Raw genomic sequence first — 56,728 nt, 5'->3', positions numbered from 1 at the left:
ATGCGCTCACGTTCCCGGTTGAGGTCGGGCAGCATGCCGGAACACCCCGGCGCCAGGGTCTGCCCGACGTCGACCATGCAGGGCATCAATTCGGCGATCGTGGCGGTGTTGAGACCGGCGCCGAGCAGTATGCGGATTCCCCGGACGGTGACTATGTCCTCTTCCGTGAATTCGCGGTATCCGCTTGGCCGCCGCGACGGCTTGAGCAGACCCTGCTCCTCGTAATAACGCAGCAGGCGTTGGCTGACCCCCGTCCGCCGGGAGAACTCCCCCATGCGCATGTGACGACCACCACATTCAGTTGACTCTCACATCGATGTGAGACAGCAGTCTATTTCGCATGACGAACCAGCAGACAGCAACCCCGGAGCCCTCACCCGTCACCGTCATCGGCCTCGGCCCTATGGGCATCGCCCTCGCCGAGGCGCTTCTGGCCCACGGCCACGCCACGACGGTCTGGAACCGTACCCCGGAAAAGGCCGGCCCCCTCGTCACCAAGGGCGCCCACCGCGCGGAGACCGTCGCGGAGGCGGTGTCCGCGAGCCCTGTCACGCTCATGTGCCTCAAGGACTACGAGACCATGTACCCGGTCTTCGACTCCGCCGGCGACGCATTGAAAGGCCGCGTACTGGTGAACCTCAACTCCGGTACCCCGAATGAGGCGCGCACGGCCGTGAATTGGGCGGCCGAGCGAGGCGTCGCCTACCTCGACGGCGCGATCATGGTGCCGCCGCCGCTCGTCGGGCAGCCCGAGTCCGTCTTCCTTTACAGCGGTTCACAGGACGTCTTCGACGAGCACAGGACGACGCTGGCGAGCATGGGCGACCCCCGGTACCTCGGCTCCGACCCCAGCCTGGCGGTGCTGTACAACGCGGCACTGCTCGACATGATGTACGCGACCATGAACGGCTTTCTGCACGCCACCGCACTGGTCGGTTCGGCGAACGTCCCGGTGGCCGACTTCGCCGATCTCGCAATCAACTGGTTCATGCCCTCGGTGGTGGACACAACCCTCGCCGAGCAGGCTCCCGACCTGGAGAAGGGAAACTATCCCGGCGACGCGGGCACCATGGAGATGAACCTCAACGCACTTGAGCACATCACCCGCACCTGTGAGGAACAGGGCATCCATTCCGACCAGCCGCGCCTAATGAAGGAGATCGCCGAGCGGGCGATCGCCGCGGGCTACAGCGGCAAGAACTACCTGGCCGTATTCGAAGTCTTCAAGAAAGCGACGACGGGCTACCCCGGCAGGACGAACCCTGCCTGACGCGGCACGAGGCAGCGACCGTTCGTCCTTTCAACCTGCTCGTCCCAACCTGCTCGGCCGGTGCTCAGACGACCCCGGTGCGGGCTGTCAGGACCGGGCGGGGATGGTGTGGGACTGGACGGATTCGTCGAGCACCGGGAACGCCTGGTCGGGGTCGCGTACGTCGTGCGGGCGGAGTCCGTGACGATCGCGATGCTCATCGTGCTGGAGTCGCTGTCACCGCTTGAACGGGCGGTGTTCGTGTTGCGGGAGGTGTTCGACCAGCCGTACGCGTCGATCGCGGGGACCCTCGGCAAGGAGGAGCCCAATCCGGAGAAGGTCGCCGGGTCGGTGTCACAGGGGCCGTGCCGCTGCGTCCTTGACGGCATGCAGACCATCACGATCGTCGGAGGCGGGCGCGCGGGTCTGACCGCGGCCATCAGCGGGGCCGAGCAGGGCGCGTCCGTCGTCCTTCACGAAGCTCCCACCTGTGCGGACGCGCCCGCTCGACGGACGCGCCGTACGTAGCCAACGACGGCGCGCACGCCTTCTACTCGGGTGGGTGCCGTGGCGCTGGCTGGCGCGGCACGGGCTAGTCCAGCCGTCCCGTCCGCTCAGGCCGTCCTCGCTCACCTGGACCTACCAGAGCGCGCTCGGCGTACTGTGCCCGGTCGCGTTCTTTCACGATCCGGGCAGCCTGTCGGCGGCGTTCTGCCAGGAGCGGCTGCACCGCGTCGTCCCGATCGGGTACCCGGCGACCCGCTACCCGCGCGGCGGCTGGGGCTCGATCGTCGCGCGCATGCACCGGCGCGCCCTCGGCCTGGGCGTACGGATCGAGACCGGCTCGCGGATCACCGCGCTCCCCGAGAACGGCCCGGTCATCGTCGCGACCTCGCTGGAGACGGCCCGGGATCTGCTCGGCGACCCGTCCCTGGGCTGGGAGAGCGGCCGCGTCGCCTGCCGCGACCTGGGCCTGCGGACCAGCCGCGAGGACACGTTCCTGGTGTTCGACATGGACGAGGGTGCGCTGTGCGAGGCGTGACCACCCGACCCTCGCGCCGCCCGGCCAGAGCCTCGTCCAGGGATACATGCCGGCCCGTCCCGGCGAGTCCAAGGCCGACGCTCTGGGACGCCTCGACCGCCTCTACGACCAGGCGCTGCCCGGCTGGAGGTCCCGGCTCGAATGGGGCCGCGACCAACTCGCACACCATCGCACCGGCGCCACTCGACCTCCCCGGCCGTACGTGGTGCGACCGTCCCGCCATCGACCAGGGCGACGGCCGCTTCCTCGCAGGCGACATGGTCGCGGCCCCCGGCATCCTCGCCGAGGTCTCCATCAACAGCGCCTTGACCGCCGCCTCAAAGGCCATCGCCCAGACCCGCTGACCTCAGCAGGCCGCGCTGGGCAGGCCGGTGTACACGACCCCCCCCCGGTCGAATCGTCAGGCATGGTGGGTGAGCGTCCGCTCGATGTCCCACTGGTGGTGGAAGGCGTCGTGGGCGTTGGCCAAGGCGACCTGAAGCCACGATTGGGGGCCGCGTTCCGGATGCAGCAGGACGATGTCAGCTTCGGCCGCGAGTTCCATGGCCTGGCCCCATGCTGCGGCGGCCAGCCTCAGCGACCAGAGGGCAGCCGGGGACGGCACCTGGTTGTAGGCGCGAGCGCGCGCAAGCAGGACGTCGTCATAACTGGTGATATTCCTGTCGCCGGTCAGCGCGGCACTGACGAGCCGCTCCGCCCAGATGCGCAGATTATCGGTGACATGGCATACGTAACCGCCGGCGGTCCAGTCGAGATCGGGATGCCGGAGCCCGGCGTCCTTGCCGTCCAGCAGACCGCTGTATCGCTGCGGGATCGCTGTGACCAGGTCGATCGCCTGTCCAGGGGTGATCGACCAGTTGTAACCGCACTCTCGGCACGGGTCTCCGTACCGGGCTGCACCCCAGTTGTTCATGGCGGGGAAGACCTCCTTGCACAAGATTTCCAGCGGGCCTGTGCGACGCTTTCGCCTGCATTCACGAAGCTCACCCAGCTTGAGGACAGACCGCTGGATTCAGCGGTGCAGGGTGGTTTCGTGTTGCATGCGGGTCAGCTTGCCGGGGTTGCGGATGGCGTACAGGCCGGTGATGAGGCCGTCGTCGACGCGCACCGTGAAGACGGTGTCGATGTGGCCGTCCAGCCGCAGGACCAGCGCCGGGTAGCCATTGACCTGAGCCGGCTCCAGCGGCGCGGCGCCGAACCTGCGCAACCCGGCGGCCAGAGGGGCGACGCGGTCGGCCCCCACGATCGGCTCGGGCGCGGCCTGCGCGACACCGCCGCCATCACCCAGGAAGACCACGTCGGGCGCGAGGACGTCGAGTAGACGCTGCAGATCGCCTGTCTCGACCGCCCGCTGGAACGCCCTCAGCACGCTACGGGTCTCGGTCGCGGACACGACCCCGCGCGGCCGGCGGGCGGCGACGTGAGACCGGGCCCGGTGGGTGATCTGGCGGACCGCGGCGGGGGTCTTGCCCACGGCTTCGGCGATCTCGCCGTACCCCAGCTCGAACACCTCGCGCAGCACGAACACCGCCCGCTCGGTCGGGGTGAGCGTCTCCAGCACCAGCAGCATCGCCATCGAGACGCTTTCGGCCAGCTCGACGTCCTCGGCCACATCGGGGGTGGTCAGCAGCGGCTCGGGCAGCCACGGCCCGACGTAGGACTCCTTGCGGCGACGGAGGGTACGCATGCGTACCAGGGCCTGGCGGGTCGTGATCCGGACCAGGTAGGCGCGCGGGTCGCGCACGCTGCCGTGATCGACACCGGTCCACCGCAGCCAGGTCTCCTGAAGAACGTCCTCGGCGTCGGCGGCTGAGCCGAGCATCTCGTAGGCGACCGTGAACAGAAGGCTGCGGTGGTCGACGAAGGCTTTCGTGGCCATGTCGATGCGGTCCCCCGGAACAAGCGGGCCCGATTCGTCCATTGCTCGCTCGCTCATAGCCGCTCCTGCCGTTGGTTGTCGACTGCGCCCACACATCAGATGCCGGTCGCCGCCGTTCTGTGACATCCGCGCCCGGTGACGGGGGACACACGGTCGCGCTGTCACAGGGCCGGGGGTACCGGCATCTCCATGGTCACCAGGACGCCGCGCGGACGATCCGCACCCGGCGCGCAACCCACCATGAGGAGGACGTCATGGAACCCCGTATGGACCTGATGACCAACGAACTCGGCGCCAAGCTCGGCAAGCGGTTCGCCAGCGTCAGCCTGGCGATCCAGCAGTCGTCGCTGCCCCGCGGGCTGCAGGAGCTCGTGATGCTCCGCGCCAGCCAGATCAACGGCTGCGGCTGGTGCGTGGACTTCCACACCAAGGAAGCCGCGGCCGCCGGAGAGAGCGCGGTACGGCTCAACCTGACCGCCGCCTGGCGCGAGTCGACGGTGTTCACCGAGGCCGAACGGGCCGCGCTGGCCCTCAGCGAGGAAGGCACCCGGCTCGCCGACGCCCATCAGGGCGTCTCGGACGAAACCTGGGCCTGGGTGCGCGAGCACTACGACGAGGACCAGACCACCGCCCTGGTCTACCTGGTCGCCATGATCAACGCAGCCAACCGGCTCGGCGTGATCGTCCACCAGCGGGGCGGTTCCTACGAGCCCGGCATGTTCGCCAACACGACGAACTGACCGGAGGCCCGTTCGCCGACCCGGCCGGGTCCCCCGACCCGGCCGGGCCCGCCGTCAACCGGCCGAACAACACCAGCAGGACCGAAGCCCTCCTGGCGCTGCGGCTGCTGGTCATCGCACTGATGACGGTCATTGTGGGGGCCAGGAGCAACATCAACATCTCCGGCGAGCAGGTCTGCCTCCGCGCCCGCACCCAGTGGGTCCCGTCAGCGGGCCTGCTCTGGACAGCCGTGTCCCTGATGAGCATCTCCAGCCTCCTGAACGGCGCCGTCCACTTCGTCCTGTTCGGCAGGGTCGCTGGCGCTCTCCTCTCCGCCAATAGCTACGTATCGGACGTGCTGCCGGGCAGCCACGTCGGCTTTACCTGGGCGCATGGTCTCCACCGCGCTCATCGGCACCCTGACACTGTGGGTCGCTGCACGCCCCCGTCCGGCGGTGGGCGACTACGCCCGGGAACCGCGCATCGCGCTCTGCGGCAGGCTGGCCATCGGCTCCCTGGTGGTCTCCTTCGTCGCCCTGCACCTGATCAGCAGCACCGACAAGGGCCTATGGACCGTCCTGCCCCTTCCCCTGACCTACCTATGCGGAGCTCTGACCTTGGCCCAAGCCCTGTTCCTCCTTCCAGTGATCATCTGCACGCTCCCCAGACACGAGCCCATCGCCAATCCGCGCCTAGGCAGAAGACCACCCGCCCCCAGAACCAGCGTCTCGGGATGATCTCTCTGGGCCGCGACCTGATCGCGCTGGGCACGCCGGACCACCGGGATCAGGCCAGTGAGCGGCGGGCGGCGCAGGCGTGATCCCAGGGCCTTCTCCAGGACCGCACATGCTTCTCGCCGTAACGTGCGTGGTGCCGGCAAGCGGGGCCAGGACTTGACCAGGCCAAAGACCCCGATCGGGGTAAGGCATGAAGTAGGCCGATGCTGGGACGGCCGAACATCAGTCAGGCGGCGTTGGTCGGACGGTCGCCGTGTTCGGTGGTGGGGCCTAGGTGTATGAGGGCCGGACGTTGGTGACGCCGCCCCGAAGTCGAGATGCTGGCGGCCGCCCACCGGCTCCGCTGTGCGGGCGGTGGTAGTTGTAGTGAATGTTCCAGGCGGCGATCGCGGAAGATCGGGCGTCCTCGCTATTGAACTCGCGGGCGTAGAGCAGTTCCTCAGCCAGGATTCGCTGGTAGCGCTCAACCTTGCCGTTGTGGCGTGGGGTGTACGGCTTGGTCTTCTGATGCCGCGTGCGTCGGCCGACGATCCGGGCGAAGTCACCGGAGCGGTAGCAGGCCCCGTTGTTGGTGACGACCCGGTGGATGTGCGTGATGCCGTGCGCGGCGAACCAGACCTTGGCTCGTGCCAGGAACGCTGCAGCGGTGGCTCCCTTCTCGTCGGGCAGGGGCTCGGTGTAGGAGAGTCGGGAGAATCCGTCGACGGCAGAGTGCAGGTAGGTGTAGCCACGCTTCGCACCAGCTGACTTCGCTCGATCGACGGTCTTGGCCTGGTCGCTGTCGCGGCCGTGGATGCGCCAGCCGCCGCCATCGGGGATCCTGCCGACCTTCTTCACGTCCAGATGCACCATGTGTCCGGGCCAGCGGGCGGTGATCTTCCCGGGCTTGCGGTTGTTTTCGCCGCCGGGATCGATGAACTTTCGCCTGCCCAGTCCGAGCCTGGTCAGGTGGCGGGTGACGGTGCGGCGGTTGATCCTGAACCCGAGGTCGGCGAGCTCATCGGTGATGCGCTGAGCGGACCACTTGTGCTCGCGTCGCCAGGTCTCGATCTGCTCGATCGCCCAGGCTGGTGTGACATTCGGGCTCCAGTGGGGGCTCGATGAGCGGTCGCGCAGTCCGGCATCGCCGTGACGCCGCCACCGGTTGACCCACTTTGATGCGCAGGCACGCGAGATCCCCATCTCTGCGGCCACGTGGGCGATGGGACGCGTCTTGCATCGCTCGACCAGCCGCCGGCGTCCCTCGAGGCTGAGCGGAGCGTTGGCGTGGCTCATGCGTCCATCGCGTAGGAGCGCTCGATCAGGTCGGTCATCGCCTGCTGGAAGTCGCGGCGCTTCTGGTCGCTCCAGCCTCTGGTCAGTTCAGCGAACACTTCCTCCTGCCAGTGATGCGCCTGGTCCAGCATCGACTGACCCGCAGAGGTGAGTGACGCTTCGCGTCGTCGGCCATCGGTCGCGGACGCGGCCATGACGAGATACCCGGCTGCCGTGGCGCTCTTGATCAACCGTGACGCGCCGCTCTGGTCGATCCCGACCTCCTGCGCGATCGCGTTCACCGTTGCCGGGGTCGCGCGCAGACTCAGCGCATGGACAGCCTCGCAAACGAGCACGAGCCGCCCCTGCTCACCACCCGTGTCTGCTCCGACAGACCGACGTGACCAGTGCCTGACGAAATGAAACAGGACCTGCCCGGGGCCGGGGCCTATCACTCGGTTGCCGCCATCTCGCGGCAGATGTAGGCCAGCTCGAGAGCGGCCTTGAGGTCCGGCAGCCTGAGAGCAGCCGTGACCTTCCCGGCGGTAGCGCGGAAGACCGTCGCTACCCGCGTGGATTCCGCGCTCTCGGGCCAGGTCGCGTCCTCCTCGACCACCATCAGTCGCTCGCTGACAGGGTGCCAGGACCGCGGGACCAACTTGATCCCCGAGCGCTCCACCCACTCGGCAAACTGCGCAGGCGTGATCGGACCCGCGCCCTTCGGGCCGAGCACAACGACCGGATCGCCGACCGCCCGCTCAGATCGCTGCAGGTCGCCGGCATTGACGCTCGCGTGCCACTCGTTGATCGCTTCTTCAAGGTTGGGTTCCATGACCACGAGTCTATGCGATTCGCATACATCTATGCCCCGGGTGGCTGCGACATCAACCTCCTGCCCCGCAACACCTAGGGGCCGCCGGTTTGGCGCTGGCCTCTTGGGCGGGCTCGTCCGGGCCGAGCTCTTTGGTGACGGGGGCGGAGCTGGATTCGGTGAGTGGTGAAGCCTGCCGGTGGGGCATCCCACAAATTCCGGGGCTCTGGTTCGAGGAAGCCAGGGATGTCAGTCGTCTGTGGAGTGGTGCCGGTTCGGGCTTCGTCGGGCGGTAGGACGCGGTAGACGTAGCGTCCGTCCCGGCCTTTGGCGATGTGCATCTGGGCCGGGTTGGCGTGCTTCTTGCGGTTGTGCCAGCCGCAGGTCAGAGCCAGTTCGTCGATGTTGGTTGGGCTGTTTCCCAGAGCCCAGCCGTGGACGTGGTCGACTTCGCAGCCGGTACCGGGCACCTCGCAGCCCTTGACGGCGCAGGTCGGATAGAGGGCTTCCAGGACCTGGCGTTGGCCGGGAGAAGCGAATCGGTGCCGGTATCCGAGGTAGAGGGGGATGCTGCCGCGTCCCAGGATGAGTGGGGAGACTCCGGCGTTGAGGGCGATGCGGCGGGCCTGTTCGGCGGGGATGGGGGTGCCGTCGGTGAGGCGGGCCGGGGCGGTGCCGCCGGTGAGGGTGTCCAGGTCGCAGATGACGGTGACCTTGGTGGCCCTGTGCCCGCCCGACAGCACGTTCATCAGGGCCGCCGCAGTGCGTTCGGACAGGTCGCGGCGGTCGTCGATTCCGGCGGGTTTGGCCAGTGGCGCGAGGGTGCCGTCCCAGATCGCGGCGTCTTCGGCGTTGAGCCACCCTTTGATGAAGCGGCCGCCGTCCAGAGAGCGGGTGGAGTCGATCCAGGTCCGCTCATAGCCGCGTCGGGTATCGGCGTCGGGGGTTTCGGTGCCGTCGCGTTCGGCGATCAGGTCGGTGATGCGATTGCCGAACGCGGCGACTTTTCCGGCGGAGAATCCTTGCGCGGTTAGGCCGAGGAGGATTTCCTCTGCTGCTTTGCAGTCCTGGTCGTTCAGGCGGGTGACGGCGGCGGCGATGGTGGCGGCGTAGCCGTGAGGCAGGTTCCCGGATGCGAGTCTTTTGGTGACCTCGGGGAGGCGGTCGCGCTCGCGGGCCAGGGCGATGCGTTCCTTGGCTCGGGCCTCGCGCAGGCCCAGGCTGGTGCGTAACCAACTCCGGGTGGAGGGGTAGCCCCAGCGGCGCATCTCACCGGCCGCGTCGACCCGGCCGATCAACGTGGCCAGGAAGCTTTCGTGCAGGTCGGTCGCGCGGGCGAGGGTTTCGGTGTCTTGCATGCACACCGCCGCGGCGGCGGGCGCATCGCGTTGGGCGAGTTCGGACGCGATCGTGGCAGCCGCGTCCACCAGCTGGGTGGTGGACATCGACGCCACATCGATCCCGGTCGAACACATGGCTCTATGTTATCGAACAAACACTATCCGTATCGGCGATGCGAGGTGAGAATACTAAGACCATCCCGATAGTCACGGGCTGCGGCTGGACGGGCGGGCCGGCCCGTCGGGCGCAATCCGACGCAAACGAGCCCCGGCACCGTGCGGGACTGGGGCTCCCACGGGTGCGCCTAGGAGCCGTCCGACACGACCGCCATGGACGTCCAGTCACCGCTGGCAGTGCCGTTCACCCCAGGTGTGAATGTGATCGATGGCGGCGGACGCGACCGATGCCGTGGAGGACGCGCCGCGTCCTTCGATGATCGCCGCTCCCGCCTGCGTACAGCTCCGCAACGGGTGGGCCAGCACGTCTCCGTCCTCTGAAACGACGGAGGCACCCGAGTGGAGCGAGTGCCGGGTCGCAGGTAAGCATGCGACGGCTTCGGAGAGTGGCCGTTGCGGCGGGTCGTCCTTGCTGAGGGGACGGGGCGGCTCGTCGCGGCTTGATGGATCGGGGTCGCTGGGGTGGTTGTTGCTGGACGGTCAGTGGGTCATGGTGGCGGGCTGGATGGCCGTCCGCAGGGCTGCGCGGGTCAGCAGGAGGACGGGCCCGCCCGGGTCCTTGCTGTCTCGTACCGCCACCGCATCGGGGAGTCCGGTCATCTCGACGCAGTTGCCGCCGTTCTCGCCACTGCGGCTTGCCTTGCGCCAGGTGGCGTTGCTCAGGTCCATTTCTCCAGTGCCTCTCTGACCATGTCCCGCGACATGTCTTCGGGAAGTGCCCTCGCGCGCAACTCCCGGAGCGTTTCGGAGAGTTTGGCGAGGTCCGAGGGGGTGTCGGTCGTGATGCCTCGCACCGTGGTCTCCATGTAGGCGACCTCGCTCCGGTCCTCCATGGTAGCCACCACGAAGGCGCCGCCTGTGCCCGCTGGACGTCCGTTGTTGCGGACGATCTGGATGGTGACGTTGGGCAGCTCGCTGAGGGCGAGCAGGAGCTCGATCTGCTCCCGCATCACCTCGGGCGAGCCCACCAGGTGGCCGAGTACCTTCTCGCTCAGCAGCGCGGTCAGCGCCGTGGGAGGTGCGTCCTCGCGGTTGAGAATGGACTGGCGTGCCGTGCGGGCCTCCACAGCTTCCTCTGAGTTGAGGAACGCGCGTGCGTAGGCCGGAGTTTGGAGTAGCCCGGGGACGATGGTGTGTTCCCAGGTGACCAGTTCGGCGGCTTCGGATTCTGTCTCGGTAACTTGCGCACTCTTCTGTTCTCGTGCCGCTCTGATCCACTTTGTGGCTGCATGCCGATCCTAGCTTCGAAAGTGGCTGAATGTGTGCCGTGCACCACACACAGTGAGGAGAGGTCATGGGGCACGCGGCGGCGGAGGTCGAGATGGTGGTGAAGCAGGACTTCGAGGTGGTTGCGGAGGTGCGGCGGTTCGTGCGGCTGGTCGCCGGTCAGTGGGACATGGACGACTTCGCGCCGTGCCTGGTGGCCAGCGAGCTGGTCACCAACGCGCTGCGATACGCGTCCGAGGAGGACGGTGACGTGACCCTGCGGCTGGGCCGTACCGAGGACGGCGCGCTGTGGATGGAGGTCCAGGACGGCACATGCGAACTCCCGTACGTCCAGGAGCCCGACATGATCAGCGAGGTCGGCCGCGGCCTGATGATCGTGGAGCAGGTGGCTCGCTGCTGGGCGTCCGTCCCCTGGCTAACAACGCCGGCAAGGTCGTCTTCACGGTCATCGACCGCTCCTGACGTCGGCGGAGGGGCGGCTGATCGCAGCGGTCTGAACTGGGATCTGGCCATCTCGTTATCGATGCTGGTCCGCCGGTCGCGGTCGTCCCAGATCGGGTGGGGAGGAGGACTCGTTGCGAAGCGGCAGGGGCCGGCACTGCCGAGCATCTGTCCTTGATCATTTTAGTGTGGCGGCGTTCTACGGCGCCGGAGTTCCATCGGGCCAGAACCTCCGGTCCACTCGGTCATCGATGCCGTGCCCGTAGCCTTGGTGATCTTTCACGTCTCCGACCGTTGGGAGTTGCCCGGTGAGCTACGTCTACTCTCCCGTGCCGGAACTGAACCTGCTGATGGAGCTCCAGGAACGGCTTGATGGCGAATTCATCTCGGACGGGTTCGAGCTGGTCGAGTTCAGCGAGCCTCTGCATGGATGGTCCGATGCGCCCGAGTTCGTCGATGGCTTCCTGTCGTTCGCCATTGCCAACGGCTCTGGTTCGCTTTATGCGTTCTGGCGGATTGACGGTCGAGCCGACCTGGCCGCCTTGCCCATCGCCGTGTTCGGGGACGAGGGCGGCATCCATCTCATCGCCCTCAACCTCCGGGACCTACTGCGGCAACTCGCGTGCGACAGGCCACTCTGGGTCGACTGGGACGGTGCCGGATTCTGGGAGTACGAGGGAGGCCACCGCCAGGACGGAGACCAAGGACACGAAGAATATCTCGCCTGGCTGGGACAACACTTCGGCCTCGCCCCGCCCGACGACCCCAACGACCTGGTGCGGGCAGCGTCGGAGGAATTGGGCGAACGGTTCGCGACTTGGGTGAGACGCTACGTGGACATCTGATGACAGCGTCGGCGAGCCCGCGCGGGACGGGCGGTTCCGCTGAGCTGTGAGCAGACCCGCTTACGGAGCAGCGGCAGCAGCGCGGCTCGGCCGAACATCCGTCTTTGATCGTCTTGCGTCTGGCGACCCGCTCGGGGACGCCGCTCTGGACGCCTGGCAGGTCGACGCCGACGCGGGCGTCCTCCTGAACGACGACGAGGTCGAGCCGGTCGAGATCGCTCCCGACATTGTCATGTGCTCCGCCGCTCACGTCGGCTACGAACGTCCCATTCCCGTCGAGCTGGTCACTCTCGGCTTCCACGGTGTTAGAAGCCTCTTTGCTGGATGGTGTGGGCTTCGCGGGCCAGGTCTTCCTGGAAGTCGGGGTGGGCTATTTCGATCAGGCGGCGGGTGCGTTCGGCTAGGGGGCGGCCCTTTAGTTCGGCGGCGCCGAATTCGGTGATGATGACGTCCACGTCGCTGCGGGGGGTGGTGACCGGGCCCGTCAGGGTGGTGGCGATCCGGCTGATCGTGCCGCGGGCGGCCGTTGCGGGGAGTGCGATGATCGCGTGGCCGCCGGGGGAGCGGGCGCCCGCGCGGGCGAAGTCGCCCTGGCCGCCCGTGCCGCCCAGGTAGGCCGGGCCGCTCTGTTCGGCGTTCACCTGGCCGGTCAGGTCGACTTCCATCGCCGAGTTGATGGTCACCAGCTTGTCGAGCCGGGAGAGGACGGCCGGGTCATGGGTGTAGGACGTGGCGCACATGCGGATCCGCGGGTTGCGGTGGGCGAACTCGTAGAGGCGCTTGGTGCCGATCAGGGCGCCGTTGATCGAGACTCCACGGTCGATGCGCTTGCGTGCGTTGGTGACGACGCCCGCCTCGACCAGGTCGACCAGGCCGTCGCCCAGCATGCCGGAGTGGACGCCGAGGTCCTTGCGGTCGTGGAGCAGGTGGAGGAGTGCGTCAGGGACGGCGCCGACCCCGGTCTGGATGACCGAGCCGTCGTCGATGTAGGCGGCGGCGTGTTCCGCTATCGCCTGGTCGGTCTCGCCTATCCGGGCGGGCGGGACCTCTACCGGAGGCCGTGAGACGTGGACGGCGCAATCGATCTCGGCGCCGGGCAGCAGCTCGCCGTGGGTGAACGGGACCTGCTCGTTCACCTCCGCTATGACGACGCGTGCTTTGGCGACGGCGGCGTGCATGTAGTCGCTGATGAGGCCGAGGCTGTGGTCTCCGTTCGCGTCCGGTGGGCTGACCTGGACGAAGGCGGCGTCGCAGCCGAGGATCCCGTCTTCGATCATCGGGGCGACCTGGCTGACGTGGCAGGGGATGACCGTGAGCCTGTGCTCCTTGGTCAGGGAACGCAGTGTGCCGATCGCGCCCATGCTGGACAGGGAGAAGCCGTCCACCGCCTCCGGGGTGAACAGGCCGGAGAAGCTCGTCGCGATGAAGGCCGAGAGCCCGCCGATGTGGCGGCCCTGCTCGATCAGCGCCTCGACGAGGGTGGTCGGTTCGCCGCAGGCCTGGCCGATGACGATGCTGTCGCCGGGACGCAGGTAACGGGCGAGGTCCGGCTTGGCGGCGTTCATGCGCGTCCTCCCGATGCCAGCACCGCCCGTGCGCGGGCGAGGTGGGGACGGTCGAGCATGGCGCCCTCGAAGCCGATCGTGCCGGCGCCGGGGTTGGCGGCGAACAGGTCGACGATCTCCTGTGCGGCCGCCAGTTCGTCGTCCGTGGGAGTGAAGGCCGCGTTGATCACGTCGACCTGGGCGGGGTGGATGGCCAGCATGCCGCGGTAGCCGTCCCTGCGTACCTTCTCGGCTCGCTTGCGCAGGCCTTCCAGGTCGCGGAAGTCGCCGTGGATGGTGTCTACGGGCGATGCGCCGGCGGCTGCCGCCCCCAGCAGGCAGAGGCTTCGGGCGAGTTCGTAGGTGAAGCCGTAGGCGCCGTCGGGTGTGCGGTTCTCGCTGGCGCCGACGGCGTCGGCGAGGTCCTCCGCGCCCCAGGTCATGGCGACCAGTCTCGGCGCGTCCGTGTACGTGCCGGTGGTGAACATGGCCCCGGCGGTCTCCGTCACCAGGGCGATGACCTTTGTCGTGCCCTGCTCGATACCGGCGGCGACTTCCAATGCGGAGAGGTAATGGTCGAGCGTTTCCACGTCCGCGCGGCCGCGTGACTTGGGAAGCATGACGCCTCCGGGACGGGCGGGGATCACCGCTGCCAGATCGGCGAGTGCGTGAGGGCCGTCCAGAGGGTTGACTCGTACCCACAGGCGGCTTCGGTCGGCCTCCGGGCGGGCTGCGAGGAAGCCGGAGACCATCGTCCGGGCGGTGGGTTTCTCCGCTTCGGCGACCGCGTCCTCCAGGTCGAAGAGGACGATGTCGGCCGGGGTGGCTGCGGCCTTTTCCATCTTCTTCTCGCTGTCGCCGGGGGCGAACAGCCAGGAACGTGCGCTGAAGGCTTCTCCGGTGCCGGTCATTCCTGGTCCAAATCCTCCATGACCTCGTCCAATTCCTCCATGACTTCCGCCGTGTGGGCGCCGAGCCTGGGGGCGGGGCCGGTTACGCGGCCGGGTGTTCGCGAGAACCAGGCCGGTACGCCGGGGAAGCGCACGGGGCCGTTCGGGGTGTCGACCGTCTCGAAGAACCCCACCGCGTCCAGGTGCGGATTGTCGAACAGTTCGTCCAGCGTGCGGACCGGCGCGGCGGGAATGTCGAGGGACCGGAGCAGTTCCAGCCATTCCTGGGTCGTGCGCTGGGCGAAGGTCTCTTCCAGCAGGGCGTAGACGGTGTCGATCCTCTGCGCCCGCTGTTCGAGGGTCGCGAAGCGCTCGTCCGCCCAGTCGGGTTTGACGGCGTCCACGAACGCGGACCACTGCTTGTCGTTGTAGACGAGGGCGGAGATGTGCCCGTCCTTCGTCCGGTACGGCTTGCGGTTGCGCGAGGTCGCGCGGGGGTAGACGGCAGGGCCCAGGGGAGGGGTGAACATCGCGCCGTTGGCGTGTTCGACCAGCATGAAGGCCGCCATGGTCTCGAACATCGCGACCTCGACCTCCTGGCCCTGGCCGGTCCGCTCGCGGTGGAACAGCGCCATCATCGTGGCGTACAGCGCCGTTAGGCCCGCGACCTTGTCGGCCATGATGGTGCCCGCGTAGCCGGCCTCGCCGGTCAGTTGCTCCTGGACGAACGGCACACCGGATTCGGCCTGGATCGTGTCGTCGTAGGCGGTGCGGTCCGCGTCGGGTCCCCGGCGGCCATAGCCGTAGCAGTTGGTGTAGACGATCGACGGGTTGACGGCGGTTACGTTCGCGTAGCCGAATCCCAGTTCGGTGATGGCCTTCGCTCGCATCGAATGGATGAATACGTCGCCGTGGCGGATGAGGCGGCGCAGCGCGTCCGCGCCTTCGCCCGTACGCAGGTCCAGGACCACGCTGCGCTTTCCGCGGTTCACGTTGGCGAACACGCCGCTCATTCCCGGCTCCGGCCCGACCGAGATGTGGCGGGTGTTGTCGCCCGCGGGCGGCTCGATCTTGATGACGTCCGCGCCCATGTCGGCCATGATCTGGGTGCAGTGGGCGCCCATGACCATCGCCGTGAGGTCGACCACCCTGATCCCGGACAGCGGGCCCGGCGGGAGTTCATCTGCGTTCGGCATCGGCGTCTCCTCCCACGGCGTAGGGACAGGCGGGGTAGGGACAGGCGGCGTAGGGACAGGCGGCGTAGGGTCAGGCACGGGATGCCTTCCGCTCAGGAGCCGAGCCGCTCGGTGGCCAGTTCCCGGACGTCGCTGGACTTGATCTTGGCGCTGCCGGTGAGGCCGATCTCGTCCTCGCGGAAGAAGAGCACATGGCGCGGGACCTTGTAGCTCGCCAGCCGTTCACGCAGGTAGGCACGCAGCTCCTCGGCGTCGGGGGCGGCGCCCTCGTGCGGGACGACGCAGGTCACGACTATCTCGCCGAGGGTCTCGTGCGCAAGACCGACGGTGTGGGCGACCTTCACGCCGGGGTGGACGGTGAGCGTCTCGTCGACCTCGCGCGGTGAGACGTTCGCGCCGCCTGTCTTGATGATGTCGGTGAGGCGGCCTTCCCAGAAGAGGCGGCCGGTGCCGTCGAGGTAGCCGCCGTCGCCGGTGCGGAGGAAGCCTTCGGCGTCGAGGGTCTCGTCGAGGGGGGTGCCGATGTAGCCCAGCATGAGCGTGGGCCCCTTGACGCAGATCTCGCCGCGGTCGCCGCGTGGGGCGACCACGCCGGTGAGCGGGTCCACGATCTTGAGTGTCACGCCGGGGAGCGCCACGCCGCTGCTGCCGCCGGTCACCTCGTCGGGGGTGTCGGCCGGATAGCAGGTGGTGATCGTGAAGGTTTCGGTGTTGCCGTAGGCGTGGCCGGGTTCGTGCCACACGGCGGTGACGGTCGGGTGGCGCGCTACCGGGGTGGTGTGGTCGACGAACCGCATGCTGCTGAGGTCCACGTCCGCCCAGTTGGGCGCGGCTTCGAGCTGTGCCCATTGGTGGGGCCAGGCGAACGGGAAGTTGACCCGTTCGGCCTCCATGAGTTCGAGCGCCTCGGCGGCGTCGAACGTGCTCTGCAGGACGAGCGCGCCGCCGGCGGCGAGGGTCGAGCCGACCGACATGCCGAAGTTGCCGGACCAGAAGAAGCCGTTGGCCGACCAGTTCCGCACCTCGTCCTCCGGCCCGAACCCGTACATGCGGCGGAAGCGCCACATCTGGACGGCGACGCCGCGATGGGCGCTCAGCACGCCCTTCGGCTTGCTCGTCGAGCCGGAGGAGAAGAACAGCACGGCGGCGTCGCTCGGCCGCACCGTCCCGGCGGTCGCCTCGACCAGTTCGCGGGGCTCGCCGTGGCCGCGTGCGAGGAAGGCGTCCCAGGTGTCGATCGTCCCGCCCGGCATCGCGTCGCCGACCATCGCGAGGTGGCGCAGGTAGGGGTAGCGCGCCGATCGCAGCGCACCGGGCTCCGCCGTGCCGGTCTCCGGGGCCAGATCCTTCAGAACGGTCGCAAAGTCGGTCTTCAGGACCGTGCGCTCGAAGAGCAGCACCGAGGCGCCGGAGACCTGGAGCAGATGGTCCAGCTCCGGCTGTGTGGAGAAGGTGCTGAGCGTGACGGCCACGCCGCCGGCGAGCGAGGTCCCGAACACCGCCGAGAGCCACTCGGGCCGGTTCGTCATCAGGACGCCGACGCGGCTGTCCTTGCCCACGCCGCAGGCGCGCAGGGCGCGGGCCACCTCGACGGCGCGTTCCCAAAGGTCGGTGTAAGACCAGCGGATAGCGGCGGCACTGTCGGCGCCGCCGGCGGCGGTGCCGTCGGCGGTGCGGTGGACGACCGCCTCGCGTTCCCCGTAGGTGGCCGTGACCTCCCGCAGGAAGCCGGGGAGGGTGAGCGATCCGAGCCCCTGCTCCTCGCTCAGCGGCGGACCCGACACGATCGAGAGGTCCCGTGTGGTCTCTGTGCTCGTCGCAGCGTTCATCTGTCGGCTCCTCGCTGGGCCCTTCCGGTCAGAACGGCAGTTCCACTTCGGCGGTGCAGGTCACCAGCACATCGCCGTCCTGGTTGGTGAGGCGCAGCTTCACCTGGACGAGCGGCGTACCCCAGGCCGACTCGGTGTCCTTGCCGGCGACCTCGGCGTCGAAGTAGGTGACGTCGCCCTCGAACGCGGGCCCGCGGAAGTCCGCCTTGGTGTGGCGGACCAGGCCGTCGTGGCCGGCCCAGTAGGCGAGGTAGTCGGTGCACCAGGCGCCCATCGTGGCGCCGTAGCCGTAGGCGCGGGCCATGCCGACCTCGCTCGCCCGGTCGGCGTCGATGTGGCCGCGCGAGGGCCCGACGTACAGCCCGTCCCGCTTGCGCGGGTCGATCATGGCGTCTTCCTCGTCGAACCGGAAGTCCTCGCCCCAGCCGGGGTCCTGGTTGATCCAGGGGTCGTCGACGCCGGATGGGGCGGTCCAGTGGAAGGTGCCCCAGATGTTGAAGAGGAAGGCCCGGTACTCGGTGGTGAAGGTCGCGATGCTGTGCGGGCCGATCACGCGGCGCGGCAGCCGGTCGCCGACCCGCACCTCCTCGAAGTGCGGTGAGACGCCCGCCCGGCCGGATTCGAGCCACGTCCGGCGCAGCTTCTCGATCTCGGCCAGCTCGCCGGCCGTCCAGCGCCTGATCTCGCCGAGCCGGCTCTCGAACATGCCGCGCTTGCGCGCCTCGTCGTAGAGGTAGCGGATCGCGGTGGAGCGCTCGCGGGCGACGAGGGTGCCGCGCTGGTCGGTGTGGGTGGTGTCGCCGCGCGAGAACATCGTGGGCCCGGCGAACTCGGTCTCGGTCACCTTGTAGTCGTGGAAGCGGCGCTCCTGGAACAGCTTGTCGCCGGGACGGATCCGGGCGCCGTAGAACCACCACTCCTCGCCACCGAAGATCAGGTGGCTGCCCGGGATGTGCCCCACGCAGGCGGGCGCGGCGCCGTGCCCGTAGTCCAGCGCCACCGCCATGGACTGCGGCGCGACGAGCCCCCCGAACCCGGACTCGCGGGCGAACTCCTCGTCCCAGTGCAGGGGGTTGGGGTAGTCCATCGCCATCACCCAGCGGCGGATGTCGGACGAGCTGCACGGATCCCACAGCTGCCCGCCGCCGATCGGCTTGCCCACGCGGTGATCGACGTCGGAGAGGTCGAGCTCGGCCACTGGCACCTCCGGTTGTCGCTTGCCGTGCCGCATCGTAGACACGACCTCGTCATCATTGCAAGGATTAAGAACTATTGCGTTCACCTTCTGCCAGAGCTAGCCTCCCCGGTGATGAGTATCCGATTCTCATCACATGAAAAGCCTCCTACCGTCCAACGGCAAGGCTGCTGGGAGCCGGTCTGTGCCGGGGGTCGGTCTGTGCTGGGGGCCGGTCTGTTGCGGGAGTCGGTCTGTTGCTGGGAGTAGGTCTGATGTCGATCTCAGAGACGCGCTACGCCGCCGCTACGCCGGTCGGCCTCGGCGAAGGGTGGAGCCTGGAGCGGCTCACCCCGCCGAGCCGCCTGTTCGGCGCGAACGGCCTGCGCACCGGCCCGGACGGCCGGATCTACGTGGCGCAGGTCGCGGGCAGCCAGATCAGCGCGCTCGACGTGGACACCGGCGCGCTGGAGACCGTCAGCGCGCAGGGCACCGCAGTCGTCGCACCCGACGACGTGGCCTTCGGCCCCCACGGCGACCTCTACATCACCGAGTACTACGACGGGCGCGTGAGCGTGCGCGGTACCGGCGGCGCCGTGCGGGTGCTGCGCGACGACCTGCCCGGCGCGAACGGCATCACCTTCCACCAGGGCCGGCTGTTCGTGAACGAGTGCCGGATCGGCGGGCGCCTGATGGAACTCGACCTCGACGGCGGCGCGCCCAAGGTCCTGCTGGAGAACCTGCCGATGCCCAACGCGATGGAGGTCGGGCCGGACGGCAGGTTGTACTACCCGATGCTCGGCACCAACGACATCTGGCGGATCGACCCGGACGGCGGGGAGCCGGAGCGGGTCGTGGGGGACCTCGGCGTCCCGGACGCGGTGAAGTTCGACGCCGAAGGCTTCATCGTCTCCACGCAGGTCGGCAGCGGCGAGGTGCTGCGGATCGACCCCCGCAGCGGCGAGCGCACCGTCCTGGCGACCATCGCCCCCGGCCTTGACAACCTGACGTTCGTGGGGGACCGCCTGTTCGTCTCCAGCTTCACCGGGCAGATCACGGAGATCCTCGGCGGGGGCCGGACGCGCGCGGTCCTGCCGGAGGGCCTGACTTGGCCCCTGGACCTCACCGTCGGGGACGACGGGACCCTCTACGTCGCCGACGGCACCTACTTCCACGCGCTCCCGCCCGGCGGCGGGCTGCGGATGCTCGGCATGCTCTTCAGCCCCGGCTGGCCCGGCTACGTCCGCGGGGTGACCGCCGCGGGCGAGGGCGCGTTCGTCGTCACCACGTCCAACGGCCAGATCGCGCGGTGGACGCCCGCGGCCGGCGAGCACGAGGTGCTGGCCGGGGAGACCGAACCGTTCGACCAGCTCTACGGCGTCGCGGTCGCGCCCGGCGGCGCGGTGGTGGCCGCCGAGCTGGGCACCGGCCGCGTGGTGTCGGTGCGCGGCGGCGAGGTGACGACCCTGGCCTCCGGGCTGGACCGGCCGATGGGCGTGGCGTTCGGCGCGGACGGCACCTGCCTGGTCTCCGAGTCCGGCGCCGGGCGGGTCGTCTCGATCACCGGCTCCGGCCCGTCGGCTAACAACACCGACACCGTCGTGGACGGGCTGGAGACGCCGCAGGGCATCCTCGTCCGCGGCGGCACGCTCTCGATCGTGGACGCGGGCGCCAAGACGCTCATCGGCGTCGACCTCGGCACCAAGGCCCGCACCACCATCGCCCGCGACCTGCCGGTCGGCCCGCCGCCCGGGGTGGATCCCCAGCCGCTCAAGGGCCTGCCGCCGTTCTCCGGGCCGCAGGGCCTGTTCGCGGGCATCGCCGCCGGGCCCGACGGCACCCTCTACGTCTCCGCCGACGCCGACGGCAGCGTCCTGGCACTCCGCAAGGAAGGGTGAAAACGATCATGCAGCATGACTTCCTGGGGCTGGAGGGCCGCGTCGTCGTCGTCTCCGGCGCGGGTGGCGGCGGCATCGGCACGACGGTGACGACCATGGTCGCCCGTGCCGGCGCGACCGTGATCGGCGTGAGCCGGTCCCAGGAGAACCTCGACGAACACGTCGCGCCCCTGGCCGCGGAGGGCCTGTCGGTCGTCCCGGTCGCGGCCGACGCGTCCACCGACGAGGGCATCGCGACCGTGATGGACCGGGTGGCCGAGACCGGCGGCGACCTGCACGGGCTCGTCAACATCGCGGGCGGTGCCGCACCGGCGACCTGGATGCCGGCGACCCGCGTCACCAGGAAGGACTGGCGCGAACTGTCCGCGTGGAACCTCGAATCGATGTTCTTCATGAGCCAGGCGGTCGCCGCGGAACTGAAGGAGCGGGGCCGGCCGGGCTCGATCGTCTCGCTGTCGTCGATCAGCGGCATGAACACCGCGCCGTTCCACATCGCCTACGGCACGGCCAAGGCCGCGCTGGTGGCCGCGACCCGCACGATGGCGGTGGAGCTGGCCCTGGACGGCATCCGGGTGAACGCCGTCGCGCCCGGCGTCACCGAGACACCGGCCTCGGCGACCTATGTCGACAAGGACGAGGAACGCGACCGCCGCGCCATCGCCATGGGCAGGCGCGGCCGCCCGGAGGAGCAGGCGGGCGCGATCCTGTTCCTGCTGTCGGACCTGTCCACCTACATCACCGGGCAGACCCTTCTGGTCGACGGCGGTCTCAACCTCAAGTGGACCCACCTGGGCGCCGACAACACCTCCCTCTTCCTCAAGGACGAATCGTTCCGCGCGGCCATCACGAGCTGACCCCGTACAGCCACCCAGATCACCCCGGGTTGGAGAAAGTCATGAGCGAGACTCTGGAGAACACCCAGTCGGCGGAGAAGGCACAGTCGGCGGAGAACACGCAGGCGGCGGCCTCGGCCGAACCGCTGTCGGAGCCGATGACGATCGGCGTGGAGGCCTACGTCTCCGAGGAGTACGCCAGGGCCGAGGGCGACAGGCTGTGGGCCAAGGTGTGGCAGCAGGTCGCCCGCGTCGAGGAGGTGCCCGAGGTCGGCGACTGGCTCACCTACGACATCCTCGACGACTCCGTCATCGTGGTACGCACCGCGAAGGACCGGTTCCGCGCCTACCACAACGTCTGCTCCCACCGGGGCCGGCGGCTCGTCGACGTCCCGCCCGGCGCGCACGACGCCCGCGGCCACGGCCGCCAGTTCGTCTGCGGCTTCCACGGGTGGCGGTACAACACCGACGGGGAATGCACCCACGTCCCCGAGCGCGAGGACTGGCCGTGCGGGCTGACCGACGAGCGGATCAGCCTGAAGCAGGTGAACATCGGCACCTGGGGCGGCTGGATCTGGATCAACCTGGACCCGGACTGCGAGCCCCTGCGCGACTACCTCGAACCGGCCGCGAGCCTGCTGGACCCGTTCCAGCTGGAGAACATGCGCTACCGGTGGCGGCGCTGGCTGGTCTTCGACTGCAACTGGAAGGTCGCCTTCGAGGCGTTCATGGAGACCTACCACGTCCCCTACACCCACCCCGAGTTCCGGAGGTACGGCGGTTTCCTCGGCTGGGCCAGGGCGCAGGGCAGGCACAGCAACATCGGCTACGACGCGCCCAAGAACATGGACGAGAACCAGGCCAAGGTCCGGCTCGGTGAGGGCGACGACCCGCGCAAGGCGACGGCCGAACTGCAGAACTTCACCTGGGAGAACGCCAACACCAACACCACCTGGACGCTCGTGCAGGCCGCGCGGGAACTCGTCGACGACGTCCCGGAGGGCACCCCCGGCCCCGAGGTGCTGCGGGCCTGGCTGGACTCGGCCCGCAAGAAGGACGCCGAGCGCGGCGTGTTCTGGCCGACCGTCCCGCCGGAGGCGGTGGCCAAGGCCGGCACCGCCTGGCAGATCTTCCCCAACTTCCAGATCGGCCACGCGCTGAACAACATGCTCTGCTACCGGTTCCGCCCGTACGGCCACGACCCGGACAAGTGCATCTTCGAAGCCGCCGTGTTCGAGCTGTTCCCGCCCGGCGGGGAGCCGGAGACCGAGTGGGTCCACACGCCGGTGGACGACCCGGGCTGGCGGACCGTCCTGCCGCAGGACTTCTCCAACATGGCGGCCGTCCAGCAGGGCATGAAGTCGCGCGCCTTCTCGGGTCCCAAGCCCAACCCGTACCGCGAGCGCAGCGTGGTGAACCTGCACCGCAACCTCGCGCGGTACATGGGCACCGGCGAGCCCACCGACCTCGCCTGACCCGGTCCCAGCCCCCCGCCGACTCCTGTGACATCACCCGAGCCGATGACATCACCCGAGCCGAGGACGCCCGCATGCAGAACCGCGAACCGACCAGTGAACCGGCCTGTGAACCGGCCTGTGAACCAACACGGACCCCGGAGATCGACCACGAGGCGCTCCGGGCGAAGTACCTGGCCGAGCGCGACAAGCGGCTCCGCCCCGACGGCCAGCGGCAGTACCTGGCGACCGAGGGCGGTTTCGAGGAGTTCTACGACGCCGACCCGTACACGCCGGTCGTGCCGCGGGAGCCGATCTCGGACGACATCGAGGTCGCGGTGCTCGGCGGCGGCTTCGCGGGGCTCATCTGCGCGGCCCGCCTCAAGCGGGCCGGGGTCGGCGACGTCCGGGTCGTCGAGTTGGGCGGCGACTTCGGCGGGGTCTGGTACTGGAACCGCTACCCCGGCATCCAGGTCGACACCGACAGCTACTGCTACCTCCCGCTGCTGGAAGAGACCGGCTACATGCCGACGGAGAAGTACGCCTCCGGGCAGGAGTGCTACGAGCACGCCCAGCGCATCGGCCGCCACTTCGGGCTCTACGACGGCGCGATCTTCAGCACCAAGATCGAGTCGCTGGAGTGGGACGAGGAGCTCCGCCGCTGGCGGATCGGGACGAACCGGGGCGACGACATCCGCGCCCGCTTCGTCGTCATGTGCCAGGGGCCGTTCAACAAGCCGAAGCTACCCGGCATCCCGGGCATCACCGACTACGAGGGGCACACGTTCCATTCGGCGCGCTGGGACTACGAGTACACCGGCGGCGACATGAGCGGCGGCATGGACGGGCTCGCCGGGAAGAAGGTCGCCATCATCGGCACGGGCGCGACCGGCGTCGGGGTCATCCCGCACCTGGCCCGCACCGCCGAGCACCTGTACGTCTTCCAGCGGACGCCGTCCTACATCCACGAGCGCGGCAACTCGCGGACCGATCCCGAATGGGCGGAGTCGCTGAAGCCGGGCTGGCAGAAGGAGCGGCAGCGCAACTTCCACACCGCGGCGTTCGAGGCGTTCGCGCCCGGCCAGCCCGACCTCGTCTGCGACGGGTGGACGGAGGTCAGCCGCAACCTCGCCGCGCACCTGGACGCCACCGGCGGCTGGGCCGCGCTGGCCGACGTCGCGAAGTTCGTGGAGCTCCGGGAGATCCAGGACTACCGGACGATGCAGCGGACCCGCGACCGCGTCGACGAGGTCGTCGACGACCCGGAGACGGCCGAGGCGCTGAAGCCCTACTACCGCTTCCTGTGCAAGCGGCCCGGGTTCAGCGACGAGTACCTGCCGACCTTCAACCGCCCGAACGTCACCCTCGTGGACGTGTCCGCCACCAAGGGCGTCGAGCGCATCACCGCGAAGGGCATCGTCGCGCACGGCGAGGAGCACGAGGTCGACTGCATCATCTTCGCCAGCGGCTTCGAGATCACCACCGACCTCGACCGGCGGCTCGGCATCGAGCCGTTCACCGGACGCGGCGGCGTGTCCCTCTACGACCACTGGGCCGACCGGTACCGCACCCTGCACGGCATCACGAGCCGCGGCTTCCCCAACCTGCTGTTCACGGGGTTCATCCAGGGCGGCGTGACCGCGAGCACGACGGCGATGTTCGAGCAGCAGGCCGACCACATCGCCTACATCGTCGCGGAGGCGCGGGCCCGCGGCGCCGAGACGGTGGAGCCCACCCCGGAGGCCCAGGAGCAGTGGTGCACCACCATCACCGAGAACGCGATGGACACCATGGCCTTCGTCCGCGAATGCACCCCCGGCTACTACAACAACGAGGGCGAGGAGAACGTCCGCTCGCACCTCGGTGAGCCGTACGGGCCCGGCTTCTTCGCCATGGAGGACGTCCTGCGCACATGGCGCGACACGGGCGAGATGGAAGGGCTCGCACTGGACGGTGGTCGCCATGCCTGAGGTGAGACCCGCTGAAGTGAGCACGCCTGAAGTGAGCACGCCTGAAGTGAGCACGCCTGAAGTGAGCACGCCTGAGTTGAGATTCGACGGCCGTGTCGCCGTGGTCACCGGCTCCGGGCGGGGGCTGGGCCGCGCCTACGCCCTGCTGCTCGCGTCGCGCGGCGCCAGGGTCGTCGTCAACGACCCGGGCGGCGGCCTGCGCGGCGACGGCGCCGACGCGGGTCCCGCCGACGAGGTCGTCCGGGAGATCAAGGCCGCCGGGGGAGAGGCCGTCGCCTGCACCGAGACCGTCGCGACGTCCGCGGGCGGGACGGCGATCGTCGAGGCGGCGCTCGACCACTTCGGCCGGATCGACGTCCTGGTCCACAACGCCGGGAACCACCGGCCCGCGCCGCTGACCGAGATGACGTACGAAGACCTGAACGCCGTCCTGGACGTCCACCTGCGGGGCGCGTTCCACGTCGTGCGCGCCGCGTTCCCCCGGATGCGCGAGGCGGGATACGGGCGGGTCGTCCTCACCTCGTCGATCGGCGGCCTGTACGGCAACCACCGGGTCGCCAACTACGCCATGGCGAAGGCGGGCGTCATCGGGCTGTCCAACGTGGTGGCGCTGGAGGGCGCCGACGCGGGCGTGAAGTGCAACGTCATCGTTCCCGCCGCCGTCACGCGGATGGCCGGGGGCATCGACACCTCGGCCTACCCGCCCATGGAGCCGGAACTGGCGGCCCCCGCCGTGGGGTGGCTCGCGCACGAGTCCTGCTCGATCACCGGCGAGATGCTGGTGTCGATCGCGGGCCGCGTGGCGCGGGCCTTCGTCGCCGAGACCCCGGGCGTGTACCGGCCGTCCTGGACGATCGAGCAGGTCGGCGAGCGGATCGACGCGATCCGCGACACCTCCGACCCCTGGCTCCTGCCGATCGTCCCGTCGGGCCACAACGACCACATCGCGAAGAGCTTCGCGATCGCGAAATCCCCCGCGAAGAACACCTCCAAGGAGGGTGGCACGCATGCCGGTTAAGGTCTACGAGCGCATCCTGCAGCTCTTCGAGGCCGAGGGCATCGACACGATCTTCGGTATCCCCGACCCGAACTTCGTCCACCTGTTCCACCTCGCGGAGGAACGCGGATGGAACGTGGTCGCGCCCCACCACGAGGCGTCCGCCGGTTTCATGGCGGAGGCGGTGTCGCGCATGACGGGCAAGGCCGCGGTGTGCGTCGGGACGCTCGGGCCGGGCATGGCGAACATGGCGCCCGCCGTCCAGTGCGCGATGGTCGAGAACTCCCCGGTCGTCTTCCTCGGCGGCCAGCGCGCCCGCATCACCGAGCAGCGGGTCCGGCGCGGCCGCATCCAGTTCGTCAAGCAGTCCGAGCTGTTCGAGCCGTCGGTGAAGTACGCCGCCAGCATCGAGTACGCCGACCAGACCGACGAGATCATCCGCGAGGGGCTGCGCAAGGCCCTGACCGGTACCCCCGGGCCGGTCTACATCGAGTACCCGTCCCACGTGATCCAGGAGGAGCTGGACGTTCCGCCCGCGCTGCCGCCCGAGAGGTACCGGCTGGTCGGGCAGGGCGCGGGAGCGGACGAGATCGCCGAGGCGGCGCGGCTGATCCGCGCCGCCGAGCAGCCGATCCTGCTCGTCGGGCACGGCGTCCACACCGCCCGCGCCGGGGAGTCGGTCAAGCGGCTCGCCGACGCGATGGCCTGCCCCGTCATCCAGACGTCCGGCGGCACCTCCTACATCAAGGGCCTGGAGGACCGCACCTGGCCGTACGGCTTCTCGCAGTCGGCGGTCGAGGCGGTGGTGAAGTCGGACCTGTGCCTGGCCATCGGCACCGAACTGGGCGAGCCCGTCCACTACGGACGCTGGCGGCACTGGGTCGAGAACGAGGCGAACCGCAAATGGCTCCTCGTCGAGCAGGACCCCGAGGCGATCGGGGTGAACCGCCCCATCGACCTCCCGCTCGTCGGCGACCTGCGCGCGATCGTCCCGCAGCTCGCCGACGCCCTCGCCGGCTCGCCGCGCACGCCCGCCAAGGAGCTCGACGGCTGGATAGAGCAGGACGCCAAGCGGCTCGCGGAACTCGCGGAGACGGCGCCGTCCGGCATGTCGCCCGTGCATCCCGCGCGCCTGGTCGTCGAGGCGACGAAGGTGTTCCCGGCCGACGGGATCATGGTGCGCGACGGGGGCGCCACGACCATCTACCAGTGGACGTACTCGCAGGCCAAGCCGCACGACGTCCTGTGGAACCAGAACTTCGGGCACCTGGGCACCGGCCTGCCGTACGCGGTCGGCGCCTCGGTCGCCGACGGCGGGCGGCGGCCGGTGATGCTGGTCACCGGGGACTCGTCCTTCATGTTCCACATCGCGGAACTGGAGACGGCCGCGCGGATGAACCTGCCGCTCGTCTGCGTCGTGGCCGTCGACTACGCCTGGGGCCTCGAAGTGGGCGTCTACAAGCGCACCTTCGGCGCCGGGTCGCGCGAGACCGGCGTGCACTGGAGCAAGAACACCCGCCTGGACAAGGTCGGCGAGGGCTTCGGCTGCCACGGCGAGTACGTCGAGCGCGACGAGGACATCGCCCCGGCCGTCAAGCGTGCCTTCGCCAGCGGGAAGACCGCGGTCGTCCACGTCGCCGTCGACCCGAAGGCGAACTCCGAGGAAATGCCCAACTACGCCGAATTCCGCACCTGGTACGCCGAGGGAATGCAGTAACGCAATAGCCCTGATACGACCGGCTCCCGAACGAAGAACGAACTGAAATGCACTTCGAGAAAGAGATGGGCGAGTCATGCGCGAGTACAAGACGTTCTACATCGGAGGCCAGTGGACCGAGCCGGCAGGGACAGAGCCGGCGGGGACCGAGCCGGCGGGGGCGGGCACCTTCGACGTCGTGAACCCGGCGACCGAGGAGGTCTGCGGCCGGGTCGCGGCCGGGACGGCCGCCGACGTGGACAAGGCGGTCGAGGCCGCCCGCAAGGCTTTCCCCGCGTGGGCCGAGTCCACCCGCGAGGACCGCCTCGACCTGCTGCGCGGCATCCTCGACGGCTACTCCAAGCACAAGGACGACCTCGCCGCCGCGCTCACCGAGGAGATGGGCGCGCCCGCCGCGCTCGCCGGCGGCTTCCAGGTGCACCTCGGGCTCGGGCACCTGACGAAGGCGATCGAACTCCTGGAGGGCTTCTCGTTCGAGGAGCAGCGCGGCGAGACCCTGGTCGTCAAGGAGCCGATCGGCGTCTGCGGCCTGATCACCCCGTGGAACTGGCCGCTGAACCAGATCGCCGTGAAGGTGTTCCCGGCGCTGGCGACCGGCTGCACGATGGTGCTCAAACCGTCGGAGAACGCGCCGTTCAGCGGGCAGCTCTTCGCCGAGATCATGGACGCCGCCGGCGTCCCCCCGGGCGTGTTCAACCTCGTCCAGGGCGACGGGCCCGGCGTCGGCGTGCCGCTGTCCGCGCATCCCGGCGTGGACCTGGTCTCCTTCACCGGCTCGGTGCGCGCGGGCGTCGAGGTCGCGCGCAACGCCGCGCCCGGCGTCAAGCGGGTGACGCAGGAACTGGGCGGCAAGGGCCCCAACATCGTCCTCGACGACGACGCGTTCGCCGAGAACGTCGCGAAGGGCGTCGGCACCATGATGGTCAACTCCGGGCAGACCTGCAGCGCCCCCTCGCGCATGCTCGTGCCCCGCGCGCGCATGGACGAGGCGATCGGCATCGCCCGCGAGACGGCGTCCGGGGTCACGGTCGGCGACCCGGGCGGCGGGTTCGCCATCGGCCCGGTCGTGTCCGGCGCCCAGTTCGAGAAGATCCAGTCGCTGATCCGGCGGGGCATCGACGAGGGCGCGACGGTGGCCGCCGGCGGTCCGGGCCGTCCGGACGGCCTCGGCAAGGGCTTCTACGTCCAGCCGACCGTGTTCGCGAACGTCACCAACGACATGACCATCGCCCGCGAGGAGATCTTCGGGCCCGTCCTCACCATCCTCGCCTACGACGACGTTGACCACGCCGTCGAGATCGCCAACGACACCGAGTACGGCCTCGCCGGGTTCGTCGCGGGCACCGACCTTGAGCAGGCCCGCGCCGTCGCCCGCCGGATCCGGGCCGGGTCGGTCGCGATCAACGACGGGTTCGACTTCGGTTCCCCGTTCGGCGGCTACAAGAAGAGCGGCAACGGCCGCGAATGGGGCGAGTTCGGCTTCCACGACTACCTGGAGATCAAGGGCATCCTCGGCCACACTCCGGCCGGCGGCGGCTCGTGACCCGCGCGGAGGGAGGCACCATGCGAGCCCTGCGCAGAAGCCTGGTGGCCGCCGTCCTCGCGACGACGATGGCCGCGGCCACCGCATGCGGCAGCGGGGGAACCGACTCCTCGGCTCCGGACGGCACCGGGCCGGGCGGCGACAAGCCGTTCAAGATCGACGCTCTCCTCGGGATGAGCGGGAGCTACGCCTCGGTGGGCCAGGCGATGGCCCAGGGGGCCCGCGCGGCCGTCGCCGTGGTCAACGCGGACGGCGGCGTCTTCGGCAAGCCCATCGAACTCAACGTCATCGACACCGGCGGCGACCCGGTCCAGGCCGCCACCCACGCGAGGGAACTGGTCGCCGACGGCCGCCCGCAGGCCGTGATCCCGGGGATGGTCACCGCCGGGATGATGGCGGCGGCGCCGCTGCTGGCGCAGGCGGACGTGTTCATGGTGACGCACGGGCCGGAGCCCACCCTGAACGACCCGGAGAAGTACCCGCACCTGTTCGGCACCATCTACCTCCGGGACCAGATGGCGGCCTCCCTGGCGGAGGAGTTCACCGGGAAGGGGTTCAAGAAGGTCAGCCTGATCACCGCGGAGAAGTCGGGCTCGGCGGGCGCCAAGACCATCAAGGAGGTGCTCGCGACCAAGGGGATCACCACCGACGTCGTGACGGTGCCGGTGAACGCCGTCGACGCGACGTCCCAGATGCAGCAGGCACTCGACTCCGAGCCCGATGTCCTGGTCCTGGACTCCTACGGGCCCCCGTCCGCCGCGATCATGCAGGCGCGCACGAAGCTCGACCCCGACGTCCCGACGTACGCGAGCCAGAACTTCACCTCCGGCGACCTCTCGAAGGTCGGGCCGGTGAGCGCCTACGACGGGATGCGGCTGCAGTCGGTCTCGTTCGCCGTCCAGGGGCACGAGACCACGAAGTCACCGGGGTTCAAGTCCTTCTTCGACGCGATCCGCAAGGAGACCGGCGGGAAGCTGGCGTTCAGCATGAACAGCTACGTCGTCACCTACAACGACGTCATCCTCGCCGCCTACGCCGCCAAGCTCGCCGACAGCACCGACCCGGCGGAGATGACCGCCGCGATCGAGAAGGCGACCCCGGAGCAGATCCCCCACTTCCTCGGGCCGGTGAACTTCTCGGAGAAGAGCCACTACCCGGACTTCGGTCCGGAATGGTGGGCTTTCGTCCAGTACGGAGGCATGAAGGACTCGCAGATCGTCCCGTCCGATGCGTAGTCACCCGGCGCTGAAGGCGCGCGTATGACGACCATCTGGACGGGGCTGGCGATCGGCGCCGTGTACACGCTGGTGGCCGTCGGCTACAACATCACGATGGCCCAGAGCGGGATCTTCAACTTCACGCAGGGCCAGATCACGGTGTTCGGCTGCTTCTTCGCGTGGTTCACGATGGCCGACCTGGACCTCCCGTGGTGGATCGCGGCGGCCGCCGGCGCCGTCGCGTGCGGGCTGATCGGGCTGCTGGTGGAGCTGCTCGCCATCCGCCCGGTCGTCGCCCGCCACGGAGCGCACAGCCATGCCGTGCTCGTCACCACGGTCGGCGCCTTCGTCGTCATCCTGGGAGTCCTGGCGGCGACCTGGGGACGGACGCCCAAGTCGCTGGAGTTCTTCGGCGGCACGGACACCGTGACGCTGCTCGGCGGGAAGCTCGCCCCGGTGGACATCTGGCTCGTCGCCACCGCCTCGGTCGCGGCGGTGGCGATGCACCTCGTGTCGGGCCGCACATCCTGGGGGCTCAGCGGCCGGGCGGCCACCGACAACCCCGACGCGGCGAAGGCGAAGGGCGTGAACGTCGCCGCGCTGCGCACCACCGCGTTCATGCTGGCCGGCGGCCTGGCGGGCCTGCTGGGGCCGGTGGTCGCGCCGAAGGTCGGCGTCGACGTCTCCGCCGCGGTCTCGCTCACGATCTACGGCTTCGTCGCGCTCGCGCTCGGCGGATTCGGGAGCTATCTCGGCTGCCTGGCCGGAGGCGTCGCCGTGGGGCTCGTCCAGGCGTTCGCCGGCCGCTACTTCGGCGCGGAGTACCCGCCGGTGATCCTCTTCGGGCTGCTGGTGACGATCCTCCTGCTGAAGCCCACCGGCCTGTTCGGCCATCGCGGGCTGAGGGTCGTATGAGCACGGGTCGTATGAGCACGGGTCGCATGAGCACGGGCCCGCGGCTGCGCGCCCTCGTGCTGGAGACACCGGCGCTCGCCGTCGTGGCCTTCGCGCTGGTCGCGCTGCTGCCGCAGTTCGGCCTCGGCGGCTACTGGCAGCAGCAGGTCACGCTGATCTTGATCTACACCCTGATCTGCAGCGGCCTGAACCTGAGCTTCGGTTACGCCGGCGAGCTGGCGCTCGGGCAGATCGCCGTCTTCGCGTCGGGCGCCTACATCAGCGGGATCCTGTACCAGCACGGGCACACCGACATCCTGCTCGGCTTCGCCGTCGCGGTCTGCCTTGCCGCCCTGACCGGTCTGCTCGCCGGGATCCCGGGCCTTCGCCTGAGCCGGTGGGCGCTCGCCCTGGTGTCCTTCTTCTACGTCCTGCTGATCCCGGTGATGGTGAAGCTGTTCGAGTCCGAGACCGGTGGCACGGAGGGACTCGCGGGCATCCTGTTCCCGAGCCTGTTCGGGCAGCCCCTCGACAGGTCCGGCTTCTACATCGTCGCCGTCGTCACGACGCTGCTGTGGCTGCTGCTCCTGCGCAACCTCATCGTCTCCCGCTTCGGGCAGCACCTGCGGATCCTCGCCGCGAGCCCGACGCTCACCGAGACCCTCGGCGGCTCGGTCTACCGGCTGCGCGTCCAGGCCTACGTCATCGGCGCGCTTCCCGCCGGACTGGCCGGAGTGCTCTACACCTACCTCACCGGCTATCTCAGCCCGGACGCCTTCACGCTGCACACGCTCATCGCGCTGCTAGCCGCGACCGTCGTCGGGGGCGCCGCCAGCGTGTGGGGCGCGCCCGCCGGGGCCGCGGTCCTGGTGCTCGGGCCGCTGCAGCTGAAGTCGTTCGAGGAGTACTCGACGATGGCCTACGGCGTGTTCCTCATCGTCATCGGGACGGCCTTCTCGGGTGGTCTGGCCGGGCTCGCCCGCAACGTCCGCGACCGGCTGCTCCCTCGCTCGGGCGCGCGGGACGACATCGGCGACGAGATCGAAGGCGGAGGCGGAGGCGGGGGCGTGGACGGAGGCGGGGACGGCACCCGGAATCCGCCGGTCCCCGGCAAGCGGCTGGCCGTGGCCGGGGTGGAGAAGAGCTTCGCGGGCCTGCGCGCCCTCGACGGGGTCGACCTCACGGCCGAACCGGGAACGATCACCGCGCTCATCGGTCCGAACGGCGCCGGCAAGACCACCCTGCTCAACGTCGTCTCCGGCCTGACACCGGCCGGCGCCGGGCGGATCGAGCTGGACGGCCGCGGGCTCACCGGCCTGCGGGCGCACCACGTCAGCCGGCTCGGCGTGGCCCGGACGTTCCAGACCCCGGTCGGGCTAGGGTCGATGAGCGTCCTGGAGGTCGTCGAGTCCGGCCGGTTCCGGAAGGGGAACATCGGTCTCCTGGCGGCCGTGCTCCGGCTGCCGAAGCACTACCGGGTCCGGAAGGCCGACCGGGAGGCGGCGGTCGCGGCGCTGTCGTTCGCGGGACTCGGGCACGCCGCCGGTCAGGACGCGGCGTCCCTCCCCCTCGGGACCCGGCGGCTGCTGGAGGTCGTGCGGTCGGTCGCCGGTGAGCCGAGCGTCCTGCTCCTCGACGAGCCGGCGGCCGGCCTCGACGACACCGAACTGCGGGAGCTGGGCATGCTGATGCGCGGGATCCGGGACGCGGGCGGGACCGTGGTGCTGGTCGAGCACAACGTCCCGTTCGTCATGGACGTGGCCGACCAGGTCTTCGTGATGGAACTCGGCCGCGTCATCGCGGCCGGGCCACCCGAGGAGGTCCGCGGCGACCAGCGCGTCATCGACAGCTACCTCGGCCGCCGCAGCCGCGAGCGACCGGCTGCCGAGCCAGACCTCGATTCGAGCGCGACATGACGGCGGCCAAGGACGCACCGGACACCCGGCCCGCTCTCGATGTCGCCGACCTGCGTGTGGCGTACGGCGACCTCGTCGCGGTCTGGGAGGCCTCGGTGCGGCTGGCGCCCGGCAGGATCACCGCGCTGGTCGGCCGGAACGGGGCCGGCAAGACGACGCTGCTGTCCGGGATCTGCGGGCTCCTGCCCGCGCGGTCGGGGAGCGTCGTGCTCGACGGACGGGACATCACCGGCCTGGCGCCGTGGAGACGCGTGCGGGGCGGCATGGCGATCGTGCAGGAGGGCAAGCAGGTCTTCCGGGACCTGACCGTCCACGAGAACCTCCGTGTGGGCCTGCGCGGACGCCGGTCCCGGCGCGGTGGTGGCGAGGCGGCGGTCCTGGAGGAACTGTACGAGCGCTTCCCGGCGCTCGCGGGACGGCGCGGTCACCGGGCGGGGGCGCTGTCCGGCGGCCAGCAGCAGATGCTGGCGATCGCCACGGCGCTGGCCGCCCGGCCCCGGGTGCTGCTCGTCGACGAGCCGTCCTCGGGGCTGGCACCGGTGATCATCGATCAGGTCTTCGAGCTGCTGGACGAGCTGCGTGCGGACGGTCTGGCGATCCTGCTCGTCGAGCAGCTCGTCGACGAGCTGCTGGGCGGAATCGCGGACGACGTCGTCGTCCTCGACCGGGGCCGGGTCACCCTCCGCGACCAGGCTTCGAACATCTCCGCCGAGGCCATCGCCGACAGCATCTACTCCTCATCGTGACGCCGCCCCCACCGTGACGAGGTCCCTATGAATGCAAGGAAGACGAATCCAGGGAAGACGACTCCAAGAAAGCCGCCCGGTTCGATCGGCGAGGTGCTGGACGGTGCGCTCGCGGCGCGTCCGGACGCCACGGCGGTGGAGGCGGCATCGGGCGCCTGGTCGTACGCCGAGCTGGACGAGCGGGCCCGGCGGGCGGCCGGGGCGCTGTGGTCGCTGGGCGTACGGCCCGGTGACCGTGTCGCGGCCTGCCTTCCGAACGACTTGCACATCGTGGCGGCGTTCCACGGCGCGCAGCGGATCGGCGCGGTGTGGGCGGGGATCGGGGAGGCGCTCGCGGAGAGCGAGCAGCGGGACCTGTACGACATCTGCGATCCGGCGGTCGTCCTGGCCGGGCCCCGCTACCGGCCGGATTCGCCGGGCCGCGTCGGCACCGATCGATGGGCACGGCTCATGGCCCGGGACGAGGCGGCCCCGCCGGTCGACCTGGACGTCGACGCGCCCGCCGGGATCGCGTTCACCAGCGGGACCTCGGGACGTCCCAAGGCGGTCGTGCACAGCCAGCGCAACCTGCTGCTGCCAGGGGCGGCCCTGGTCGCGTCCCGGGGCTGGGGGCCCGAGCTGCGCAAGGGCGACAGCTTCCCGCTGACGATCCTCAACCTCATGGTGCTGTCGACCCTGCTCACCGCGCAGGCCGGCGGGTGCTCCGTCGTGATGGACCGGCGCGACGTGGAGGGGGTCGCCGAGTGGATCGCGGCGCGGGGCGTGACGGTCTGGAACGGCGCCCCCGCCCAGCTCTACGACCTCGCCGCCCGCCCGGACCTCGACCTCGGCTCGCTGCGGGAGGTGTGGAGCGGCGGCGGCGACACGCCCGACGCGGTCCGCGACGCGTTCGCCGCGACGCACGGGCTGGTGCCCCGCACCACGTACGGCCTGACCGAGGCGCCGACGGTGGTGTCGATCGACCCGCCGGGGGAGGAGTGGCGTCCCGGGGCGAGCGGCCGGGTGCTGCCGCACTTCGATGTCGCCGCCTACGACGACGAAGGCCGCCGCCTCCCGGCCGGTGAGCTGGGCGAGCTGCGGTTGAGCGGGACGGACTCCGGGCCGTGGGCGGGCCTGTGGACGCCGCTGCTCGGCTACTGGGAGCAGGGCGGCGTCCGCCCGCCGGAGCCCGGCCCCGTCCCGACCGGTGATGTCGGGACGGTGGACGGTGAGGGCTGGCTGACGGTCCTCGACCGCAAGAAGCTGGTCATCATCAGGGGCGGGGCGAACGTCTACCCGCAGGAGGTGGAGCGGGTCATCCTGACGCATCCGGACGTCGCCAGGGTCGCGGTGTGCGGGGTACCCGACGACCGTCTCGGGCAGAGGGTCGCCGCCGTGGTGGAGAGCTCGAACCCCCGGCCGGACTTCGAGGCGCTCGCCGAGCTGTGCCGCCGCGACCTCGCGCCGTACAAGGTCCCCGAGATCTGGTCCCGGGTCGACGCCCTGCCGGTGAACGCGATGGGCAAGGTGCGGCGCGCCGAGCTGCCCGGACTCGTCCCCGGCCGGTTCGCGGCCAGCCGGTCGAAGGCAGGCCGGTCGAAGGCAGGCCGGTCGAAGGACGGCCGGTCGAAGGACGGCCGGTCGGAGGACGGGCCGGTCGAAGGGAGGCTCGCGTGACACCGGACGGCGATGCCTTCGCGCGGAGGATGTTCGATCTCGACGACCGGGTGGCGATCGTGACCGGCGCGTCCTCGGGCCTGGGGGCCTCGGTCGCACGGGCCCTGGCGTCGCTGGGTGCCAGGGTCGCCGTGGTGGCCCGGAGGCACGACCGCCTTGCCGGGCTCGCCAAGGAGATCGACGGTCTCGCCGTGGCCTGCGACCTGTCCGATCCCGAGCGGGCCGGTTCGGTCGTCCCGGCGGTGGCCGCGGACCTCGGGCCGCCGGAGATCCTGGTGAACGCGGCGGGCGGCATGTTCACCGAAGAGCGCGCCGAGGACGAGCCGCTGGACGCCGTCCGCCGGACCCTGGACCTGAACCTGGTGGCGCCGTTCCTGCTCGCGCAGGCGGCGTTCCCCCATATGCGCGCCGTCGGCCGGGGCGCGATCGTCAACGTCTCGTCCATCAGCGGCCGGGTCGGCATCCCGGGGATCCCGCAGGCGTCGTACGCGGCGAGCAAGGCCGGCCTGTCCGGGCTGACCGCCGAGCTGGCGGTGCAGTGGGCGCGGCATTCGATCCGGGTGAACACCGTGGCGCCCGGCTTCTTCCGAAGCGAGATCACCGGCCCGCTGTACGAGAGCGAGCGCGCTGCCGCGTACCTGCGCCGCAACACCCCGCTGCCGAAGGAGGGGGACGCCGATGACATCGTCGGTGCCGTCGTGTGGCTCGCCGGGGACGCCGGAAGCTACGTCACCGGGCAGACGATCGTGGTCGACGGTGGCTGGACCGCCCGGTAGCGCCCCCGGCGCGTCAGCCGCGAGAGCGCTGGCTGGACTGGATCGCCTGGCGGGCGGCGGCCGACGAGGCGTTGACGACGCCGTCGTCGAACCGGTCGAGCAGCAGCGACTGGGCCGCCGAGAGGTGGGCGCAGGCGACCCGCTCCGCCTCCCCGGCGCGTCCGGCGGCGATGTCGGCGACGATCCGGTCGTGGGTGCGGACGGCCGCGAGCGCCCTGCCCCTGGAGGGGTACTCGCCGCGCCTGGTCAGCGCCTCCGCCCAAGCCTCCTCCTGCGCGGACCACAGGGCGACGAGGCTGCCGACGACATGGCGGACGGTGGCGTTCGGGGTGAAGGTGACGAGCAGGTCGTGGAACTCGCGGGCGGACTGGGTGAAGGCGACTCCGTCGTCGACCAGCGCGGTGCACTCCTCGACGTTGGCGCGCAGCGCCGGGACGACCACGTCCAGCCGGTCCTCGCGCCGGGCGCATTCGGAGGCGCAGATCGGCTCCATCATCCGCAGCCCGGCGGCGAGGTCCGCCAGCGTGACCTTGTCGCCCTGGAGCGCGAGACCGAGATGGTAGGCCGCCGACGACTTGTCGGGGCGGTGGACTTCGGCGCCGCCGACCTTTCCGCGGCGGACGGTCACCAGCCCCTCGGTCTCCAGGATGCGGATGGCCTCCCGGATCGAGGGATAGCTGACTCCGAACTCCTTCACCAGGTGGTCCTGGGTGGGGAGGGTGTAGTCGGCGTCGCTCGACAGGATGCGCGTCCGCAGTTCGGCGGCGACCGTCTCGGCGATGCGGTGCTGGGGGATCCGGGTGCGTCGGGTGGTCGTCACTCAGGTGGCTTCCTGTGGAAGGGGAGTTCGGGACCGGGCGGACGTATTCTAGCCCGTCCGAGCAAACAAATGAAGTATTGCAATCCTTTCAAGGATTAAAATAGCCTCGGCGGTATGGACTTCACGATGGGCGCGGCCGCCACCGCCCTGCGCGGCGAGCTTCGCGGGCTGGTGGCCGAGCACGTCCCGCCCGGTTTCCTGGGGGCGTTCACCGAGGACCCGGCCGACCTGGAGACCGCCCAGCGCTTCTGCCGGTCGCTGGCCGAGCAGGGCCTGCTGTGCCTGGCCTGGCCGGAGGAGTACGGCGGCCGGGGCGCCTCGGTCTGGGAGCAGACCGTGGTGCGCGAGGAGATGTGGGCCCACCACGAGCCCCGCGGCGCCCAGTACATGGGGGTCAACTGGGTCGGGCCGACGATCATGCGGCACGGCACCCCCGAGCAGCGGCGCGGCCACCTTCCGCCGATCGCCCGCGGTGAGGTGATCTGGTGCCAGGGCTTCAGCGAACCCGACGCCGGGTCGGACCTGGCCTCGCTGCGCACGGCCGCCCGCCGCTCCGGCGACGGCTGGAGCATCTCCGGCCAGAAGATCTGGACCTCCTACGCCACCATGGCCCAGTGGTGCTTCCTCCTCGCCCGCACCTCCACGGGGGAGAAGAAGCAGCACGGCTTGACGATCTTCCTGGTGCCGATGTCCGATCCGGCCATCGAGGTCCGGCCCATCCCGTCCATGCTGGGTCCGCACCACCTCAACGAGGTCTTCTTCGACGATCTGCGCGTGACCGAGACCGACGTCCTCGGGACCGTTGACCGGGGATGGGAGGTGGTGCAGGAGGTGCTCTCGTTCGAGCGCGTCGGCATCGCCCGCTACGCGCGGTGCGAACGCCTCCTCCAGGCCGCGCCGTCGATGCTCGGCAGCGGATGGGACGACCTCCCGCCCGAGCTGAAGGGCCGGTGGGCGCGGATGCTCGCGCACTGCCGCCGGGCCCGGCTGCTCGCCTACCAGGTGGTGTCGACGCAGGACGAGGGGACGGTGCGGCCGGGCGACGCGGCGGCCTACCGGATCGCGGTCACCAGGCTCGACCAGCAGAGCGCCGAGGTGCTGATGGAGATCGTCGCCGCCGTGCGGCCGACCGGCGGCGAGGGACGCCGGTTCCTCGCGGAAGTCGAGGACCACTGGCGCTACTCGCAGGCCTCCACCGTCGCGTCGGGAAGCATCGAGATGCAGCAGATCCTGCTGTCCCGAGCCCTGATGGCGTCATGAAGCTCGACCTGAGCGAGGAGGCGACGGAGTACGGGCGGCAGGCCCTCCGGGCGTTCGAGGCCGCAGGCGGGGACGAACTCGTCCAGGCGGCCGAGCGCGACCCCGCGAGCAGGGCCGGCCTGGTCGCGCCGGTCCTGGCCGAGCTGGGCGCGGAAGACCTCGACCCGCGCGGCGACGCCGAGGAACTGGAGGCGGCGGCGGCGCTGTGCCGTGCCGCCGGCTACCGGGCCGTCCCCTACCCCGTCGCCGAGCGGCTCGCCCGTCCCGCCGCCCGCGCCGCCGCCCGTGCCGCCGGCGGGCTGGTGGTGGTCGCCGACGCCCACCCCTCCGGGCCGGTCGCGGAGCTGGACCTGTGCTGGGATGCGGTGACGCTGGACGGCCGCCGCAGCACCGCCGTGGCCCGCCCGCCGGATTCGCCGCCGCGCACGTCGATGTTCGTCACCGGGCTCGATCTGCGGCCCGCCGACGGCGACGGCGCCGAGGACGTGGCGCTCGGGCTCGTCCTGCCGTGCTGGACGCTTCTCGGCATGCTCGACCGGGCCATCGACCTCACCCGGGAGCACGTGCGGGTCCGGGAGCAGTTCGGGCAGGCGCTCGCCCGGTTCCAGGGCGTGCAGTTCCAGCTCACCGAGGCCGAGGTCGAGCGCAGCGGCGTCGAGGTGCTGGCCAAGTACGCGCTGTGGAGCATCCAGACGGGGTGCGAGGAGGCGACGGACGACGCGCTCGCGCTGCGCCTCGCCGCCGTGGAGGCGGCCGAGGTCGTGTTCCGTGTCGCGCACCAGCTTCACGGCGCCATCGGTTTCTGCGACGAGGCGTTCCTGTCGTGGCTGTCGCGCCACAGCCAGCCGCTGCGGCGGCTGCCCCTGGGCCCGTCGGCGACGGCGGACCGCCTGGCGCACCGGCTCGGACGGCGCGGCCTGACCGGGCTGTTCGGCGGCGCACCGGAACGGGTGGCCCTATGACCGGGCAGCGCGAGGACGCCGGTGAACTCTACGATCTTCCCGGCGAGCTGACCGTCCAGCACGACGGACCGGTACGGACGGTCGTCATCAACCGGCCCGAGGAACTCAACGCGGTCAACAAGCCCCTGCACTGGGCACTGGCCAACGTCTGGCGGCAGCTGGCCGCCGACCGCGAGGCGAAGGTCGTGATCCTGACCGGCGCGGGCCGGGCGTTCAGCGCCGGAGGCGACCTGGACTGGATCGTCACGTTCCTGGACGACGAGGCCGCCCGGGAGGAGAGCCTGCGCGAGGGCGCGCAGATCATCGAGGAGATGCTGCGCTTCCCGCTCCCGGTGCTCGCGGCCGTCAACGGCGCCGCCGTGGGGCTGGGCTGCAGCCTGGCGGTGCTGTGCGACGTCGTCCTGATGTCGGAGACCGCGCATCTCGCCGACCCGCACGTGTCGGTGGGCCTGGTGGCGGGCGACGGCGGCGCCGCGTTCTGGCCGCTGCTGACCCCGATCCTGCGCTCCCGCGAGTTCCTGTTCACCGGCGACCGCATCCGCGCCCCCATGGCGGTCGAGCTGGGACTGGCCTCAAGGCTCACCTCCCCGGACGAGCTGCTGCCGGAGGCCCGGCGGCTGGCCGGGCGGCTGGCCGCCCAGCCGGCCGAGGCGCTGCGGGGGACCAAGCGGGTGGTCAACATGCACCTGTCGGAGGCGTTGAGCGGAGCGATGCAGGCCGGTTTCGCCGCCGAATCCGTCACCATGCGGACCCGCGAGCACCGCGAACGGCTGCTGGCCCTCCGGCGCAAGGCGGGCTGACGTGCCCGACGCACCGGACCTGCCCGACGCACCTGACCTGCGCGACGTATCGGTTGCGGAGCTGGCCGAGTTCCGCGCCACCGTACGCGACTGGTGCCGCGAGCACGTGCCCGCCGGATGGCGGCAGGCGCAGACGGGCGTACCGGAAGAGGAGTTCGTCTCCTTCCAGAAGGCGTGGTTCCAGGAGTTGCGCCGCGCCGGGTTCGCCGTCCCGCACTGGCCGGCGGAGTGGGGCGGCGGGATGCCGGTCGCGGAGCAGATCGTCCTTTACCAGGAACTCGCCGCCCACGACGCTCCGCGGCTGGTGCTGGCCTTCGTCGGGATCCACCACGCCGCCGCCACCCTGCTGGCGGCCGGCACCGAGGAGCAGCGCCGGCGCCACCTCCCGGCGATCCTGGACGGCGAGATCTGGGCGCAGGGCTTCTCCGAGCCCGAGGCCGGATCCGACCTGGCCGCGCTCAGGACGACCGCCCGGGAAGAGGGCGGCGCCTACGTGGTCAACGGGCAGAAGGTGTGGGCCAGCGGCGCCGCGCACGCCGACTGGTGCCTGCTGCTGGCCCGCACCGACCCGCACGCACCCAAACGGCGCGGCATCTCCTACTTCCTGCTGGACATGAGCACACCCGGCATCGACGTCCGCCCCATCCGCCAGGCGACCGGCGAGGCGCACTTCTGCGAGGTCTTCCTGGACGACGTCGCCGTCCCGGCCGCGCATCTGGTCGGGCCGGTGAACGACGGGTGGCGGGTGGCGCAGGAGACTCTGGGCGCGGAGCGCGGCATGACGATGCTGGAACTGGCCGAGCGGCTCGGCAACGCCGGCTTCCGGTGGCTGCTGGAGGCGTGCGCGCGGCCGGACCCCGGCGGCGAACGTCCCCTCGACGACCCGCTGGTGCGCGACCGGCTGGCCGGGCTGGAGACCGAGGTCACCGGCCTGCGCGCCCTCTGCCGCGATCTCGTGGAACGCCACGACGCCGGCACCGCGGGCCCGGCCGACGCCTCGATCGTGAAACTGTACTACAGCGAGCTGCTGCAGCGCATGACCGACTTCGGCACGCAGATCGCCGGCCTGGCCGCGCACACCGAGCTGCGCAAACCCCTGTCCAGCGGGTGGGAGTCGGGCGCCTGGGCGCTGGACTTCATCGGCTCGTGGGAATGGACGATCCCGGGCGGGACGAGCGAGATCCAGCGCACCATCATCGGCGAGCGCGGCCTCGGACTGCCCCGCGAACCGAGGGCGACCCGATGACCGCCGACCTTTCCGGCGTCCACGACGAACTCCGGGCGGCCGCCCGCGACCTGCTCGGCAGGCCGGGCCTCGACACCGGCCGCACCGACACCGGCCGCATCGCCGAGGCCGGATGGTTCGGTCTGGAGGTGCCGGAAGCGCTGGACGGCGCGGACGCCACCTTCGCCGAGACCGCCATCGTCATCGAGGAGATGGGGCGCGCCACGGCGAGGACCCCGTACCTGGGGGCCGTCCTCGCGGTCGGGGCGCTCAACCTGCTGGAACCGGGCGCGGGCCGGGACCGGCTGCTCCGCGAGACCGCGTCGGGCGGCGTCCTCCCCGTCCTCGCGCTGGCGGGCGAGGAGGGCGACGCCTGCGGTTTCCGGATCGAGCGGTCGCCCGACGGTCCGCTCCTGCGCGGCCGTGCGGCGTTCGTGCCCGATGCTCCGGAGGCGGGACGGCTGTTGCTTCCCGCGCTCGATCCTCACGGCACGCCCGTCCTCGTCGATGCCGCACCCGATGCCTCCGGGCTTGGCCTGACCGCCCAGCCCGTTCTCGACGAGACCCGCCGCTTCGGCGAGGTCACCGCGGACGGCGCGGCGGTCGTGGAGGGGGCGGTCTTGCGGTTCGGCGGCGACCCGGGTGAAGCCCTCCGACATCTGGCCGACCGGGTCGCTCTCGCCATCGCGTGCGACAGCCTCGGACTGAGCGAGGCCATGCTGGACGCCACAGTCGCCTACGCCGGCGTGCGCCACCAGTTCGACCGCCCCATCGGGTCCTTCCAGGCCGTCAAGCACGCCTGCGCCGACATGCTCGTCCACATCTCCGTGGCGCGGCGCCTCGTGGACGCGGCCGTGCGGGCGCTGTCCGCCGGCGACCCCGGCGCCGGGGTGGCGGCGTCCATGGCCAAGGCCTACACCAGCGCCGTCGCGGTCGACGTCACCGGCAAGGCGATGCAGCTGCACGGAGGCATGGGCTACACGTGGGAGAGCGGCGTCCACGTCTACCTGAAGCGCGCCGCCCTCAACCGCTCGCTGTTCGGCTCACCCGCCTCCCACCGCCGCCGCATCGCCGGCCGCTACCGCTGACGCCGGTCCCGATCGTTCGAGTCTGGCCTAAGTCTAAAGTTCCCAACCAGGTCGCTGGTGACACGCAGTCTTGCAGGAACTTTCGGGTTCAGCTCTTGACGGAACCATTCAAGCATCGTTCTATTAGTCACAGACAATTTGTGACCTAGCCCACGCCCGACTCCACCCCCACCACATCGGAAAGTCGGTACGGCCATGCCCGGAACGAGATCCTCCAGATCCGCCCTCCTCCTGATCGCGGTGCTCGTGCTCGCCGAGACGGTGTCGGCGTTCGAGACGACGATGTCCGTCCAGCTCCTCTACGCCCAACTGCCCTTCTTCGGGTCCGACATCAACAAGCTCACCTGGATCGTGACCGCGTACATGCTGGTGGCGGCGGCCGCGACGGGGGTGTGCGGCCGCCTGGGCGACCAGTTCGGCCGCGCGCGGGTGCTCAACATCGTGCTGCTGATCTCGGCGGCGGGCTCCGCGCTCAGCGCGATCGCCCCCAACCTGGAGGTCCTCATCGTCGGCCGGGGCCTGCAAGGGGTGTCCGGCGCGGTGCTGCCCCTGGTGATCGGGCTGGCACGCGAGATCCTGCCGAAGGAGAAGGTCACCACCGGGATCGCCGTCGTCAGCGCGTCGGCGCTCATCGCCGGAGCGTCGGGCATGCTCGTGTCCGGCTTCATCCTGGACCACTTCAACTGGCGCTTCATCTTCTGGACCGCGGTGATCCTGGCCGCGCTCGCGATGCTCGGGATCCGCGCCGTCATCCCCAACTCCAAGGCCGCGGACGCGGACCCCGGGAAGGTCGACTACCTGGGGGCCGCGCTGTTCTCGGTCGCCATCGGGACGACGCTCTACGGCGTCACCAAGTCGAGCGAATGGACGTGGGGCGACTCCCGGACGCTGGGCTTCCTGGGCGTCGGGCTTCTCCTGCTCGCCGTGTGGACGGTCTGGGAGCTGCGCGTCGAGCACCCGATGATGGAGGTCCGGCGGTTCGTCAATCCCAAGTTCGCGATCGGGATGCTCGCCACGGTGATCATCGCCTTCGGGGTCTTCGGGCTCAGCCAGGTCATGCCGACGGCCGTCCTGCGCACCCCGACGGAGATCCCCGTGCCGGGCGGCGCCCCCATCGAGCTGCCGGTCGGGCTGGGACTGACCGCGACGATGACCGGGCTGGTGGGCGGCCTCGGCGCGCTCGTCGGGTTCGCCATCTCCCCGCTGCCCGGCCGGATCTCCCGCCGCTACGGCGCCGCCCGGACGATCATGATCGGGTCCGTGGTCGCCGTGGGGGCCTTCTGGTCCGTCATGTCCCTCCACACGTCGCTCGGCGGCTTCATCGCCTTCACGATCATCAGCTCGATCGCCGTCACGTTCTGCTACGGCGCCCTGCCGACCCTCATCGCCGAATGCGTCCCGCCGGAAGAGACCAGCGCCGCCGTCGGCATGCAGGCCGTGGTGCGGACGACGTTCCAGGGCGTCGCCGCGTCCTTCTCCGGGGTCTTCCTGGCGCGGGGCGAGATCGAGGTGGGCGAGCTGGCCTTCCTGAGCGAGCAGGGGCTGGAGACCCTCGCCGTCGCGGCCATCGTCGCCTCCGTCATCGGGTTCCTGCTCGCCGTCGGGGCGTCGCGCTACCGCGATTCGATGCTCGCCGACCGCGACGACGGACCCGTTCCCGCCACCGGCCCCAAGGCGGCCGTCCAGGTCGACTGAGAAGCCCGGTCGCCGGCGCCCGCGGGTGGCGCCGGCGACCGGAATCCACCAAACGACCCGGCACCGATCCGGACCAGATCTATTCAGACCACATTCATTCAGACCACGTTCAGACCACGTCGACGTTGTGAGGAACAGATGGACAGCCCTCTCCCGCTCGCTGATGTCCGCGTCCTGGAGTGCACCGGGAACATCCCGGGCGCGTACTGCGGCAAGATGCTCGTCGATGCGGGTGCGCAGGTAGTGAAGCTGGAGCCCCCGCAAGGTGACCCGCTGCGCTCCTGGAGCGCGTCGGGGGATCTCGTCCTCGGTCCGGGCGAGCACGCGCCCCTGTTCCAGTTCCTTGCCGCCGGAAAGCGTTCGGTCGTCTCGGACGGCGCGGAATCGCCCGCCGCCCACGATCTCGTCCGGGGCGCGGACATCGTGATCGTCGACGGGACGGGAGGCTGGGATCTGGCGCGGGTGCGGTCCCTCCTGCCGCCGGACGACGAGACCGTCGTCATCAGCATCACCCCGTTCGGCACCGAAGGCCCCTACGTCGACCAGGGAGTCCAGGCCAACGAGTTCATCCTCCAGGCGCTGTGCGGGTCGACCGGGAGCCGCGGCTGGCCCGGCGAGGAGCCCTTGCAGGCCGGAGGCAGGACCGGCGAGTGGGTGGCGGGCGCGTACGCCGCCTTCGCCGCCGCCGCCGGAATCCGCCGGCTCAGGCGGACCGGCCGGGGCGACGTCTTCGACGTCTCGATCTACGAGGCCATGATCGTCACCATGGGCGGTCTCGGCGCGGTCGCCGCCGGCGTCCTCGGCGAGGACGCCCCGCCGCCGGGCCGGAGCCTGGAGATGCCGTCGATCGTGCCCACCGCCGACGGCCTCGTCGGCTTCTGCACGATCACCGCGCAGCAGTTCGCGGACTTCCTCGTCCTCATCGACCGCGCGGACCTGCTCGACGACGCCGACCTGGCCTCGTTCGCGGGCCGGTCACGGCGGCGCGACGAGTTCCTGGAGATGGTGCACGGCTGGGCCGCCACCCGGACCACCGCGGAGATCGTGGAGCTGGCCGCCGCGCTGCGGATCCCGGTCGCCCCGATCGGGACGCCGGAGACGCTGACCGAGATCGACCAGTTCCGGGAGCGCGGCGTCTTCGTGAAGAACGCGCTCGGCCATCTCCAGCCGCGGGTCCCGTACCGGACCGGCGCGTTCGAGGCGGTCCCGCCCGGAACGGTGCCGGAACTCGGCCGGGACACCGGCGAGGTGCGCTGGCCGGCGCGCGAACGTCCGGAACGGCAGCATCCAGCACGGCCGGATGCGCCGGCGGACCAGCGGCCGCTCCACGGGGTGCGGGTCGCCGACTTCACCGCCTTCTGGGCCGGTCCCACCGCCACCCAGCTGCTGGCGGCGTTCGGTGCCGACGTGGTCAAGATCGAGGGCCTGCGGCGTCCGGACGGCATGCGGTTCTCCGGTGGACGGCCGCCGAGCGTCGACCAGTGGTGGGAATGGGGGTCGGTGTTCCTCGCCAGCAACAACGACAAGCGCGGGCTCAGCCTGGAACTGAGCGATCCGCGGGCGCGGGACGCCGCCCTGAAGATCATCGAGGGGAGCGACATGGTCGTCGAGAACTTCTCGCCGCGCGTGATGGCCAACTTCGGGCTGGAGTGGCCGGACGTGTCGGCGGCCAACCCCCGGGCCTGCATGGTGCGGATGCCCGCCTTCGGGCTCGACGGCCCCTGGCGGGACAGGGTCGGGTTCGCCCAGACGATGGAGCAGGCGAGCGGCATGGCCTGGATGACGGGCCACCCGGACGGGCCGCCGATCATCCCCCGCGGCGTCTGCGACCCCGTCGCCGGCCTCCACGCGGCCTTCGCGGCGGTGATCGCCCTGGAGAACCGCGACGTCACCGGCCGGGGTGTGCACGTCGAGGGCACCATGGTCGAGGCCGCGCTCAACGTGGCGGCCGAGGCGCTGCTGGAGCACGCCGTCCGCGGCGTCACCCTGCGCCGCGACGGCAACCGCGGGCCGGGCGCCTCGCCCCAGGGCGTGTACCGGACGGCCGGCGCCGACGAGTGGGCGGCGGTCGCCGTGACGGACGACGCGCAGTGGCCAGCGCTCGCCGCCGCCATCGGCCGCCCCGACCTCGCGGACGACCGTGACCTCGCGACCCGGTCCGGCCGCCGGGCCCGCGCCGCGCAGGTCGACGAGGCCATCGGGACGTGGGCGGCGGGTGTGGACATCGAGACGGCCGTCGCGGCGCTCCGTGCCGCGGGCGTCCCGTCCGCCCGGGTGACGCCGCCGAGCGACCTGCTGACCGACGAGCAGTTGCGCGCTCGCGGGTTCTGGGAGAACGTCCGGCATCCGGTGGCGGGCGAGTTCCTCTCGACGGGGCTGCCCTTCGGGTCCCGGACCGTGACCTCCGGGTGGGTAAGGGATGGGGCTCCGCTCTACGGGCAGCACAACCACGAGGTCTTGGCGGAGGTCGGCCTCGGCCAGGACGAGATCGAGGAGCTGGAGGAGAACGGGGTCATCGGCTCCAGGCCCGCGGGCCTGTGACAGCGGGCCTGTGACGGCGGGCCTGTGACGCGGGTCCGCCGACGGGCACGGCGGCGTCCGCGCGAGGGCTACGATCGCTTCCAGGATGACGGCGATCGGTGGGAATGACGGCGTGGGAGTCAACGACGACGTGGGACTCGATGCATCGCGGGGGACGGGCGAGCAGGGCGGGCGGGACGACTCCGCCGACTCCGGCGCCGGCTACCCGGATCTGCCGACGACGGCGTACCTCGTCCTCGGCATGCTCGTCGTCAACGACGAGTCGCTCACCGCGGGCGAGATCAAGGTGCGCTCCCAGTACACGGTCGGCCACTTCTACTGGGCCCCGGCCGTCAGCCACATCCGGCGGGAGCTGGCGCGCCTGATCCAGCACGAGATGGCCGCCGAGCGCACCATCCATGTCGGCAAGCGCAAGATGACGGTCTACGAGTCGACCCCCCGGGGAGAGCGGGCGCTGAGCGCGTGGGCCGAGGCCCTGCCGGGCGACGAGCCGGTGATGATCAAGCATCCGCTGATGCTCAAGATCTGGCTCGCCGGGGACACCGCGCCGGAAGTGGTCCTGGACGCCATCGACCGCTACCTGGAGAGCGTCCAGAAGTCGATCGACGAGCTGATGTGGGCGCACGCCAGGAGCCGGGAACTCGGGCTGCTGGAGGAGATGAGGTCGAAGTATCCGGGGCAGGTGTCGACCTACACTCTGCGCTCGCTGTACGCCGAGATGGCCAACGTCCGGCAGCTCCGTGACGAGATCGAGTGGAACGTCGGGGACGCCTACGAGCGGCACGCCGACCACCCGAAGACGTCCGTGCGGCGAAGGGTACGGCCAGAGGCCAAGGAAGACTGACCTCTGGTCCGGCTCGTCGAGGGCGGGTCAGTCGCTCGCGGGGAGCGGCTTGGCCTCCTTGACCACGAGCAGCGTTTCGCCGTCCGACAGCGCGCCCGCCCCGGGGCTGGTCACCAGCACCTCGAAAGAGTCGTCGTCGGGATGGGTGTAGCGCTTGCCCAGCAGCGAGCCTCCGTCGAACGGGCTCTGCGGTTCCCCTACGGTCGCGCGGTCGGCCGACGGGGACATGGGGACTCCGCCGCAGCGCAGATCCAGGGCCGCTGAACCGGGCCGGACGACGATGACGCCTGTGCCGCACACCTGGCTGTGCAGGCGCGTCCCAGGCTTGATGATGGTGTCGCTCAACGCTTTCTCCTATCCGGATCCAGTATCCGTGGTGTTTCTCGATCAGGCGTGCGTGGGGGAGCGGAGTCCCGCGACGATCTCACGGCGCAGGAGCTTGCCCGTCTGGGTGTAGGGCAGCTCGTCCCTGAAGACCACCTCGTCGGGCGTCCGGGAACCGCGCAGGCTGGAGCGGACGAAGGCGCGCAGCTCGGTAGCGAGGTCGTCGCCGGCGGGCCCGGCCCGTCCGTCGGGGACCACGACGGCCACCAGACGTTCGCCCCAGTGGGGGTCGGCCATTCCGACGACGGCGACCTCACGGACGGAGTCATGGGAGAGCAGGACGTCCTCGATCTCGGCCGGAGCGATGTTCTCGCCGCCGCGGATGATCGTGTCGTCCGCGCGTCCCTCCACGTACAGGTAGCCCTCCTCGTCGAGGCGCGCGAGGTCGCGGGTCGGGAACCAGCCGCCGGCGTCCAGGACCGAACCGAGCCCGGTGTACTCGCCGGAGACCTGCGGCCCCCGGACCCACAGCTCGCCGACCGTGCCGCCGGGCACCGCACGGCCGTCCTCGGCACGGATCTCCGCCTCGATCCCCGGGACGACGCGGCCGACGGAGGCGAGGCGGTGCGGCCGCCCCGACGCCATCGCGTCGCGGTGGTCGCCGGGTCCGAGGACCGCGATCGTCGAGCTGGTCTCGGTGAGGCCGTAAGCGTTGACGAAACCGGTCGCGGGGAACGCCTCCAGCGCCCGCGTGAGCACCGGCAGCGGCATCCGGGCTCCGCCGTAGGCGAGCGTCGCGAGGCTCGGGCAGTCCGCCGGGCGGTCCCCGAGGTGCTCGACGATGCGGGCCAGCATCGTCGGCACCACCATCGCGTGGCTCACCTCCCGGCTCCGGACCACGTCGAGCCACCCCTCCGGCGTGAAGTCGGTCAGGTAGGCGACCCTGCGGCCGGAGTAGACGTTGGTGAGCACGGCCCCGATCCCGGCGATGTGGTACGGCGGGACGCTGAGCAGGGCGCACTCGTCCTCCGCCGCCGAGCCGAACTCGACGGTTCCGAGGACGTACGAGAGCAGGTTCGAGTGCCGCAGGACGGCGCATTTCGGCGCCGACGTCGTACCGCTGGTGAACAGCAGGATCGCGGGGCTCTCCTCGGACACCTCCGCGGACGCCTCCGCGGGCTCCCCCTCGGACGTCTCCAGGGCGTCCGGGGACGCGAGGAGGTCGAACCATTCCGAAGTGGTCATCGACGCGACGACGTTGCCGGGCGGTTCGATGCGATGGGACGGGTCGGTGACGAGGACGGGCGCGTCGAGGCGGGCGATCAGCTCGCGCAGCGCCGCGCCGGACAGGCGGTAGTTGAGCGGGGCGAACGGGACTCCGGCGCCGGCCGCGGCGAACAGCAGCGCGGGAACCGCGGGGGAGTTGACGCCGATGAACGCCAGCGTGCGGCCGCCCCGGCGGCCCAGCAGCGCGCTTCCCGCGTCGGCCAGTCCGGAGAGGCCGCCGAAGGTCGTCGGCTCGCCGCCGCCGGGCACCAGCGCGGTGCGGTCGGCCCCTGCCTGCGAGGCCATGTCCAGGATCAGGCGGATGGTCATGCGCACTCCATGGCTCGTCACACCAGCTCTCTTAAACTAATAGTCCTTCATGATGGTCACACAGCGGCTGCCAGAGCGCTAGCCCTCCGGAGGGCCTCGCACCCGCGGCGCACGCTCGTTTCGCCGGATCCAGCGGCGACTGTCGCCGGTTAAGAGGCGTTTCGCCACACCGGAACGCCGGCTTCCCGCGAGTCGATCGGGAGGCGGATGCCCCCTTGACAGGCGAGAAATCGCTAAGTCTAATAGTGCACAGCCGTTAGTGATCTACAGCACATGGCTCGACCTCTAGGAGTACCGAGTGAGGGCATCGAACCGCCGGGCCGTCATCGCCGGGGTGCACAACACACGCCAAGCGCGCCGCCTGGAAGGGGAGACCTCCCGCAGCCTCATCGTCAAGGCGACCCTCGGCGCGCTGGACGACGCGGGGCTGGAGCTGTCCGACGTCGACGGAATCAGCTCCATGGCCGACAGCACGTCCCTGATCTACGACCTCGGCGTCGGGCCCGCCTGGCAGGGCCAGGACTTCGGGGCCGGCATGTTCGCCGAGGCCGCCGCCGCCGTCGAGAAGGGCTACGCCGACGTCGTCGTGCTGGTCTCCGGGCAGGCCGGCAGCTACACCGACCGCGCGGCGACCGCGCCGTGGACCCGCCCGGAGAACGAGTTCGTCGCCCCCTGGGGCATGTTCACCGCCGCCGAGTTCGCGCTCATCGCCCGCCGCCACATGGAGGTCTACGGGACGACACGGGACCAGATGTCGCGGGTCGCGGCCACGATCCGCAACAACGGGGACCGCAACCCGGAGGCCGTCTACCACGGCCGGGGCCCCTTCAAGCCCGAGGACATCACCGCCTCCCGTCCCATCGCCGAGCCCTTCCACCTCCTCGACTGCGCCATGACGTCCGAGGGCGGCTGCGCGGCGGTCGTCACCACGGCCGAGCGCGCCGGGTCCCTGCGCCGCGACCCGGTCCACGTGCTCGGCGCCGGGGTCGACTTCTTCGGCCCGTCCTACCAGTACCCGCCGAGCTGGGACCTGCGCGGCCGGCGGCGGGACGCGCCGTCCAACGGGCAGGCCGGCCGCCGTGCCGCCGACCTCGCGTTCCGGCAGGCCGGACTCGAACGCGGCGACGTGGACGTCCTGGAGCTCTACGACCCCTTCTCGTTCGAGATCATCCGCCAGCTGGAGGCGATGCGGTTCTGCCCCGAGGGGGAGGGCGGGCCGTTCGTCGAGGACGGCCACATCGAGCTGACCGGCAGCCACCCGATCACCACCGACGGCGGCCTGATGTCGTTCAGCCACGCGGGCGCGAACCCCCAGATGATGCAGCGCGTGATCCGCGGCGTCCAGCAGGTGCGCGGCGACGCCGGGCCCCTCCAAATCCCGGACGCCCATGTCGCCCTGTGCACCACCGGCGGAGCCGGCGCCCTGTTCAACGGCGTGATCCTGTTGGGAGACGACCTGCCATGACACCCCTGCTGCGAGCCCAGACCGGCGACCTTCCGCACGCCGTGCCGAGCGAGGTGACCCGGCCCTTCTGGGACGCGTGCGCGCGCGGAGAGCTGCTGTTCCAGCGCTGCGAGCAGTGCCGCTCCATCACGTTCCCGCCCAGCGAGCACTGCCGCGGATGCCTGGCCCGCGGCCAGGTCTGGGAGGCGAGCGCCGGGCGCGGGGTCCTCTACAGCTGGACCGTCGTCCACCGCCCGGTCACGCCCGCGTTCGAACCGCCCTACGCCGCCGCCATCGTGACCCTCGACGAGGGCTACCAGATGCTGACCAACATCATCGACGCCGAGCCGGACGACCTGCGCGCCGACCTGCCCGTCCACGTGTCGTTCCGGCGGACCGGCGGCGACCTCCGGCTCCCCTACTTCGTCCCCGCCTGACCCGGAAGACCGAGCGAAGGGTTCCCCCATGCACAAGGACGACTTGATCCTCATCAGCGTCGACGACCACATCGCCGAGCCCGCCGACATGTTCGACGCCCACGTCCCCGGCAGGTACCGCGACCGGGCGCCGCGCGTCATCATCGAACCGGACGGCGTCCAGCAGTGGTACTACGGTGATCTGCGCGGCCGCAACATGGGGCTGAACGCGGTCGCGGGGAAGCCGCGCGAGATGTACAACATCGACGCCAGCAGCTACGACGAGATGCGTCCGGGCTGCTTCAACGTCGACGAGCGGGTCCGGGACATGAACGCGGGCGGCCAGCTCGCCGGGCTGAACTTCCCGAACTGGACCGGGTTCTCCGGCCAGGTCCTCAACCAGGGCCCGGACCGCGAGACCAACCTGGTGATGATCAAGGCGTACAACGACTGGCACGTCGACGAGTGGTGCGGCGCGTACCCCGGCCGGTTCATCCCCTGCGGGATCCTCCCGCTGTTCGACGTGCACGAGGCCGCGAAGGAGATCCGCCGCCTGGCGGCCAAGGGATGCCACGCGGTCACGTTCTCGGAGAACCCCGAGGCGCTGGACATGCCCAGCATCCACACCAAGTACTGGTACCCGCTGTTCGAGGCGGCCAGCGAATGCAAGACCGTGCTGTGCACTCACATCGGGTCGTCCTCGCGGGCGCCGATGTTCTCCAGCGACGCCCCGGCGAGCGTCGCCATGACGGGGTCCTCGATCATGAGCGCGTACACGCTGCTGGAACTGATGTGGGCGGAGTTCTGGGGGGACTTCCCCGACCTGAGGTTCTCGCTGACCGAGGGCGACATCGGCTGGATCCCGTACTTCCTCTGGCGCGCCGAGCACGTGCAGAACCGCCACTCGGGCTGGACGAAGGCGACCTTCCCGCCCGGCTACGACGGCCCGTCGGACGTGTTCAGAAAGCACATCCACACGTGCTTCATCGCCGACAAGGTCGGCCCCCAGGTCCTCGACTGGTTCGACACCGACATGGTCTGCTGGGAGTCGGACTACCCGCACTCCGACAGCAACTGGCCGTTCGCGCCCGAGGACGTCATCGAGACCCTCGGCCACCTCGACGACGCGCTGATCAACAAGATCACCCATGAGAACGCGATGGCGGCGTACTCGTTCGATCCGTTCGCGCACGTCCCGAAGGAGAACGCGCGTGCCGGGCACCTGCGCTCGCAGGCGACGGACGTCGACGTCGTCACGCACGTGGGGCGCCAGGCGAGCCAGCGCGACCTGGACGCGTGGGCCCGGATGACGAGCTTCGCCCACACGCACCCGGCGCAGGTCACCGGGGACGCCGACATCTCCGGGCGCGCCGAGAAGCTCGGCGAGAACATCTAGGGACGCGTGATGGGCATGAGCCTGTGCGTGCCGCCGCGGCCGGGGGAGCTGTGCGCTCCCATCCGGCTGCGGCTGCCCGGCGAGCACTCGACGCAGCAACTGACGTCCCGGCACCGCGTGACCGGGATCGAGGCCGACGGCGAGACGGTCGTCGTCCGAGTGGAGATCACGGATCCGCAGACGTCGCGTCCGATCGACGTCCGCTTCGACGTGGTCCCGCCGGGCGAGCCTCCCGCCGAGCGGTCCGTCCTGCTCGGGACGGCCGAACTGCCCGGCGGCCCCGCCGAGGTGTACGGCACCTACCTCGGGGTGGTCGCGGACGAGAACTAAGGTGATGGGGAGAACCGGGGACGGCGAGAACCGGGGACGGCGAGCCGCTCAGCGGCCCGGCCAGGACGGGTCGCGGCCGATGAAGCCCAGCAGTCTGGTCTGGACGTCCGCGCCGGCGGGCACCTCGACCCGGGGGCCGTACTGGCCGGAGGAGCGGATGACCTCCTCCATCGCCTCCATCCCGCCGAGGAGTTCGGCGCAGAAGCCGGGGTCCAGGCGGTCGTCCTGGCCGGTGGCCCTGGACAGGTCCCAGGTGTGCATGAACACGTCGGCGGTGTAGAACCGGTCGATCGCGGTCTCCAGCGGCAGGGTGCCGGTGTGCGGGTTGGTGAACTTGCGGCCGGCGCTCTCCGGATCGTCCAGGACCGCCTGCACGCCGTCGCAGTGGACCTGCCACGCGGCGACCGGATCGTCGTCCACGGGCGGTCCGCTGGGCAGGTGGACGTCCGAACCGGACGCCAGGAACCCGGGGAACCACTCGGTCAGGTGACGCACGACGTCGCGGGCGGTCCAGTCGGCCACCGGGGACGGCGCGTCCCAGGACCGGGTACCGCGGACCCGGTCGGTGAACAGCCCGGCAACCTGCCGGTGCCGCTCGGCCGGACGGTCAGGCAGAGCCATCGATGAGCATCCTTCCAGGCGTGGTCGTTCACTTGCGTTCAACCGTTTGGTTGAAAAAGAAGGTAGACCGTGAACCGGTCCTTCGTCAACCATCCGGTTGAAAGCAGGGTCGCCAGGGTGAGGCGTCGCGTGGCACGTCGCTGGACGTTGACAAGGTCCGGACATCCTCCTAAATTTCGGAACAGCATTCCGCATATTGAAACAGGAGATGGTCGGTGCGGTCGGCCGGCGTGGCCGCGAGCCGCCGGCGATGAGGCCTGATCCGAGGAAAGAGGCCACGTGAGCACGGACCCCGCCCCGCTCGTCAGCGGCGTCACCGCCGCGGTGATCGGCGTCACCGACTTCGGTCCCCACCTGGACCTCTTCTGCGGTGAACTGGGCTTCGAGGTCGCGGCCGAAGGCGTCGTCCGGGCAGCGGACGCGGACCGCCTCTGGGGAGCCGAGACCGGCGGGCGCGACGTCGAGACCATGCGGCTGGCCGCCGCAGGAGCCCCGACCGGCCGCCTCCACCTGGTGAAGGTCGACGACCCGGTGGCGCAGGCGGAGCATCCCCACACGCTGGACATCGGCCTCGCCGGGCTCAACATCTACACCAAGGACCTCCGGGCCTCGCACGAGCGGCTGAGCGCGGCGGGCTACCCGTGGGGGCGGCCGTCGACATTCGAGGTGCCGCTGGGCGACAAGATCGTGTCGGTCACGGAGGGCTTCTGCTTCGCACCGGACGGAACCGACATCGTGTTCGTCCAGCCGGCGAGCGCCCGCAACACCACGGCGTGGGACGCCGACCCGTCGCGGCACTACACGGAGCTGACATCGGTCGTCGCCCACGTCCCCCGCTTCGAGGCCGAACTCGACTTCTGGGGACCCGGCGGGCTGGGAATGTCCGTCTGGTACGACGTCACCTTCGGCTCGCCGGGATTCGAGGCGATGGCCGATCTGCCGCCGGGCACGCGGACGCGGCTCGCCTTCGTCGTCGGCGCGGACGGCGGTACCGCGCGCATCGAGCTCGTCCAGGTGGCGGACAACCCCGGCGGGGTCGACCGGCGGGCGGTCCAGCTTCCCGCGCGCGGGCTCGGCCATACCGGATGGTCCGTGCTCACCCGTGACCTCGACACCGCCGTGGCCAGGGCCGAAGGCGCCGGCGGCCGCGTCCGGTGCCGCCCCTTCGCCGCCACCACACCGCTGCACGGGGACGCGCGGCTGGCCACGGTGGACACGCCGAACGGAGTCAGCGTCGAGCTGTGGCAGCCACGGTGACCCGGTGGTGGAACGGCCCTGTGCTGTTCCGCCTTTTGCTGGACGGCGGGGCATCGCCGGTGTAGCAAGGCCGGTGGTGTAGCAAGGCCGGTGGTGTAGCAGGGCTGCGGGGTGGGGGCCGGAACCGGCCATTGGAGAACTCTTCCTCCGGCGGTGGAGTCCAAGAAGATCGACATCCCCCGACCTCGCTGGAGTCCGCGTGCCCGATTCCGAACCCGACGGCGCGGGGCCCGAACCCGGCGGCGTGGGGCCCGAACCCGGCGGCATAGGGCTTCGCCTCCGGACCGACCGCAGGTGGCAGGTCGCGGCCGTGGCCGGAGCGCTCGCCCTCGTCCTCGGCGGCACGGTCGCCGTGGCCGCCGCGCGCGACACCGCTACCGGCGGGATCGCCGACGGACCCCTGCTGACGGCGCCCGCGACCGCCGACCACGTGCCCGCCGGCCGGATCATCGAGAAGCTTCCCCGCAACTGCGGGGTGTCGGACGCCACCGCCGCCAGGCTCGCGCCCGGGGCGGACCGCGACGCCGAGAGAGGCGGCATGTTCCGGCGCGGCGGCGCCGGAAGCTGCAAGTGGTACTCGCTGGACGACGGGAAGGTCAAATGCGACTGGTGCATGGGCGACTTCGCGAACGAGCGCGTCCTCGACATCTCCATCACTCTGGCGGAGGGCCGCATGCAGTCGCCGATCAGCGAGGCGATGGAGCAGCTGGGCAGGGCCAGGCCGAATGAGACGGCGCCCAAGCTCGTGGAGGGACTGGGTGAGGAGGCCACCGCCCGCTACGCGGCGGACTCCGACACCGAGGGCGCGGTCGTGACCTTCCGGGAGGGCAACGCCGTCGCGAGGATCCGCTACCGGGGATGGGACGACGCGGGAGACCAGCGCAAGACGATCTCGGAGAAGACGGCGATGGACGGCGCCTTCGCCGCGGCGGCGGAAACGGCGAAGAGCCTGGGAACTGCGGCGAACCCCGTGCTGGCCACCGTGGTGGGCCAGGGCACGCCGCCGCTGAGCGAGGTCCCCAAACCCTGTGACACGGTTCCGGTCGCCACCGTCGACAAGGTCGCCCGGGACGCGTACCGGCGGCGAGGAGGCTCCACCCTGCTCTCCAGGACGTTCCAAGCGGGGATGTCCGGTGACTCGTGCACGTGGAACGCAAGGACGTCCCAGTACTCGAACGAGGGCCGGTCGCGCACGCTCACGGTGTCACTCGCCATCGGGGAGGAACGGCTGCCGGGCATGGGCGTCTCCACGGCCACGCGCCAATACCAGGGCATTCATCGCGACCTGCGCGAGGGCAAGGTCCCCGGAATCGCGGAGTTCACCGACTTCACACCGCTGGCCGGGCCCGGCGACCGGGCGTTCGCGGTGACCAACAGCCGAACGGGATCGAGAGGTGACGTGGGGTTGGTGGTCTTCCAGAAACGCAACGTCCTGATCGAGGTGGCCTATGAAGGGGCCGACCACGACGCGAAACTGAGCGGACGCCCGTTGATCGACAGCGCCTACACGGTCGCCGTCGCGGTGGAAAGGTCGTTGCGCTCATGACCGGCCCCGGACCACGGCGGCGCCCCGGAACCGGGGACGACGACGCCGTCGTGTTCGCGTTCTTCGTCGCGTTCGTGATCAGCATCGTGCTGGTGGTGGTGATGCCGTCGCCCGGAAGTCTCGACACCCTGCCCGCTCCGCCCGCCGGCCCCGACCGGGTCCCGGCGGGGCGGACCATCGAGGCGGTCCCGGCGGGCTGCGGGGTCTCGCCCGCCACCGTCGGCCGCCTGGTGACCGAACCGCGGACGATGAGCGACGGTCACAAGGGGGAGTGCGAGTGGTCGTCGGGCGCCGACGGCGTCTCGCGCCGCATGCTGACGGTGGGTCTCACCCTGTCCGGGGGCACCCCCGTCCGCCCGCTGGTGGGGCCGGAAGTCGGACGGTCACCCGTCGCCGCGGCCATGAGGTCCTTCCGGCCGAAATGGTCCGACGTGACCCCGCAGGCGGTGACGGGACTCGGGGACGAGGCGCTCGCGCAGTACTCGCCGTCCACCGGCTCGACGGTCGTGGTGCGCGTCGGGAACGCGAAGGTCGTCGTCCGCTACTCCGGCATCGGCCCGCCGATGCCGGAGGAGACCGCCAGGTCCGGCG

General features: G+C 70.6%; 54 protein-coding genes and 1 pseudogene (1 of these 55 cut by a window edge). 36 read left to right on the top strand and 19 right to left on the bottom strand.

Features of this window, described 5'->3' with window-relative positions:
- Window positions 1–281, bottom strand: partial view of a MerR family transcriptional regulator gene (locus E1285_RS07080; protein WP_132149313.1) — the 5' portion only. It extends 130 nt beyond the left edge of the window; the window shows 281 of its 411 coding nt (coding positions 1–281); its start codon is at window positions 279–281; the stop codon falls past the left edge of the window.
- Window positions 282–340: 59 nt separating this feature from the next.
- Between E1285_RS07080 and E1285_RS07075 the strand changes: the two genes are divergently transcribed.
- The 4 genes from E1285_RS07075 to E1285_RS48375 all read left to right on the top strand — a co-directional run bounded on the left by E1285_RS07075 (window position 341) and on the right by E1285_RS48375 (window position 2,635).
- Window positions 341–1,270 carry an NAD(P)-binding domain-containing protein gene (locus E1285_RS07075; protein WP_132149311.1) on the top strand — a complete coding sequence of 310 codons (930 nt, stop codon included), beginning with the start codon at window positions 341–343 and terminating at the stop codon, window positions 1,268–1,270.
- Window positions 1,271–1,378: 108 nt separating this feature from the next.
- A complete protein-coding gene (locus tag E1285_RS48385; protein ID WP_347814062.1) occupies window positions 1,379–1,777 on the top strand; it encodes a sigma factor-like helix-turn-helix DNA-binding protein in 399 nt (132 codons plus the stop codon).
- 34 nt (window positions 1,778–1,811) lie between these two features.
- Entirely contained in the window at window positions 1,812–2,291 is a 480-nt protein-coding gene (locus E1285_RS48380; RefSeq protein ID WP_347814061.1) for a hypothetical protein, read from the top strand.
- Window positions 2,288–2,635: a hypothetical protein gene (locus E1285_RS48375; RefSeq protein WP_347814060.1), complete on the top strand. Its 348-nt coding sequence runs from the start codon at window positions 2,288–2,290 to the stop codon at window positions 2,633–2,635. Before E1285_RS48380 ends, E1285_RS48375 begins: the two co-directional genes overlap by 4 nt.
- A gap of 56 nt (window positions 2,636–2,691) precedes the next feature.
- Here E1285_RS48375 and E1285_RS07060 read toward each other — a convergent pair whose 3' ends face one another.
- A complete protein-coding gene (locus E1285_RS07060; protein WP_132149309.1) occupies window positions 2,692–3,204 on the bottom strand; it encodes a hypothetical protein in 513 nt (170 codons plus the stop codon).
- A 99-nt stretch (window positions 3,205–3,303) separates the two neighbouring features.
- Window positions 3,304–4,227, bottom strand: coding sequence for an RNA polymerase sigma-70 factor (locus E1285_RS07055; RefSeq protein ID WP_132149307.1), 924 nt, complete (start codon window positions 4,225–4,227; stop codon window positions 3,304–3,306).
- 197 nt (window positions 4,228–4,424) lie between these two features.
- On the opposite strand from E1285_RS07055, the gene E1285_RS07050 reads away from it, so the two are divergent.
- Window positions 4,425–4,910: a carboxymuconolactone decarboxylase family protein gene (locus E1285_RS07050; RefSeq protein ID WP_132149305.1), complete on the top strand. Its 486-nt coding sequence runs from the start codon at window positions 4,425–4,427 to the stop codon at window positions 4,908–4,910.
- A gap of 372 nt (window positions 4,911–5,282) precedes the next feature.
- Window positions 5,283–5,627, top strand: coding sequence for a hypothetical protein (locus tag E1285_RS07045; RefSeq protein ID WP_132149303.1), 345 nt, complete (start codon window positions 5,283–5,285; stop codon window positions 5,625–5,627).
- 270 nt (window positions 5,628–5,897) lie between these two features.
- Here E1285_RS07045 and E1285_RS07040 read toward each other — a convergent pair whose 3' ends face one another.
- From E1285_RS07040 to E1285_RS07010, 7 genes and pseudogenes are all read right to left on the bottom strand, one after another.
- The gene (locus tag E1285_RS07040; protein WP_132149301.1) at window positions 5,898–6,902 is read right to left on the bottom strand and encodes an IS481 family transposase; all 1,005 of its coding nucleotides are present in this window, start codon (window positions 6,900–6,902) and stop codon (window positions 5,898–5,900) included.
- Entirely contained in the window at window positions 6,899–7,237 is a 339-nt protein-coding gene (locus E1285_RS07035) for a MarR family winged helix-turn-helix transcriptional regulator (protein WP_279509765.1), read from the bottom strand. Before E1285_RS07035 ends, E1285_RS07040 begins: the two co-directional genes overlap by 4 nt.
- 95 nt (window positions 7,238–7,332) lie before the next feature.
- Window positions 7,333–7,713, bottom strand: coding sequence for a hypothetical protein (locus tag E1285_RS07030; RefSeq protein WP_132149297.1), 381 nt, complete (start codon window positions 7,711–7,713; stop codon window positions 7,333–7,335).
- Between the two features lie 74 nt (window positions 7,714–7,787).
- On the bottom strand, window positions 7,788–9,167 hold the full coding sequence (locus E1285_RS07025) for an HNH endonuclease signature motif containing protein (protein ID WP_132149295.1): 1,380 nt from the start codon (window positions 9,165–9,167) through the stop codon (window positions 7,788–7,790).
- Window positions 9,168–9,340: 173 nt separating this feature from the next.
- A pseudogene (locus E1285_RS07020) lies at window positions 9,341–9,485 on the bottom strand (malate dehydrogenase); the annotation flags it as partial.
- Window positions 9,486–9,689: 204 nt separating this feature from the next.
- Complete coding sequence (locus E1285_RS07015; protein ID WP_132149293.1) at window positions 9,690–9,878, bottom strand: DUF397 domain-containing protein; 189 nt, start codon at window positions 9,876–9,878, stop codon at window positions 9,690–9,692.
- Window positions 9,869–10,423, bottom strand: coding sequence for a DUF5753 domain-containing protein (locus E1285_RS07010; RefSeq protein WP_279509766.1), 555 nt, complete (start codon window positions 10,421–10,423; stop codon window positions 9,869–9,871). The genes E1285_RS07015 and E1285_RS07010 overlap by 10 nt, the downstream gene beginning before the upstream one ends.
- Window positions 10,424–10,503: 80 nt before the next feature.
- On the opposite strand from E1285_RS07010, the gene E1285_RS07005 reads away from it, so the two are divergent.
- Window positions 10,504–11,055, top strand: coding sequence for an ATP-binding protein (locus E1285_RS07005; RefSeq protein WP_132149289.1), 552 nt, complete (start codon window positions 10,504–10,506; stop codon window positions 11,053–11,055).
- A 130-nt stretch (window positions 11,056–11,185) separates the two neighbouring features.
- Window positions 11,186–11,722, top strand: a complete 537-nt coding sequence (locus tag E1285_RS07000) for a hypothetical protein (RefSeq protein WP_132149287.1) — start codon at window positions 11,186–11,188, stop codon at window positions 11,720–11,722.
- A 305-nt stretch (window positions 11,723–12,027) separates the two neighbouring features.
- Here E1285_RS07000 and E1285_RS06995 read toward each other — a convergent pair whose 3' ends face one another.
- The 5 genes from E1285_RS06995 to E1285_RS06975 form a co-directional block, all read right to left on the bottom strand.
- The gene (locus E1285_RS06995; protein ID WP_132149285.1) at window positions 12,028–13,287 is read right to left on the bottom strand and encodes an acetyl-CoA hydrolase/transferase C-terminal domain-containing protein; all 1,260 of its coding nucleotides are present in this window, start codon (window positions 13,285–13,287) and stop codon (window positions 12,028–12,030) included.
- Complete coding sequence (locus E1285_RS06990) at window positions 13,284–14,177, bottom strand: CoA ester lyase (protein WP_132149283.1); 894 nt, start codon at window positions 14,175–14,177, stop codon at window positions 13,284–13,286. Before E1285_RS06990 ends, E1285_RS06995 begins: the two co-directional genes overlap by 4 nt.
- Window positions 14,174–15,352 (bottom strand): CoA transferase, encoded by a 1,179-nt coding sequence (locus E1285_RS06985; protein ID WP_132149281.1) that lies wholly within the window; start codon window positions 15,350–15,352, stop codon window positions 14,174–14,176. Before E1285_RS06985 ends, E1285_RS06990 begins: the two co-directional genes overlap by 4 nt.
- 92 nt (window positions 15,353–15,444) lie before the next feature.
- Window positions 15,445–17,181: an AMP-binding protein gene (locus E1285_RS06980; protein WP_132149279.1), complete on the bottom strand. Its 1,737-nt coding sequence runs from the start codon at window positions 17,179–17,181 to the stop codon at window positions 15,445–15,447.
- Window positions 17,182–17,209: 28 nt separating this feature from the next.
- Window positions 17,210–18,379 (bottom strand): MaoC family dehydratase N-terminal domain-containing protein, encoded by a 1,170-nt coding sequence (locus E1285_RS06975; RefSeq protein ID WP_207946453.1) that lies wholly within the window; start codon window positions 18,377–18,379, stop codon window positions 17,210–17,212.
- A 251-nt stretch (window positions 18,380–18,630) separates the two neighbouring features.
- On the opposite strand from E1285_RS06975, the gene E1285_RS06970 reads away from it, so the two are divergent.
- From E1285_RS06970 to E1285_RS06910, 13 genes are all read left to right on the top strand, one after another.
- A complete protein-coding gene (locus E1285_RS06970) occupies window positions 18,631–20,253 on the top strand; it encodes an SMP-30/gluconolactonase/LRE family protein (protein WP_132149277.1) in 1,623 nt (540 codons plus the stop codon).
- 8 nt (window positions 20,254–20,261) lie between these two features.
- Window positions 20,262–21,107 carry an SDR family oxidoreductase gene (locus tag E1285_RS06965; protein WP_132149275.1) on the top strand — a complete coding sequence of 282 codons (846 nt, stop codon included), beginning with the start codon at window positions 20,262–20,264 and terminating at the stop codon, window positions 21,105–21,107.
- A 41-nt stretch (window positions 21,108–21,148) separates the two neighbouring features.
- Window positions 21,149–22,561 carry an aromatic ring-hydroxylating dioxygenase subunit alpha gene (locus E1285_RS06960; protein ID WP_132149273.1) on the top strand — a complete coding sequence of 471 codons (1,413 nt, stop codon included), beginning with the start codon at window positions 21,149–21,151 and terminating at the stop codon, window positions 22,559–22,561.
- A 74-nt stretch (window positions 22,562–22,635) separates the two neighbouring features.
- A complete protein-coding gene (locus E1285_RS06955; RefSeq protein ID WP_132149271.1) occupies window positions 22,636–24,510 on the top strand; it encodes an NAD(P)/FAD-dependent oxidoreductase in 1,875 nt (624 codons plus the stop codon).
- 61 nt (window positions 24,511–24,571) lie between these two features.
- Complete coding sequence (locus E1285_RS06950) at window positions 24,572–25,528, top strand: SDR family NAD(P)-dependent oxidoreductase (RefSeq protein WP_207946452.1); 957 nt, start codon at window positions 24,572–24,574, stop codon at window positions 25,526–25,528.
- Window positions 25,518–27,224 carry a thiamine pyrophosphate-binding protein gene (locus E1285_RS06945; protein WP_132149267.1) on the top strand — a complete coding sequence of 569 codons (1,707 nt, stop codon included), beginning with the start codon at window positions 25,518–25,520 and terminating at the stop codon, window positions 27,222–27,224. Before E1285_RS06950 ends, E1285_RS06945 begins: the two co-directional genes overlap by 11 nt.
- A 76-nt stretch (window positions 27,225–27,300) precedes the next feature.
- Window positions 27,301–28,767, top strand: a complete 1,467-nt coding sequence (locus E1285_RS06940; RefSeq protein WP_132149265.1) for an aldehyde dehydrogenase family protein — start codon at window positions 27,301–27,303, stop codon at window positions 28,765–28,767.
- A 20-nt stretch (window positions 28,768–28,787) separates the two neighbouring features.
- The gene (locus tag E1285_RS06935) at window positions 28,788–30,002 is read left to right on the top strand and encodes an ABC transporter substrate-binding protein (RefSeq protein ID WP_165966491.1); all 1,215 of its coding nucleotides are present in this window, start codon (window positions 28,788–28,790) and stop codon (window positions 30,000–30,002) included.
- A gap of 24 nt (window positions 30,003–30,026) precedes the next feature.
- A complete protein-coding gene (locus tag E1285_RS06930; RefSeq protein WP_132149261.1) occupies window positions 30,027–30,899 on the top strand; it encodes a branched-chain amino acid ABC transporter permease in 873 nt (290 codons plus the stop codon).
- Window positions 30,900–30,925: 26 nt separating this feature from the next.
- Window positions 30,926–32,794 carry a branched-chain amino acid ABC transporter ATP-binding protein/permease gene (locus tag E1285_RS06925; RefSeq protein WP_165966490.1) on the top strand — a complete coding sequence of 623 codons (1,869 nt, stop codon included), beginning with the start codon at window positions 30,926–30,928 and terminating at the stop codon, window positions 32,792–32,794.
- The gene (locus tag E1285_RS06920; RefSeq protein ID WP_132149257.1) at window positions 32,791–33,540 is read left to right on the top strand and encodes an ABC transporter ATP-binding protein; all 750 of its coding nucleotides are present in this window, start codon (window positions 32,791–32,793) and stop codon (window positions 33,538–33,540) included. Before E1285_RS06925 ends, E1285_RS06920 begins: the two co-directional genes overlap by 4 nt.
- A gap of 27 nt (window positions 33,541–33,567) precedes the next feature.
- Complete coding sequence (locus E1285_RS06915) at window positions 33,568–35,196, top strand: class I adenylate-forming enzyme family protein (RefSeq protein ID WP_132149255.1); 1,629 nt, start codon at window positions 33,568–33,570, stop codon at window positions 35,194–35,196.
- Window positions 35,193–35,972 carry an SDR family oxidoreductase gene (locus tag E1285_RS06910; protein ID WP_207946451.1) on the top strand — a complete coding sequence of 260 codons (780 nt, stop codon included), beginning with the start codon at window positions 35,193–35,195 and terminating at the stop codon, window positions 35,970–35,972. Before E1285_RS06915 ends, E1285_RS06910 begins: the two co-directional genes overlap by 4 nt.
- A 13-nt stretch (window positions 35,973–35,985) precedes the next feature.
- Here the strand turns inward: E1285_RS06910 and E1285_RS06905 are convergent, their stop codons facing one another.
- Window positions 35,986–36,792 (bottom strand): GntR family transcriptional regulator, encoded by an 807-nt coding sequence (locus E1285_RS06905; RefSeq protein ID WP_132149253.1) that lies wholly within the window; start codon window positions 36,790–36,792, stop codon window positions 35,986–35,988.
- A 114-nt stretch (window positions 36,793–36,906) separates the two neighbouring features.
- Here E1285_RS06905 and E1285_RS06900 point away from each other — a divergent pair, with 114 nt between their 5' ends.
- The 8 genes from E1285_RS06900 (at window position 36,907) to E1285_RS06865 (ending at window position 47,207) form a co-directional block, all read left to right on the top strand.
- Window positions 36,907–38,052, top strand: coding sequence for an acyl-CoA dehydrogenase family protein (locus E1285_RS06900; RefSeq protein WP_132149251.1), 1,146 nt, complete (start codon window positions 36,907–36,909; stop codon window positions 38,050–38,052).
- The gene (locus tag E1285_RS06895) at window positions 38,049–39,014 is read left to right on the top strand and encodes an acyl-CoA dehydrogenase family protein (protein ID WP_132149249.1); all 966 of its coding nucleotides are present in this window, start codon (window positions 38,049–38,051) and stop codon (window positions 39,012–39,014) included. Before E1285_RS06900 ends, E1285_RS06895 begins: the two co-directional genes overlap by 4 nt.
- On the top strand, window positions 39,011–39,814 hold the full coding sequence (locus E1285_RS06890; RefSeq protein ID WP_132149247.1) for an enoyl-CoA hydratase/isomerase family protein: 804 nt from the start codon (window positions 39,011–39,013) through the stop codon (window positions 39,812–39,814). Before E1285_RS06895 ends, E1285_RS06890 begins: the two co-directional genes overlap by 4 nt.
- Before the next feature lies 1 nt (window position 39,815).
- A complete protein-coding gene (locus E1285_RS06885) occupies window positions 39,816–41,060 on the top strand; it encodes an acyl-CoA dehydrogenase family protein (protein WP_207946450.1) in 1,245 nt (414 codons plus the stop codon).
- Window positions 41,057–42,127, top strand: a complete 1,071-nt coding sequence (locus E1285_RS06880) for an acyl-CoA dehydrogenase family protein (RefSeq protein WP_132149245.1) — start codon at window positions 41,057–41,059, stop codon at window positions 42,125–42,127. Before E1285_RS06885 ends, E1285_RS06880 begins: the two co-directional genes overlap by 4 nt.
- 195 nt (window positions 42,128–42,322) lie before the next feature.
- Window positions 42,323–43,822, top strand: a complete 1,500-nt coding sequence (locus E1285_RS06875; protein WP_132149243.1) for an MFS transporter — start codon at window positions 42,323–42,325, stop codon at window positions 43,820–43,822.
- A 138-nt stretch (window positions 43,823–43,960) separates the two neighbouring features.
- Window positions 43,961–46,363: a CoA transferase gene (locus E1285_RS06870; protein ID WP_132149241.1), complete on the top strand. Its 2,403-nt coding sequence runs from the start codon at window positions 43,961–43,963 to the stop codon at window positions 46,361–46,363.
- Window positions 46,364–46,448: 85 nt separating this feature from the next.
- A complete protein-coding gene (locus E1285_RS06865) occupies window positions 46,449–47,207 on the top strand; it encodes a MarR family transcriptional regulator (RefSeq protein WP_132149239.1) in 759 nt (252 codons plus the stop codon).
- A gap of 27 nt (window positions 47,208–47,234) precedes the next feature.
- Here E1285_RS06865 and E1285_RS06860 read toward each other — a convergent pair whose 3' ends face one another.
- Window positions 47,235–47,552: a hypothetical protein gene (locus tag E1285_RS06860; protein ID WP_207946449.1), complete on the bottom strand. Its 318-nt coding sequence runs from the start codon at window positions 47,550–47,552 to the stop codon at window positions 47,235–47,237.
- Between the two features lie 42 nt (window positions 47,553–47,594).
- Window positions 47,595–49,127 carry a fatty acid--CoA ligase family protein gene (locus E1285_RS06855; RefSeq protein WP_132149237.1) on the bottom strand — a complete coding sequence of 511 codons (1,533 nt, stop codon included), beginning with the start codon at window positions 49,125–49,127 and terminating at the stop codon, window positions 47,595–47,597.
- A gap of 298 nt (window positions 49,128–49,425) precedes the next feature.
- Between E1285_RS06855 and E1285_RS06850 the strand changes: the two genes are divergently transcribed.
- Genes E1285_RS06850 through E1285_RS06835 form a run of 4 tightly spaced genes read left to right on the top strand, consistent with a single transcriptional unit; the run spans window position 49,426 to window position 52,713 of the window.
- Complete coding sequence (locus tag E1285_RS06850) at window positions 49,426–50,592, top strand: thiolase family protein (RefSeq protein ID WP_132149235.1); 1,167 nt, start codon at window positions 49,426–49,428, stop codon at window positions 50,590–50,592.
- Complete coding sequence (locus E1285_RS06845; protein ID WP_132149233.1) at window positions 50,589–51,008, top strand: Zn-ribbon domain-containing OB-fold protein; 420 nt, start codon at window positions 50,589–50,591, stop codon at window positions 51,006–51,008. Before E1285_RS06850 ends, E1285_RS06845 begins: the two co-directional genes overlap by 4 nt.
- Before the next feature lie 28 nt (window positions 51,009–51,036).
- On the top strand, window positions 51,037–52,383 hold the full coding sequence (locus E1285_RS06840; RefSeq protein WP_132149231.1) for an amidohydrolase family protein: 1,347 nt from the start codon (window positions 51,037–51,039) through the stop codon (window positions 52,381–52,383).
- Window positions 52,384–52,392: 9 nt separating this feature from the next.
- Window positions 52,393–52,713 (top strand): hypothetical protein, encoded by a 321-nt coding sequence (locus tag E1285_RS06835; RefSeq protein WP_132149229.1) that lies wholly within the window; start codon window positions 52,393–52,395, stop codon window positions 52,711–52,713.
- 48 nt (window positions 52,714–52,761) lie between these two features.
- On the opposite strand, the gene E1285_RS06830 is transcribed toward E1285_RS06835, so the two are convergent.
- Window positions 52,762–53,334, bottom strand: coding sequence for a TIGR03086 family metal-binding protein (locus E1285_RS06830; RefSeq protein ID WP_132149227.1), 573 nt, complete (start codon window positions 53,332–53,334; stop codon window positions 52,762–52,764).
- 279 nt (window positions 53,335–53,613) lie between these two features.
- Between E1285_RS06830 and E1285_RS06825 the strand changes: the two genes are divergently transcribed.
- From E1285_RS06825 to E1285_RS06815, 3 genes are all read left to right on the top strand, one after another.
- Window positions 53,614–54,591, top strand: coding sequence for a hypothetical protein (locus E1285_RS06825; protein ID WP_132149225.1), 978 nt, complete (start codon window positions 53,614–53,616; stop codon window positions 54,589–54,591).
- A 199-nt stretch (window positions 54,592–54,790) separates the two neighbouring features.
- The gene (locus E1285_RS06820; RefSeq protein ID WP_132149223.1) at window positions 54,791–56,137 is read left to right on the top strand and encodes a hypothetical protein; all 1,347 of its coding nucleotides are present in this window, start codon (window positions 54,791–54,793) and stop codon (window positions 56,135–56,137) included.
- Window positions 56,134–56,728 (top strand): hypothetical protein (locus E1285_RS06815; RefSeq protein WP_132149221.1); only part of this gene is annotated, 595 nt, incomplete at its 3' end. The genes E1285_RS06820 and E1285_RS06815, both read left to right, overlap by 4 nt.

The organism is Actinomadura sp. 7K507 (genome assembly GCF_004348425.1).
GTDB lineage: Bacteria > Actinomycetota > Actinomycetes > Streptosporangiales > Streptosporangiaceae > Spirillospora.
Note: the sequence above shows the minus strand (reverse complement) of the source record. Positions and strands in the feature narration are given on the sequence as shown.

Excerpts from the sequence above, each read along its gene's own strand:
- E1285_RS06945 (WP_132149267.1), top strand. The coding sequence starts at position 25,518 with ATGCCGGTTAAGGTCTACGAGCGCATCCTGCAGCTCTTCGAGGCCGAG.
- E1285_RS06960 (WP_132149273.1), top strand. The coding sequence starts at position 21,149 with ATGAGCGAGACTCTGGAGAACACCCAGTCGGCGGAGAAGGCACAGTCG.
- E1285_RS07050 (WP_132149305.1), top strand. The coding sequence starts at position 4,425 with ATGGAACCCCGTATGGACCTGATGACCAACGAACTCGGCGCCAAGCTC.
- E1285_RS07045 (WP_132149303.1), top strand. The coding sequence starts at position 5,283 with ATGGTCTCCACCGCGCTCATCGGCACCCTGACACTGTGGGTCGCTGCA.
- E1285_RS06915 (WP_132149255.1), top strand. The coding sequence starts at position 33,568 with ATGAATGCAAGGAAGACGAATCCAGGGAAGACGACTCCAAGAAAGCCG.
- E1285_RS06970 (WP_132149277.1), top strand. The coding sequence starts at position 18,631 with ATGTCGATCTCAGAGACGCGCTACGCCGCCGCTACGCCGGTCGGCCTC.
- E1285_RS07030 (WP_132149297.1), bottom strand. The coding sequence starts at position 7,713 with ATGGAACCCAACCTTGAAGAAGCGATCAACGAGTGGCACGCGAGCGTC.
- E1285_RS06955 (WP_132149271.1), top strand. The coding sequence starts at position 22,636 with ATGCAGAACCGCGAACCGACCAGTGAACCGGCCTGTGAACCGGCCTGT.
- E1285_RS06855 (WP_132149237.1), bottom strand. The coding sequence starts at position 49,127 with ATGACCATCCGCCTGATCCTGGACATGGCCTCGCAGGCAGGGGCCGAC.
- E1285_RS06830 (WP_132149227.1), bottom strand. The coding sequence starts at position 53,334 with ATGGCTCTGCCTGACCGTCCGGCCGAGCGGCACCGGCAGGTTGCCGGG.
- E1285_RS07015 (WP_132149293.1), bottom strand. The coding sequence starts at position 9,878 with ATGGACCTGAGCAACGCCACCTGGCGCAAGGCAAGCCGCAGTGGCGAG.
- E1285_RS06920 (WP_132149257.1), top strand. The coding sequence starts at position 32,791 with ATGACGGCGGCCAAGGACGCACCGGACACCCGGCCCGCTCTCGATGTC.
- E1285_RS06990 (WP_132149283.1), bottom strand. The coding sequence starts at position 14,177 with ATGACCGGCACCGGAGAAGCCTTCAGCGCACGTTCCTGGCTGTTCGCC.
- E1285_RS07055 (WP_132149307.1), bottom strand. The coding sequence starts at position 4,227 with ATGAGCGAGCGAGCAATGGACGAATCGGGCCCGCTTGTTCCGGGGGAC.
- E1285_RS06900 (WP_132149251.1), top strand. The coding sequence starts at position 36,907 with ATGGACTTCACGATGGGCGCGGCCGCCACCGCCCTGCGCGGCGAGCTT.
- E1285_RS06965 (WP_132149275.1), top strand. The coding sequence starts at position 20,262 with ATGCAGCATGACTTCCTGGGGCTGGAGGGCCGCGTCGTCGTCGTCTCC.
- E1285_RS07075 (WP_132149311.1), top strand. The coding sequence starts at position 341 with ATGACGAACCAGCAGACAGCAACCCCGGAGCCCTCACCCGTCACCGTC.
- E1285_RS07005 (WP_132149289.1), top strand. The coding sequence starts at position 10,504 with ATGGGGCACGCGGCGGCGGAGGTCGAGATGGTGGTGAAGCAGGACTTC.
- E1285_RS07040 (WP_132149301.1), bottom strand. The coding sequence starts at position 6,902 with ATGAGCCACGCCAACGCTCCGCTCAGCCTCGAGGGACGCCGGCGGCTG.
- E1285_RS06835 (WP_132149229.1), top strand. The coding sequence starts at position 52,393 with ATGGGCATGAGCCTGTGCGTGCCGCCGCGGCCGGGGGAGCTGTGCGCT.
- E1285_RS06880 (WP_132149245.1), top strand. The coding sequence starts at position 41,057 with ATGACCGCCGACCTTTCCGGCGTCCACGACGAACTCCGGGCGGCCGCC.
- E1285_RS07060 (WP_132149309.1), bottom strand. The coding sequence starts at position 3,204 with ATGAACAACTGGGGTGCAGCCCGGTACGGAGACCCGTGCCGAGAGTGC.
- E1285_RS06840 (WP_132149231.1), top strand. The coding sequence starts at position 51,037 with ATGCACAAGGACGACTTGATCCTCATCAGCGTCGACGACCACATCGCC.
- E1285_RS06935 (WP_165966491.1), top strand. The coding sequence starts at position 28,788 with ATGCGAGCCCTGCGCAGAAGCCTGGTGGCCGCCGTCCTCGCGACGACG.
- E1285_RS06980 (WP_132149279.1), bottom strand. The coding sequence starts at position 17,181 with ATGAACGCTGCGACGAGCACAGAGACCACACGGGACCTCTCGATCGTG.
- E1285_RS06995 (WP_132149285.1), bottom strand. The coding sequence starts at position 13,287 with ATGAACGCCGCCAAGCCGGACCTCGCCCGTTACCTGCGTCCCGGCGAC.
- E1285_RS06925 (WP_165966490.1), top strand. The coding sequence starts at position 30,926 with ATGAGCACGGGCCCGCGGCTGCGCGCCCTCGTGCTGGAGACACCGGCG.
- E1285_RS06890 (WP_132149247.1), top strand. The coding sequence starts at position 39,011 with ATGACCGGGCAGCGCGAGGACGCCGGTGAACTCTACGATCTTCCCGGC.
- E1285_RS06930 (WP_132149261.1), top strand. The coding sequence starts at position 30,027 with ATGACGACCATCTGGACGGGGCTGGCGATCGGCGCCGTGTACACGCTG.
- E1285_RS06875 (WP_132149243.1), top strand. The coding sequence starts at position 42,323 with ATGCCCGGAACGAGATCCTCCAGATCCGCCCTCCTCCTGATCGCGGTG.
- E1285_RS06845 (WP_132149233.1), top strand. The coding sequence starts at position 50,589 with ATGACACCCCTGCTGCGAGCCCAGACCGGCGACCTTCCGCACGCCGTG.
- E1285_RS06865 (WP_132149239.1), top strand. The coding sequence starts at position 46,449 with ATGACGGCGATCGGTGGGAATGACGGCGTGGGAGTCAACGACGACGTG.
- E1285_RS07025 (WP_132149295.1), bottom strand. The coding sequence starts at position 9,167 with ATGTGTTCGACCGGGATCGATGTGGCGTCGATGTCCACCACCCAGCTG.
- E1285_RS06985 (WP_132149281.1), bottom strand. The coding sequence starts at position 15,352 with ATGCCGAACGCAGATGAACTCCCGCCGGGCCCGCTGTCCGGGATCAGG.
- E1285_RS06940 (WP_132149265.1), top strand. The coding sequence starts at position 27,301 with ATGCGCGAGTACAAGACGTTCTACATCGGAGGCCAGTGGACCGAGCCG.
- E1285_RS06895 (WP_132149249.1), top strand. The coding sequence starts at position 38,049 with ATGAAGCTCGACCTGAGCGAGGAGGCGACGGAGTACGGGCGGCAGGCC.
- E1285_RS06870 (WP_132149241.1), top strand. The coding sequence starts at position 43,961 with ATGGACAGCCCTCTCCCGCTCGCTGATGTCCGCGTCCTGGAGTGCACC.